We start from the raw sequence: 54,114 nt of genomic DNA on the forward strand, positions 1-54,114 counted from the left end.
GGCCCATGAAGGCCCTGAGGTCTTCCGCCTTGGCATGTTCGAGATCGGCCTGGCGCTGCTTGGCGTCGGCCTCGGAAACCCGGGCCGCCGCGGCCGCCTTCTCCAGCGCGTCGCGCTCGATCGCCTGATCCTTGAACACCTGTACGGCGGTGGCCATCTCGCCGAGCTCGTCGCGCCGGCCGATCGCCGGAACCGCGATGTCCTTTTCGCCCGCCGCCAGCCGGCGCATCGCGGCCGTCATCGCGTGGATCGGGCGCGAGATGGACCGGCTCATCAGGAAGGTGAAGAGGCCGACGAGGGTCACGGCGAGAAGCGTCGTTCCGAGCTGCAGGTAGAACGACGCCCCGACATTCGCCTCCGTGGCCGCAAGTGTCTGCGCGAGTTCCTCATGGGCTTTCGCCTCGAGATCGGCGAGGACGCCCGTGACGCGGTCGCCGGCATCGTCGATCGCATCGTCGATGGCGGAAAAGGCGCTGATGTCGGCACGCCGCTCGATCAGCTGGACCAGCCTGATCACGATCGCCTCGTTCATCGCCGCGACGTCGGCGCCGAGGGTCTTGGCCTGCGCCGCCATGCCGAGCTTTGCGGCAAGGCTTTCGGCAGCCTCGAGATGCGTCGTCAGATAGTCGGCATTGCGCTTGATGAGCGCCATGCGCTCGTCGTTGATGCGCCCCTCGTTCCGGTCGATGATCGAGTCCATCGCCGCCAGGACGAGCTCGATATTGGCGAGCCGCATGCTGCCGGCGATGCTGAGATCGCTGCGGACGTCCTCCGCTTCCCGCATGCTGGCTTCGACGGACTTGCCGGAAAAGAAGGAGATGGCGCCGACCACCGCGAAGGCGGCGATGGTCAGCACCAGCGTCGCGCGGAGCTTTCCGGCAACAGTCAGGCTCAAGGGAGATCTCGCGGCACTGCTCATCTGTCGTCTCGCTTCGCGGAAAAGGGCGTTGAATTTCTGAATTGGCGGGCCGCCGGTGCTTCGCCGGAAAGGGCCGGCCTTCAGGTTTCACCAAAACCCGAACGGCTGGTCTTGCCTGGCGTTGACCGGCCTCCAGTAAGAAAGCATTAGGTGAAAATCGTAAAAAAAGCCCGATCATCCGGTAAGTCTGGCTGACGATACCAGTGCTTTACATGGACGATCGTTCCGACTTGAGGATTCGATCAAGTCGAATTGCAGCCATGGACGATGTCGTTTCAAAAAATACGCCGCCGGCGATCCGCGGGTGATCCGCGGGCGGTTTCGCCCGGACCCGACGCCGGCGAGGACGGGCGCGCGCCGAGCTCAGCCGTGGGGGGTCGGACAGGGCCGGGAGAAGATTCCTCGGCAAACCCGTCGAACCGACCCCCTCGGACCGCCTGCCTTGGGACCGCCCCCTTGGGACCGATCCCGTCAGACCGGCGGACGGGGCCGCTGCCGCAACCCCCCGCCGGCCCTCACGACGGTCTCCCGTAGCCGCCCGGCGTCGGCGTCGTGACGATCACCGCCTCGCCGGCCTGAAGCACCGTCTGGTCGCAGCCGGCCAGTTCCTCCAGCGATCCGTCGAGCCGGCGCACCTCGGTGCGGCCCGTCTCGCCGGACGCGCCGCCCGCAATGCCCCGCGGCGGCTGGGTGCGGTGGGAGGAGAGTATGGCGCAGTCCATCGCCTGCAGGAAGCGGATCGTCCGCTTGGTGCCGTCGCCGCCGCGCCTTTCGCCGTCGCCGCCCGAGCCCTTCCGGATGTGGAAGTCCTCAAGCACCACCGGATAGCGCATTTCGAGGATCTCCGGATCGGTGAGCCGCGAATTGGTCATGTGGACATGGACGCCGGCGGTGCCGGCGAAGCTGCGCCCGTCGTTCATCCGGCCGGCCGGCGAGCCGGAGCAGATCGTCTCGTAATACTGGTAGCGATCGTCGCCGAAGGTCAGGTTGTTCATCGTCCCTTCCGAGTTCGACAGCGCCTCGAAGGCGCCGAACAGGGCATTGGTGACGTGCTGCGAGGTCTCGACGTTGCCGGCGACGACGGCGGCGGGATATTCCGGCTTCAGCATCGAGCCCTCCGGCACGACGATCCTGACCGGCCTGAGGCAGCCGGCATTCATCGGGATCGGCTTTTCGACCATCACCCGGAAGACGTAGAGCACCGCCGCGCGCGTCACCGGCTCGGGGGCGTTGAAGTTGTTTCCGATCGATTCCGAGGTTCCGGTGAAGTCGACCGTCGCCTCGCGCTTCTCTCTGTCGATCGCCACGCTGACCCGGATCATCTGGCCGGAATCGGTCGGATATTCGTAGGAACAGTCGGAAAGCGTCGAAATCAGCGCGCGCACCGCTTCGGCCGCATTGTCCTGGACGAAATCCATATAGGCCTCGACGGTGTCGAGGCCGAAGCTCTCGACCATGCGCCGCAGCTCGGCGACGCCCTTCTCGTTGGCGGCGATCTGCGCCTTCAGGTCGGCGACGTTCTGGTCCGGATTGCGGGCGGGATAGGGATGCTCGGTGAGCACCCGGCGCAGGTCGTCCTCCTGGAACGCGCCTTCCGCGACCAGCTTCAGATTGTCGATGAGGACGCCCTCCTCGTCGACCTTCGTCGCCCGCGGCGTCATCGAGCCCGGGGCGATGCCGCCGACGTCTGCATGATGGCCGCGGGATGCGACGTAGAAGAGGATGCGGGGCTCGCCGCCTGCCGCTGGTGACGGCTTCCCCTCGCCCTTCGAGGCTCGCTCCGCTCGCACCCCAGGATGAGGGGAAACCTCGTCGCCGCGCTGCACTTCCTGAGAGGCACTGCGGTTGACCGATCCCTCATCCTGAGGTGCTCGGTCGCCTCTGGGCGACCGAGCCTCGAAGGGCGAGGGATCGGCGGCACCCTCTTCGAACACCGGCGTCACCACCGTGATATCCGGCAGATGCGTCCCGCCATTGTATGGCGCATTCAGCGCGAAGACGTCGCCGGGGCGGATCCTGCCCTCGTTCTGGGCGATGATCGCCTCGACCGAGCGGTCCATCGAGCCGAGATGCACCGGCATGTGCGGGGCGTTGGCGACGAGCGCGCCCTTCGCGTCGAAGACCGCGCAGGAAAAGTCGAGCCGCTCCTTGATGTTGACCGAGGAGGCGGTGTTCTGCAGCGTCACGCCCATCTGCTCGGCGATCGACATGAAGAGGTTGTTGAAGACTTCGAGCAGCACCGGATCGGCGCCCTGCCCTTCCTTGCCGCCGGAGGTTCCGAGCGCGGCGAGGCGCGGCTTCTTCTCGACGCGCCGCAGCAGGACGTCGTTGTCCGCCGTCACCTCCGCCGACCAGCCGGGCTCGACGACGATCGTCTGGTTCGGCTCGACGATCAGGGCGGGCCCCCTGGCGCTCGCGCCGGGACCGAAGGCTTCGCGCCGGAAAATCTTCGCCGCGCGGCTCTCGCCGCCGGTGAAGAAGCGGCCGGTCTCGGCGGCTTCCGGGTCGAAGGGTGCCGCCTCGCCGGTGGCGCCGGCGGCGGTCTCCTTCGGCTTTTCGGCGGTTTCGACCGACACCGTCTCGACGGTGATCGCGCGTCCCGGATAGGTGAAGCCGAACTGCGCCCTGTGCGCCGCCTCGAAGCCTTTCCGGGCATCGGTGAGAGAGCCGGCATAGGTCACCGGCAGGGTCGTGTCGGTGCCGTCGTAGCGAAGCTGCAGCAGAACCTCGGTCGCGTGGTCGCCGGCCGAAACGCCCTGTGCCTCGACCTCGGCGACGGTCTCTTCCCGGAGCCGTCCGGCCAGCGCCTCGATCTCGGGCTTCGCCTCTTCCGCCAGATCGGCGACCAGCGCCTGCGACCGGCTGGAAAACAGCGAGGAGAGGCCGATGCCGTAGGCCGAGAGGAGGCCCGACATCGGATGGACGAGGACGCTTTCCATCGACAGGGCGTCGGCGACGAGGCAGGCGTGCTGGCCGCCGGCGCCGCCGAAGGAGTTGAGGAGATATTTCGAGACGTCGTAGCCGCGCTGTACCGAGATCTTCTTGACGGCATTGGCCATGTTCTCGACCGCAATCGTCAGGAAGCCCTCGGCGATGTCTTCCGGCGACCGCCCGTCGCCGAGCCTTTCCGCGAGTTCGGCGAACTTTTTTCGCACGATGGCGACGTCGAGCGGCCGGTCCTGGTCCGGGCCGAAGACGGCGGGGAACAGCTCCGGCTTCAGCTTGCCGAGCATCACGTTGGCGTCGGTGACGGTCAAAGGGCCGCCGCGGCCGTAGGCGGCGGGGCCGGGATTGGCGCCGGCGGACGCCGGGCCGACCTGGAAGCGGCCCTGGTCGACGGAAAGGATCGAGCCGCCGCCGGCGGCGACCGTGTGGATCCTCAGCATCGGCGCGCGGATCCTGACCCCTGCCACCTCCGAATCCAGCGCCCGCTCGTAGGCGCCGGCATAGTGGGTGACGTCGGTGGAGGTGCCGCCCATGTCGAAGCCGATGACCTTGTCGAAGCCCGCCGCCTTCGCCGTCTCGGCCATGCCGACGACGCCGCCGGCGGGGCCGGAGAGGATCGCATCCTTGCCCTGGAACATCTCGGCCGCCGTCAGCCCGCCGGACGACATCATGAACTGCAGCGAGGGCGCCGCGTCGTCGGAGGTCTCGGCGCCCAGTGCCGCCGCCACCTTGTCGACGTAGCGCCTGAGGATCGGCGTGAGATAGGCGTCGACCACCGTCGTGTCGCCGCGCCCGACCAGCTTGACCAGCGGCGAGACCTCGTGGCTGACCGAGATCTGCGCAAAGCCCGCAGCTTCTGCGAGGGATTTCGCCCGGGCCTCGTGCGCCGGAAAGTGCCAGGAATGCATGAAGACGATGGCGACGGCGTCGAAGCCGTCGGCCTTCGCCGCTTCCAGCGCCGCCCTGGTCGCCGCCTCGTCGAGACCTGTCTCCACCGTGCCGTCGGCGAGCACCCGCTCCGGCACTTCCGCCACCCGCTCGTAGAGCTGTTCGGGGAGCAGGATCTCCTTGGCGAAGATGTCCGGCCGCGCCTGATAGGCGATCTTCAGCGCATCGCGGAAGCCGCGGGTGATGAGGAGCAGCGTCCGGTCGCCCTTGCGCTCCAAGAGCGCGTTGGTCGCGACCGTGGTTCCCATCCGCACCGTGCCGATCCGGCCGGACGGGATCGCACCCCCGCTCGCGACGCCGAGCGTCTGGCGGATGCCTTCCAGCGCCGCGTCGTCGTAGGCGCCGGGGTTCTCGGACAGGAGCTTGCGCGCATGCAGCGCGCCGTCCGGCGCCTTGCCGATGATGTCGGTGAAGGTGCCGCCGCGGTCGACGAAGAAGTCCCACCGGCCTGCCGCCGTTTCGGGCCCCGATGCTGCGGATTTCGTCTCGTTGCCTGCCTGCATGATGGGCATCCTGCTGGGTAATTGACCAATCGTCGGTAATTTACCGGCAGATTATCAACGTATTTGACGCGAGGCAAATTCCATGGAAGTCTCTTCTCACCGAACGACAAGGGAGCCCGACATGAAGCATCTGCCCACCCTCCTCCTCGCCGCCGGCGCGATCGCCCTGCCCGGCATGGCCGCTGCGCAGACCGCCTGGGACATGCCGACTCCCTATCCGGAGGGGAATTTTCACGAAAAGAACATCGCGCAGTTCGTCGAGGAGGTGAACCAGGCGGCCGGCGACGCGGTCAAGATCACCGTCCACAACAACCAGTCGCTGATCAAGCATCCCGACATCAAGAACTCGGTGCGCGACGGCATCGTGCCGATCGGCGAACTGCTGGTCTCGCGGCTGTCGAACGAGGATCCGATCTTCGGCGTCGATTCCGTGCCGTTCCTCGCGACGAGCTACGAGGAGGCGAAGAAGCTCTACGACGCGCAGAAGCCCTTCATGGAAAAGGCGCTGCAAAAGCAGGGGCTGAAGCTCTTGTTCTCCGTGCCCTGGCCGCCGCAGGGCCTCTACACCAAGACCGACGTGACCAAGATGGGCGACCTCGAGGGCAAGAGCTTCCGCGCCTACAACAAGTCGACGGAAGAGCTCGCCAAAGAGGCCGGCATGATCCCGACCCAGATCGAGGCCTCCGACATTCCGACGGCGTTCTCGACCGGCCGCGTCGAGGCGATGATGACCTCGCCGTCGACCGGCGTCGATTCCAAGGCCTGGGACTTTCTGTCGAACTACTACACGCTGAACGCCTGGCTGCCGCGCAACATGGTGATCGTCAACGAGCAGGCCTTCGAGGGCCTGCCGAAGGAAGCGCAGGACGCCGTCGAGAAGGCCGCCGCCGAGGCCGAGACGAGAGGCTGGCAGGCTTCCGAGGAAGAGACCAAACGCACGACGGATCTCTTGAAGCAGAACGGCATCAAGGTCGAGGAGCCCTCCGACGATCTGAAGCAGGGCTTCAAGAAGATCGGCGAGACGCTGACCGAGGCGTGGAAGAACGAAGCCGGCGACGACGGCGCCAAGCTGCTCGAGGCCTATAAGAAGTAGGCTGCGCCGAGCTTCGACGCATCGTGCACCGCCTTCCGGTGCCTTGAGCATTCGGCAAGTGGGCGGATGGGGGGCGCCAGAACACCCCCCTCTGTCCTGCCGGACATCTCCCCCACAAGGGGGGAGATCGATCTTGCCGGAGCGCTTTCGCCCTTCCGCTGACGTCGGGATTCGCACATCCGCTGCGGATTGAGACAGCATCTGCTGAGGAGGCCGGGGCGGCGAAGCTGCCGATCTCCCCCCTTGTGGGGGAGATGCCGGCAGGCAGAGGGGGGTGCGACACAGCACGGCGCTTCTCTCCTGGCTGAGAGGCAGGAGGCGCCTGCGGCCTGCTCGACCAACCGACCAACCCCACCGAGGCCCCATGCGACGCGCGCTCGACACCCTCTATCTTGCGGCCGGATGGCTGGCGGCGCTCTGTCTCGTCGCGATCCTCCTCCTCGTCGCGGTGCAGGTGGGGGCGCGGCTCGTCGACTGGGGTCTCGTCTCGCTCGGCCTCAAGGCCACCGGCTTTTCCGTGCCGGGCCTTGCCGAGATCGGCGGCTTCCTGCTCGGCGGCTCCACCTTCCTCGCCCTGGCCGACACGCTGGCGAAGAACGTCCACATCCGCGTCGACCTCCTGACGACGCGGCTTCCCGCCAGGGCGCGGCAGATCCTCGACGGCCTCGTCGCCCTCCTCGGCGCGGCGCTTTCGGCCTTCGCCGCCTATGCGCTCGCGGCGCTGGCGATGAAGAGCTTTTCCTATGGCGACGTCTCCTACGGCCTCGTCGCGACCCCCCTCGTCATCCCGCAGGGCGCTCTCGCCCTCGGCCTCCTCGTCTTCACCATCGCGCTTCTCGACGAGGCGGTGCTCGCCTTCGGCGGCCGGGATCGCATCGCCGGCGGCGGAGAGGGCATCTGATGGACATGTTCACCCTTTCGGTGCTGCTCGTCGCGGTCCTCTTCGGCGCCCTCGCCCTCGGCCTCTGGGTGGCGCTCGCCCTGACGCTGACGGCGCTCGCCGCGCTGCTCGCCCGCCCCTCGCTTCCCGACGCGCAGATCCTCGCCACCTCCTTCTGGTCGGCCTCGACCTCCTGGGACCTCACGGCGCTGCCGATGTTCATCTGGATGGGCGAGATCCTCTTCCGCTCGCGCCTGTCGGACGATCTCTTCGCCGGCCTCGCGCCGCTGATGCGCCGGCTGCCCGGCCGGCTCGTCCACGTCAACATCGTCGGCTGCGCGATCTTCGCGGCAATCTCCGGCTCCTCCGCCGCGACCACCCAGACGATCGGCAAGATCTCGCTCCCCGAACTGAAGAAGCGCGGCTACGACGAGACAATCGCCATCGGCTCGCTGGCCGGCTCCGGCACGCTCGGCCTCCTGATCCCGCCCTCGATCATCCTCATCGTCTACGGCGCCGCGGTGGAACAGTCGATCTCGCGCCTGTTCATCGCCGGCGTCCTGCCGGGCATCGTGCTGGCGCTCTTGTTCATGGGCTATGTCGCCCTCGCCGCGACGCTGAAACCGTCGCTGATGCCCCAGAACGCCGACGTCCTCGCCAGAGAGAGCAAGCTCAAGGCGGCGATGCGCATCGCCCCGGCGGTCCTTCTCATCCTCGGCGTCATCGGGTCGATCTATGGCGGCATCGCCTCGCCGACCGAGGCGGCGGTCATCGGCGTCGTCATCGCGCTCGCCATCGCCAGAGCCCAGGGGGGCCTCTCCTTCGCCGCGTTCAAGGACGGGCTGATGGCGGCGACGCGGGTATCCGCGATGATCACCGTCATCCTCGCCGGCGCCGCCCTCGTCACGACGGCGATGGGCTTCACCGGCCTGCCGCGGGAACTCGCCTCGTGGATCGGCTCGCTCGGGCTGTCGCCCTACGCCCTCCTCTTCGCGCTCACCCTGTTCTTCATGGTGCTCGGCTGCTTCCTCGACGGCATCTCGATGGTGGTGCTGACCACCTCGGTGATCATGCCGCTGGTCAATCAGGCCGGCTTCGACCTCGTCTGGTTCGGCATCTATCTCGTCATCGTCGTCGAGATGGCGCAGATCACCCCGCCGGTCGGCTTCAACCTCTTCGTCATCCAGGGCCTCACCGGCCAGGACATCTTCCGGATCGCCAAAGCGACGGCGCCGTTCTTCGGCCTGCTCGCGCTCATGGTGGTGCTGCTCGCCCTCTTTCCCGATCTCGCGCTGTTTCTGCCGCGCACGATGTTTGCCGGAGGCTGAGGATGGCGGAGAAACACGGTGCCCGGCCGATCGGTCCGATCGTCTCCTCGGCCCACCTCGCCGACGGCGCGGCGCCGGCGCTGTCGGAGGTCGAGTTCGGTCTGATCCTCTCCTCCCACGCCTTCGAGCGCTGGATGGTCCGCTGCATGACGGCGGCGGGGGAAGGCGGGCTGACGGCGACGGAGATCCTCGTCCTTCACACCGTCACCCATCGCGGCAAGCCGAAGCGGCTCTCCGACATCTGCCTCGTCCTCGGCATCGAGGACACCCATCTCGTCACCTATGCGATCAAGAAGCTGGAAGCCAAGGGCCTCGTTGCGCGGGAAAAGGCCGGCAACGAGCGGCTCGTCCAGGTCACGGAGGCCGGGCAGGGCGCCTGCGACCGCTACCGCGAGCTGCGCGAGAGGATCCTCGTCGAGGGGATCGCCGAGCTCGGACTGCCGAAGGAGCGGCTGTCGGAGATCGCCCATCTCCTGCGCCTCCTCTCCGGCCATTACGACCAGGCGGCGCGCACGGCGGCGAGTTTATAGCGTCCGGACCCGAAGCGTCTGTATTGTATCTTGCAATACAACTTGCTATGTATCGTCCGTGAGGAGCACGCCATGGCCAGTCTGAAAGACCGCCGCGAACATCCCATTTCCATGCGTTTGCCCGCCGGAGACGTCGATCTGATCGATCGCGCAGCGGCATTGCGTGGTCGCTCGCGCACGGACTTCGTTCGCGAGGCCGCCGTACGCGCCGCCGAAGACATTCTCATGGAAGCCCGCCTGATCCGCATGAGCGAGGATAGCTTTGCGGACTTCGTGGCGGCATTGTCCGCGCCTGCCCAGTTCGTACCCGAGATCGCCGAGGTGCTCGCCAGACCCGCCCCGTGGGAAGCGAATGACGATCCAGAGAACTGACGAGCATGGTATCATCGCCCGAACCGCTCGACGATGGACACGACGTATCAAGCTTCAGTTGCGGCAAGCCGGCGCTGGATCACTGGCTGAAATTTCGCGCCCTATCCAACATGAGGAGAGGCTTCACAGCAGTCATCGTCGCCCATGAAGAAAAGCGCGTCGTCGGCTTCTACGGGCTATCGCCCTCGGCCGTGGCGCCGGACATCCTGCCACGAGCCATCCGCACAGGCCAGCCACCGGATCCTGTGCCCTGTCTTCTCCTCGGGCAGCTCGCGACCGACGAAGCCTTTGCCGGTCGAGGGATCGGAACAGGTCTTCTCAGGCACGCGCTGTTGCGGGCTATATCCGCATCCCAGCTCATCGGTGGTCGCGCCCTGATGGTCCGGGCCGTGGACGATCCGGCGGCTGCGTTCTGGCGGCGGCGCGGCTTCGTGCCGAGCAGACGCGACCCTTTCATCCTCTTCCGTCCGATGGCCGATATAGTCGATACGAGTTCGAAGACGGCAATGGGCCAGCCCGTCCCGCCATACCGACCTTGAAGATCGAGTTCGGCGATCGATCTGCCGGAGAGCCTTTCCATGTGCAACCTCTATTCCGTCACCAAGGGCCAGCAGGCGATCCGCGAGTTCGCCCGCGCGACCCTCGATCGGACCGGCAACCTGCCGCCGCTGCCGGGCATCTTTCCCGACTACGCTGCGCCGGTGGTGCGCAATGCCGCAACCGGCCGCGAGCTGACGATGATGCGCTGGGGCATGCCCTCCCCGGCCTTCGTCCTGAAGGACCGCAAGGCCGATCCCGGCGTCACCAACATCCGCAACGTCAAGAGCCCTCACTGGCGCCGCTGGCTCGGACCCGAGCACCGCTGCGTCGTCCCCTTCACCAGCTTTTCCGAATACGAGGACCGGGCGGGCAAGAAGGTGCCGGTCTGGTTCGCCTTGTCCGCAGAGCGCCCGCTCGCCGTCTTCGCCGGCATCTGGACCGAGTGGACGAGCGTCAGGAAGGTCAAGGAAGGCGAGGTGACGGCCGATCTCTTCGGCTTCCTCACCTCCGAGCCCAATGCCGAGGTCGGCCGCGTCCATCCGAAGGCGATGCCGGTGATCCTGACCGAGCCGGCGGAGATCGACCTCTGGCTCTCGGCCCCCTGGAGCGAGGCCGCCGCGCTGCAGCGCCCGCTCCCCGACGGCGCGCTCCAGGTCGTCGCGGAGGGTGCCCGCGAGGACGGCGGCGAGAGCGAGCCGCCGCCGGTCCAGCCGCGGCTGCTGTAGTGTCTCGAAGCATCGCCCGGTGGCAGGCCTGGCTGCGCCGCACGGCGCGTCGCGCGAAATGGGGCGCTCTACGCTGCCGGCGTGACGTCGGTCAGCGAAAAATCGCCGCCCTTGAACAGCAGGCTTTCGCCTGTGGTCCTGGCGAGGGCGTAGGAGAAGCAGTCGCCGAAATTCAGCCCCGCCGGGTGCCGTCCCTTTCCGAAGCGCCGAAATGCATCGACGGCGGCCCTGACCTGATCGTTTTCCAGGGGGACGACGACGATGTCCGCCCTCTCGCAAAAAACATCGAGTATCGCGAGACCCGGCTCGCCCCGCCGAGCGAGCGCGACGATCGACGCTTCGACCATGGTGGCGGCGGAGATGAGACGCACGGCATCCCGCCCGATCGCACCACGAAGAGCCGGGCTTTCGGCTTCGTTTTCGAGAATGGCAATCAGCGCCGAGCTGTCGATCACCATCAGCGCGGCAGACCGTCGTCGTCATAGCCGACGATCTCGTCCGGGGCGCGCGGATCGTTGACGGGCAACGCGGCGTAGCGCTGGACCAGTTCTTCGAGGTCGTCGGCGAGACTGCTCCGTTTTCCGCGCTTCACTCTTTCGCGGGCAAGACGCTCGGCGAGGGCGGTCCGCACCGCCTCAGTCAGCGTCTCGCCGGTCAGAGCGGCGACCTGGCGTGCCAAGCTGTCGGTCTCCGGATCCTTCAGGCTGAGCGCCATGATCCCCGTCCATTCTAGTGGTCCAATTCCGACATTTGGTACCGCTTTGTCGAGACCGCGCAGCAAATGTCGGGATCGAAAGACCACTAGCCAAGATTATGATCCTAGTGGATTTTCGAATTTGACATTTGATACGACGCCTCACCCGATCGGGGCTCAAATGTCAAATTCAATCCACTAGAAAGCTCGTTCAATTCTATAACGCCCGCAGCCCCGACGTCCAATGCTCGCCCGTCGCAATCCCGACACGATCGCCGGCGCATAACTGTGGCGGTATTCACTCTTTGTTCTCGAAAGGCGACGTTATGCAGGGACGTTTCAAGCTGTATTTCCATCCCCAGAGCCGCGCCGCCGTGGTGCGCTGGATGCTCGAAGAGGTGGGCGCCGACTACGAGCTCGTGCCGGTCGACTTCGAGAAGGGCGAGAACCGCTCGCCGGAGTTCCTGGCGCTCAACCCGATGGGCAAGCTGCCGACGCTGGTCCTTCCGGACGGCACCGTGATGACCGAGGTCGCGGCGATCCTCGCCCATCTCGCGGACTGTTTTCCCGAGGCCGGCCTCGCCCCGGCGATCGCGACGCCGGAGCGCGCGACCTATTACCGCTGGCTGTTCTTCGCCCCCTCCTGCCTCGAGCCCGCCGCCGTCGACGCGATGATGCGCAAGGACAGCGCGCCGCTGCCGAAGCGCGCGCTCGGCTGGGGCAGCTACGACGACGTGATCGACACGCTCGAAGGCCGGCTCGCGGCGGCGCCCTACGTCACCGGGACGCGCTTCACCGCCGCCGATCTCGGGCTCGGCGCGACGCTGTGGTGGCTCTCGATGTTCGGCGCGCCGCGGCTTCAGGAAAGCGCGGCGATCAAGGGCTTCGTCGAGCGCGTCACCGGGCGCGAGGCGTTCTTGCGCCACCGCCAGCCGGCCTGACGGTCCCCGCCCGACGTGAGCCGGCGAGGCCGGGCCCTGCGGCCCGGCCCATTGCCATCGTGACGCATCGCGCGTTGACAGCGCCCGAAAGCCGGTCTTCAAGGGCGCCGAGCCAGCCTGTGGCAAGACGCGAGGGGAGCCCGCCGATGAGCGACACCGTCATCCGGTCCGTCGAACAGCTCGAAAGCCTCTATGGCGAGGTGCCGGCCGCAGCGTGGATCAAGGAGATCGACCGTCTCAACGACCACTACCGCGCGCTGATCGCGGCCTCGCCCTTCGTGCTCGTCGCGAGCGTCGGCCCCGAGGGGCTCGACTGCTCGCCGCGCGGCGATCCGGCGGGTTTCGTCGAGGCCGAAGACGAGCGGACGCTGCTCTTGCCCGACCGGCCGGGCAACAACCGCGTCGACACGCTGTCCAACATCGTCCGCGACCCGCGGGTGGCGCTGCTCTTCCTCATTCCCGGGGTCGGCGAGACGCTGCGCGTCAACGGCACCGCCGAGATCGACGTCGATCCGGCGCTCTGCGCGCGGTTCGCCGTCAACGGCAAGCCGGCGCGCAGCGTCGTGCGCATCCGGATCGACAGCGTCTACTTCCAGTGCCAGAAGGCGCTCGTCCGCTCCGCCCTGTGGGATCCGGCGCGCCGGGTGGAGCGCCGCTCGCTGCCCTCGGCCGGCGACATGATCGGCGCGCTGCTCGAAAATTTCGACGCCGCGCAATACGACGCCGACTATCCCGAGCGCATGAAGCGCACGATCTATTGATCGGCCCCGCCCGCCAGCCGGACCGGCGTCCCGGCGGGGCGCCGGGTCAGCCGGGTTCGCGCCGCAGCCCCTTGGCCTTCAACTCGTCGAGATAGCCCTGCCAGCGGGCGTCCTTCTCGCGGCCGAGTTCGGAAAGGTAGCTCCACGAGAAGAGCCCGGTGTCGTGGCCGTCGGAAAAAACGATCCTGACGGCGTAATGGCCGATCGGCTGGAGGTCGGCGATTGCGACGTCGCGCTTGCCGGACACCGTCTTGCGATCGGCCTCGGAATGGCCCCGCACCTCGGCCGAGGGCGAGAGGACGCGCAGCATCTCGGCGGAAAACGCGTCGCGCGCCCCGTCCGGCCAGGTCACGCCGAGGCTGCGGCGGTCCTTCGACACCCTGAGTTCGCGCGGCGCTTCGACGGAACTGTTCATCGCGTAAGACCTCCGGGCGCCGGCAGGCCGGCCGTTGCGCCGCTTTTGCAATGGCTTGATCGAGACGGGTGGCTTGACCCGTTCCCCGCGCAATTCCACATTCGTGGCGGAAAGTGCAAGCAGAAGGACAGTTTCTTGAACGAGACGATTGCCCGCGACATCGCAGACCGCCCCGGCGCATCGAGCCTTGCGGCCGGCGGCCGGACGGCGCCGCTCGGCGAGATGATCGATCCGTTCGGCCGCGCGATCAGCTATCTCAGGATCTCGGTGACGGACCGCTGCGACTTCCGCTGCGTCTACTGCATGGCAGAGAACATGACCTTCCTGCCGAAGCGCGACCTGCTGACGCTGGAGGAGCTCGACCGGCTGGCCACCACCTTCGTCGACAAAGGCGTGCGCAAGCTGCGCCTGACCGGCGGCGAACCGCTGGTCCGCCGCAACATCATGCATCTCGTCCGCTCCCTGTCGCGGCACCTTCAAACCGGCGCGCTCGACGATCTGACCATCACCACCAACGGCTCGCAGCTCGAGCGCTTCGCCGCCGAACTTGCCGATTGCGGCGTGAAGCGCATCAACGTCTCGCTCGACACGCTCGACGCGGACAAGTTCAAGGCGATCACCCGCTGGGGCGACTTTTCCAAGGTGATGGCGGGAATCCGGGCGGCCCAGGCCGCCGGCATCAGGATCAAGCTCAACGCCGTCGCGCTGAAGGGCTTCAACGATGCGGAAATTCCCGCGATGCTGGAATGGGCGCATGGCGAGGGCATGGATCTCACCTTGATCGAGACGATGCCGCTCGGCGAGATCGAGGGCGACCGTACCGATCAGTATCTGCCGCTCTCGGCGGTGCGGGCGAAGCTTGCCGAACGCTTCACCCTCACCGACATCCCCTATAAGACCGGTGGGCCGGCCCGCTATGTCGAGGTCGTCGAGACCGGCGGCCGGCTCGGCTTCATCACCCCGCTCACCCACAATTTCTGCGAAAGCTGCAACCGCGTCCGCCTCACCTGCACCGGCACGCTCTACATGTGCCTCGGCCAGGAGGACGCGGCCGACCTCAGGGGGCCGCTCAGAGCCTCCGAAGGCAACGAGCTCCTGTCAAACGCCATCGATGCGGCGATCGGCCGGAAACCGAAGGGACATGACTTCATTATCGATCGTGAGACGCGAAAACCCGCCGTCTCGCGACATATGAGCGTGACCGGAGGATAGACATGTCGAAATCGCGGTATCTGTCGCTGGCAGTGGCAACCGGCCTTGCCGGAGTGGCCGCCTGCGCGCCTGCCCTCGCGGGCCAGGTGACCTACCAGAACGAACGCTACGGGACGAAGGCGAGCTTTCCGTCCGAGGCGTTTCCGGAAAAGCTGCCCGCCCCGGTCGAGGGCGACGGTCTCGCCTGGGCCTCGCCCGAGGGCGCCCAGATCTTCATCTATGCCCGCGAGAACCGCGGCGGCGAGACGCCGAAATCGATCATCCGCGAACGCGGCCGCATGGACGAGGTGACCTACGACGCCTCCGGCAACCGCTGGGCGGTGGTGTCCGGCTATCATCGCGGCCAGATCTTCTACGAGCGCTACATCTTCCGCGGCGACCTGATCCATTCGGTGGCGATCCGCTATCCGAAGGACGAGCGGGCGACTTACGACAAGCTGGTCGGTCCGGTGACGATGACGCTGAAGGGACCTTCCGGCGGCTGAGCGGCACCCGCATCACGGCTTGCCCGAGATGCCTGAGGGCGAAGGGACGGCCGGCCGTCAGGAGGCAAGCGCCCGATAGGCCTGGAGCGCGGTGGCAAGGCCCGCCTGCGCGTCCGAAAACACCGTCTCCCCGCCGGCTGGCGGCACCTTTCGGTCCGCAACGGCGGGCGCCGCGAGCGACGGCCCGGCCGCCGCCAGTGCGGCGGGGATGCGGCCGATCTCGGCGACGAGCTTGCGGCGCCGCCATTCCTCCTGCTTTTCGATCGCCGCCTGGCGGATGTCGCGGACGGGGGATGCGTCCTCCGTCGAGACGACCGTCGGTGCCGCGGGCGCGGTCTCAATCGTCGTCGACAGGAGGCTCTCTCCGGCTGCGACCGCCTGCGGCGTCGCCGCTTCGTCCGATCCGCCGAGATGAAACCTCACGATGGCTCCGATGACCCGGTCGCCGGCTTTCGCGACCGCGACGGGAGCGACCGTCGGCGTGGGCGCCGGGCTTGCGGCGGGCGGCGCTGCGGGTGCCTCGGGCGCCGTCCCGGCGTTGCCGAGACGCTGCCTGACGATCTGCAGGATCGCCCGGGTGAGAAGCTTGAAGAGCCCCAGCACGTCGACGTTCATGCAATCCTCCTCTTTCGCCGGATTCAGCCGCAGGCCCGAAGGTGCAAGGCTCAGTCGGGCGGCCACGACCGCAAGGGTCGCACGACGATGCCGTCGCTGCCGGATTTAAGCGGCGGATCGTCCCCCTCGGCCGGCCGCTCGGCCCGCGCCAGGGCCTCGATCAGGTCGCGGATTTCCTTCCAGTCCCGCTCGCCGGCCGGCGCGGGCGGTAGTGCCTCTTCCGCGGGGGGGAGATCTCCCGGCGCGCCGGAGAGCGAGGCCCGCAGGGCCGCGGAGAGCGGCGCCGCGTCTTCGGCCGGCTCGGCGGAGGACGACGGCCGCCGCCGCCGGCGGGTCTCCTCTGCCGCCATCAGGGCGTCGAGCGCCCGGCTGACGCCGGAGACGGCGAGCGTGCTGCCGCCGGTGACCGGCGGGGCGTCGGCGCGCTGCCCGGAAGGTTCGGCTGCGTGGTCGCTGGCCTTGTCGCCTGCCGACCCGCCGGTCTGCGAGGCGGCGCGGCGGCGACGGCGCTCGCGCCGCAGCCGCTCGATGTCCTCCTCGATGCGGCCCAGGCCGGGATCCGAATAGCCGCCGAGAAGGGCGGTGACTGCCGAGAAGCTGAAGCCCATCTGCCCTTCTCCAGAGACGATCTGACAAGACAGTGGGAAGGATCGACTGCGATTTCCTTGCGTCCGGTGCGGCGATTTTAACGATCCGTCACCTGCGGCGAGATTCTCGCGATCTTGTTACCGAGGTCTTCTTGGCGAACGCTCGGGCAGCTGCCTCCCGTGGGCGCGTCCGCCCTCTCCCCTCATCCTGCGGTGCGAGCGCAGCGAGCCTCCAAGGTCGAGGGCGCTCATGCGGCAATGACGCTTCGTCCGTCGGCTTGGTGGAAGCTGCGAACGCAGACGGCGGGGTGCCCGGGCGAATGCCGGATCGTCAGCCCCGCAGGACGGGTTCGGCAGCGAAATCACGGAGCGCTGAGGCGTCCGCCCTGTCCCCTCATCCTGAGGTGCGAGCGGAGCGAGCCTCGAAGGGCGAGGGGACAGCCGCGGTGACATCCCCGCGGCTCTCAGAAAGCGTGCCGAGCGCCCCTCGCCCTTCGAGGCTCCCCCGCCCTTCGAGCGGGCTCGCACCTCAGGATGAGGGCGCTCGTGCGGCGATGACACTTCGTCCTTCGGCTACGTGGAAGCTGTGAACGCAGACGGTGGGGTCCCCCGGGCGAATGCCGGATCTTTCCGGCCACCGGGCGCACACTTGCCCGCGGGCGCGGCGGCGACATCTCTTTTGCAGGGAAGGCCGCGCGGCGCGTCGCCGCGAGGCTCGGAGTATGGCGAGACGATCGTCGGTATGATGGCGTCGCATCGAGCGTGGAAAGAGGCGAGAAACCGGGAGCGCTGCCGCCGGAGGGCCGCCGCGTGAGGCCCGCCGGCGTGATTCTTGCCGGAGGGCGCGGCAGCCGCATGGGGGGCGCGGTTCCCAAGCCCCTGGTGGAACTTGCCGGCCGTCCGCTGATCGCCTACGTCATCGACAGGCTGTCGGCGCAGGCCGGGCCGCTGATCCTCGCGGCACCGCGCGGCGTCGGCTTCGAGCGGTTCGGGCTCGACCTCGCTCCGGACCGCCGGCCGGACCTTCCCGGCCCCCTCGCCGGCATCGAGGCCGGCCTGGAGGCGGCGGCTCATCGCCTCCCCGCCGGCCCGGCATATCTTCTGGTCACCCCCGGCGACACGCCGTTCCTGCCGGCCGATCTCGCCGCACGGCTTGCCGCCCCGGCGGCGCAGACCCCGGTGATCGTGCGGTTCTCGGGCGTCCGGCAGCCGGCGGTCGGGCTCTGGCCCGTCGCCGTCCTTCCGGCTCTGACCGCCTGGCTCGACGACGGGCGGCCGCTGGCGATCCGCGCCTTTCTCGACACGATCGGCCATCAGGAGGTGGCGATCCCCGCCTCGCCCTCGGCTCCCGGCGGCGATCCCTTCTTCAACGTCAACTCGCCCGGCGAACTCGCGCTCGCCGAACGGTTTCTCGATGCCGCGGGGGGGAGATGAGCCGCCCCCGGGCCGTTCTCCCGCGACGGCGGAAACGGCGAATAAGGAAGAGTTGCGCTCGCCGTTCGAAAAGTGGCAGCATGCCTTCCTACCGTGCATGCCCAAGCAAGCGGCAGCAGCAACGGCCGTGCCCGCACGGCGAATGATTCGTTCCGACACATGAGGTATCCATGCGCCTTTCCACCACCCTCGCCCTCGCCGCCGCGCTCTCGGCGCTGCTGGCGGGCTCCGCCACCGCGCAGGAGAGCGACGCCGACAAGGACTGGTCGAAGGTCAGGATCGGCACCGAGGGCGCCTATCCTCCCTTCAACTTCCTCGACGCTTCGGGCGAGCTCAAGGGCTTCGACGTCGACATCGCCAAGGCGCTCTGCGAGCACATGAAGGTCGAATGCACCTTCGTCACCCAGGACTGGGACGGGATGATCCCGGCGCTACAGAACGGCAATTTCGACGCCATCGTCGCCTCCATGTCGATCACGCCGGAGCGCGAGGAACAGATCGACTTCACCAACAAGTACTACAACACGCCGCCGGCGATCGCCGTGCCGAAGGACTCCGAGGTCACCGAGGCGACGGACGAGGCGCTGTCGGGCAAGGCGATCGGCGCGCAGGTGTCGACCACCCACGCCCGGGCGGCCGCGGCGCTGTTTCCCGATGCCGACATCCGCCAGTATCCGACCGCCGAGGAATACAAGCTCGACATCGAGAACGGCCGTCTCGACGCGGTGATGGACGACGTCGTCGTCCTCGACGAATGGATCAAGAGCGACGAGGGCAAGTGCTGCAAGATCCTCGGCACGCTCCCCGCGGACCCGAAGATCTACGGCAAGGGCGTCGGCGTCGGCCTCAGGAAGGGCTCCGACAAGCTCAAGAAGATGTTCGACGACGCCATCGCCGAGATCCGCAAGGACGGCACCTACGAAAAGATCCAGTCGAAATATTTCGACTTCGACGTCTATGGCGCCGATCCGGACGCCAAGTGAGGCGCCGGGATGTGCCCGGCGGGCGACCGCCTCCCCGCTCGACGACATGAAATGATGAAGGAGGCCGCCGGCGTGATCGCCGGCGGCCGCTTTCGTTCGCAATTGGCAACGCGGCCGACCCGGGTCGAAACGTCGAGGTCAGGCTTGTCACTCGATGACGTAGTCCCAGTCCGCCGGAACGAATTCGTAGGAGCCGGCGTCGGCGGCGGCACGGACATGGCCGACGCTCGGAAAGGCGATGTGCATGCCGGCGATGCGCGTGCGGGCTTCGGCGACGTCCTTCAGCAGCGCCTTGCGGGTGGCGATCGCCTTCTGAGGATCGGTGTCGAAGGCGATTCCCACCCCCGGCCGCGGAAACTGGATCGGCGCGACATGGACGATGTCGCCCCAGACCAGCAGCCCGGCCTCGCCTTCGCCGATCATGTAGCCGGTGTGACCCGGCGTATGCCCGAAGAGCTCGCGGGCGGTGATTCCCGGCACGACCTCGCCGTCGCCGGCGAACGTCTTCACCTTGTCGCCGGCGGCCTGCATCGCCCCCGCCGCGATGTCGAAGAAACCCTTGGCGGCATCGGGCGCCGCAGCGCGGTTCGCCGCCGAGGTCCAGTAGTCGTATTCCGCGGCGTTGACGTGCACCGCCGCGTTCGGGAAGGTCGGCTTCCCGCCGATCGCCAGCCCGCCGACATGGTCGGGATGAAGGTGGGTCAGGAGAACGTCGGTGACGTCCTCGGGCTTCAGCCCCGCCGCCTCCAGCCGTTCCTCCAGCTTGCCGAGATCGGGAAAGGCGCCGGCGCCGCCGGTGTCGATCAGCACCGTGCGGTCCGGCATGTGGACGATATAGGCGTTGACCCCGGTGGTGACCGGCGGGGCGCCGCGGAAGGCGGCCGCAAGCAGCGCCTTCGCCTCGCCGGGCTCGATGTTCGAGAGCAGCGACAGGTCGATGGCGAGATGCCCGTCGGAAAAGGCGGAGACGACGCTGTCGCCGACGGCAAAGCGCTGCACCGGCAGGACCTGGCCCTTCGGCCGCGTCGACGCCGCGAGGGCGGGGCGAAGATGCAGCGCGAGCGGCGCGGCAAGGCTCGCGGCGATGAAACTGCGTCTGGTGAAGGTCATTTCGCGGCACTCCTCTTCCGTGTTCCGCAAGGTTTCCGGCACGCGCCACAGTCGGTCCGCGGGCGCCGCTTGTCTCGTCAATTCTTTTCGATGTCGCGGAGGTCCTAAGGGCGGCCCAGATGAACGACACCCTCACCCTTCTCGGCTTCGGTGACACCGGCTGGGGCGACGATCTCGCCCGCGGCGTCCTCGTCACCGTCTCCCTGTCGCTGGCGACGCTGCCCATCGGCCTCGTCCTCGGCTTCGTCCTGTCGCTCGCCAAGCAGTCGGAGGACCGACTGCTCAGGCTGTCGGCGGATATCTTCACGACGATCTTCCGTGGGCTGCCCGAGCTTCTGACGCTGTTCCTCGTCTATTTCGGCGTCAACGCCGGGCTGAAGTCCCTCGGCCAGGCGACGGGCCTGCCGGAGATCGCGCTGTCGAGCTTCGTCTCCGGCATGGTGGCGCTCGGCGTCGTCTTCTCGGCCTTCGCCTCGGAGGTGTTCCTCTCGGCCTTTCGCGCCATTCCGCACGGCCAGCGCGAGGGCGGCCTCGCCCTCGGTCTCGGGCGGCTTCGGGTGATGCTTCTCGTCATCCTGCCGCAGCTGATCAAGATCGCCCTGCCGGGCCTTGCCAATCTCTGGATGAACCTCTTGAAGGACACCGCCCTCGTCTCGGTCATCGGCCTTGCCGACATCCTGCGCCAGGCCGGGATCGCGGCGCGGGTCTCGCGCGAGCCGTTCCTGTTCTTCGGAACCGCGATCGTCCTCTATCTCGTCCTGACGATCGTCTCCTCCGTCGGCATCGGCGGCATCGATCGCTGGACCAAGCGCGGGGAGATGGCGAAATGAGCGCAGAAACCTCCGCCTTGGCGGTGCCGGCGCCGCCGCGCCAGAAGCCGAAGCTTGCGGGCATCGTCGCGATCGGCATCTGGATCGCCGTCGCCGCCGCCTTCGTCGTCTATTTCGTGAACGCCTTCGACGTCACGCTGATCCAGCGCTTCGGCATGAAGTACCTGTCGGGGCTCTGGGTGACGATCTCGCTGGTCGCCGTCTCCTTCGTCTGCGGCGCCATCGTCTCGCTGCCCGTCGCCCTGGGGCGGATGGCCGCCAATCCGCTCGCCCGGGGCGCCGCCTTCGCCTTCGTCTACTTCTTCCGCGGCACGCCGCTGATCGCCCAGATCTTCCTGGTCTATTACGGCTTCGGCGAGTTTCACGGCTTCTTCGAGACGATCGGCCTGTGGTGGTTCTTCCGCGAGGCCTGGTATTGCGGCCTGTTCTCGCTTGCGCTCAACACCGCGGCCTATCAGGCGGAGATCCTGCGCGGAGCGATCGAGAGCGTCCCGAAGGGCCAGTGGGAGGGCGGGCGATCGCTCGGGCTGCCGCGCGAGGTGATCTTCTTCAAGATCGTGATGCCGCAGGCGATGATCGTGGCGCTGCGCCCCTATGCCAACGAAATCATCCTGATGATCAAGGCTTCCGCCATCGTCGCGATCATCACCGTCTACGATCTCTTCGGCGAGACGCGGCAGGCCTATTCGCGGACCTACGACTTCCAGACCTATGTCTGGGCGGCGCTGCTCTACCTCGCCCTCGTCGAGGCGCTGCGCCACGCGACGAACTGGGCGGAGCGGCGGCTGACGGTGCATCTGCAACGGTAGTGGATTGAATTTGAGATTCGAGTCTCCGTCGGGTGAGGCGTCCTATCACATGTCAGATCCGAAAAAGCCAATGAGATCATTACTTTGAAACGTGGTCTTTCGATTCCGGCATGTGCTGCGCAGTCCCCACAAGACGGCGCCAAAATGTCGGAATCGGACCATCAGGCGTTTGTGCCCATCTCAGATTTGAGATATGAATGAGCTGGAAGGTCGAATTCACGCAGGATGCCGCGGCCGAATTCGAGATGCTGCCGGAAGATCTCCGCGGTAAGTTCATTTTCATCGGTCGCCGCCTCGAACGCGAGTCTCCGATGCACGTCGGACTGCCGCATGTCAGACCGCTGGGAAACAAGCTCTGGGAAATGCGCCTTCAAGGTCGGGACGGGATTGCGCGGGCCGTCTATTTCCTCGCCTCCGGCCAGCGCGTCCTCGTCCTGCGGATCTTCGTCAAGAAGAGCCAGAAGACCCCGCGCTCGGAGATCGATCTCGCGCTGAAACGAATGAAGGATGCGACATGAGCCCCCCCGACACCATCTCCCTCGACGAACTGGCGGCCAAGCACCTCGCCGACCCGGAGGTGAAGGCCGCCTATGACGCGATGGCCAACGAATTTGGCGTGGCAAAGGCATTGATCGCTGCCAGAAGCGCGGCGAAGTTGTCGCAGAAGGACGTCGCCGAGCGGATGCGGACCTCGCAGTCGGCGATCGCCCGGATGGAGAGCGGCCGGCAGTCCGTCTCCACGGGCTCGATCCAGAAATACGCCACCGCCGTCGGCCGCCCGATCACCATCGAGATCAGGCCGCTGCCCTCGGTGGCGCAGGCGCGCGCTGCATCGTGACGTCGCGGCCGGCAGCGGGTCGCCTCGATTGACCCGCTCTTCGAGCGGTCTAGTTCGTTGACCGAGTCGAACTCGACGGGGAGAGAAGACAGGATGGCCAAGGTCGCATTCATCGGGCTCGGCGTCATGGGCTATCCCATGGCCGGGCATCTGAAGAACAAGGGCGGCCACGACGTCACCGTCTACAATCGCACCGCCGACAAGGCGAAGAAGTGGGCCGACGAACATGGCGGCAGCCACGCGCCGACGCCCCGCGCGGCGGCAGAAGGGTGCGACTTCGTCTTCATGTGCGTCGGCAACGACGACGACGTGCGCTCCGTCGTCTACGGCGAGGACGGCATCTTCGCCGGCATGGGCGACGGCGCGACGCTGATCGACAACACCACCGCCTCCGCCGAGCTTGCCCGCGAACTCGCGGAAGCTGCCGAGGAAAAAGGCTTCAAGTTCGTCGACGCGCCGGTCTCGGGCGGCCAGGCTGGGGCCGAGAACGGCGCCCTCACGGTGATGTGCGGCGGGGCGGAGGCCGATTTCGAAGCGGCGAAGCCGGTGATCGAATGCTACGCCAAGATGGTCGGGCTGATGGGTCCGGCCGGCTCCGGCCAGCTCACCAAGATGATGAACCAGATCTGCATCGCCGGCCTCGTCCAGGGACTGTCGGAATCCATCGCCTTCGGCCAGAAGGCCGGCCTCGACATCGAAAAGGTCGTGTCGGTGATCTCCAAGGGCGCCGCCGGCTCGTGGCAGATGGAAAACCGCCACAAGACCATGGATCAGGGCCATTACGACCACGGCTTCGCGGTCGAGTGGATGCGCAAGGATCTCGGCATCTGCCTCGCGGAGGCCAAGCGCAACGGCGCCCGGCTGCCGGTCACCGCGCTGGTCGACCAGTTCTATGCCGAGGTCGAGGCGATGGGCGGCAGGCGCTGGGACACGTCGAGCCTCCTGGCGCTGCTCAATCGCTGAGATCGTCGGGCAGTTGACGAGGCCGCCTGCCGAGGCTCACTCCCCCCGCGGCTCCTTGTCGAGCACCATGTAGTCGAGCGGCAGCTGGGTGGTGTATTTGATCTGCTCCATCGCGAAGGAGGAGGAGACGTCGCGGATCTCGATCTTCGCGATCATCTTCTTGTAGAAGGCGTCGTAGGCGGCGATGTCCGGCACCACGACGCGCAGCAGATAGTCGACGTCGCCGCTCATCCGGTAGAATTCGATCACCTCGGGAAACTCGCCGATCACCTCGGAGAACCGCTTCAGCCATTCGGTCGAATGGGAATTGGTGCGGATCGCGACGAAGACGGTGACGCGGGCGTTGATCTTCTCCGGATCGAGCACCGCGACCCGCCGCCGGATCACCCCCTCCTCCTCGAGCCGCTGGATGCGGCGCCAGCAGGGCGTCGTCGAAAGCCCGACGCGCTTGGCGACGTCGGCGACGGCGAGCGTGGCGTCTTCCTGCAAGAGGCGCAGGATCTTCTTGTCGAGACGGTCCATGATGCTCCCGCGGTGTCGATCGAGGGCCCGGAATACAGGAGATGGCGCCGGAGCGGTAGACCGGCCCGCCGTACGGGCCGGCCGCCGGCCGCCGGCCGACGCGGCGACCCCCCGCCTCACGTCGCCGGGCTCGCGGCCTCCCGGCCGTCATAGGCGCGCTGCGCCGCCTCGATATGCGCGTGGTTGGCGAAGGCCCAGTCGCCGATCGAACGGACCGGCACGCAGAGCGAATGGCCGAGCTCGGTCAGCGCATAGTCGACCCGCGGCGGGATCGACGGCGTCACCGTCCGCGTCACCAGCCCGTCGCGTTCGAGCCCGCGCAGGGTGAGCGTCAGCATGCGCTGCGAGATCGAGCCGATCGCCCGTTTCAGCTCGCTGAAGCGCTTCGGCCCGTCGGAAAGCAGCATCACCACCAGCACCGACCATTTGTCGCCGATCCGGGACAGGACGCCGCTCACGGCCTGGCAGCTGCACGGAAACCGCTCGGTGGCCGCGGTTACAGCCTTGTTCTCGGGTGTCAAATCTGTGCCTCCTTGCAGTGCAGCATCGCAGTCATTTAATGAGCCTCGGTATCAAATGAATACCAAGTGCTCAGAGGTTACAACGATGAAACTGCTCCACGTCGATTCCAGCATCCTCGGCGAAAATTCCGTCAGCCGCAGCCTCTCCGGGGCGACCGTCGAGCGGCTGCAGAGCGAGATTCCCGGCCTCGAGGTCACCTATCGCGATCTCGTCGCCGCGCCGATCGCGCATCTGACCGCCCATCATCTCGCGGGCCCCGACCAGGATCCGCCGAGCGACCAGATGCTGCGCGACGACCTGAAGGCCGGCGGCGCGGCGCTCGACGAATTCCTCGCCGCGGATATCGTGGTGATCGGCGTCGGTTTCTACAACTTCTCCATCCCGAGCCAGCTGAAGGCCTGGATCGACCGGATCGCGGCGCGCGGCAAGACCTTCCGCTACACCGCGGCGGGGCCCGAGGGGCTGGCCGGCGGCAAGCGCGTCATCCTCACCATCGCGCGCGGCGGCTTCTACGGGGCCGGGACGCCGATCGCCTCTTTCGAACATGCCGAGACCTATCTGCGCACGGTGTTCGGCTTCCTCGGGATCACCGACATCGAGGTGATCGCGGCGGAGGGCATCAATGTCGGGCCGGAGCAGCGCGAGAAGGCGACAAACGACGCGCTCGCCGCGATCGAGAGCCTGAAGGCGGCCTGAGGCGGGGCATGGCGGGGCGGGTCTGCGGCGTCAGGCCGGGTCCCGCATCCTCCGGAGCGCGATCGGACGAGCTTCGCCCGTCAGCGTCCCGCTCCATCTTCTGGTCTGGGCATGATGGGTTCGGAAGTCCGGTTCCCGCCTTTCGGGATCATGCCCGAACGGGTGTCGAGACCGGCCGGCGCGCCGCTCGCCGGCGTGCCGCCGGGCCGGGCGGACGATCCGCCGGGCCTTGCGAGGCGCGCCGGATCGGGAGCGTTCAGAGCCGCGGGCCGTAGAAGCACATGTTCTTCACATAGGCGCTCTTCACCCCGTTCGACTGGAACTGCCGGCGATATTGGTTCGCCTGCCGCTTGCTGACCGGGCCGATCGCCACGGCATAAAAGCCCTTGCCGGCATTGGGGCTGTTGGAATCGTCGAGATTGTAGACCGAGGCGTCGAGATCGCCGGCGTGGTTGTAGGCGGCGTTGCGGCTCTGGAACGCCCCGCCGATCGCATACCAGCCGCAGCCGGAGGCATGGGCGAGAGAGCCCGTCGTGGCGACGAGCGCGACGGCAGCGGCGATGGAGGCTATTCTTCCGGACATGGGCGTTTCTTCCCTAGCGTTAGTTGACGCAGGTTCATAGCAGCGTGCCGGAACGGCTGCCATTCAAAAAGTCGAGGGCATTCAAAACGTCGGGGGATAGAGGCGCGGCGCGCAGGGCGGCGATCCGCCGCGGCGGCGGCGGGGATCGACTGTCGATCTGACCGTGAGGAAGGAGGGCGCGGTCGCGCCCCGCGCTTATATCAGACGCGCCGCTCTGTGCCGATCCCGGTCGCCAGGATGTCGCGGATCTCTTCGAGCAGCTTCTCCTCCCGCGGCACCTCGGCGATCGGCGCCGGCTTTTCCTCTTCCCGGCGCTTCAGCCGGTTCATCAGCTTGACGACGAGAAACAGGATGAAGGCGACGATGAGGAAGTTGATCGTGAGGGTGACGAACTTGCCGTAGGCGAAGACCGGCCCCTGCTTGCGCGCCTCTTCCAGCCCTGCGGCGGAAATGTCGGCCGACAGGGGGATGAACTTGTTGGAAAAGTCGACGCCGCCGGTGATCACCGCGACGAGGGGCATGAAGAGATCGGAGACGATCGAGTTGACGAGGCCGGAAAAGGCCGCGCCGATGATGATGCCGATCGCGAGATCGACCATGTTGCCCTTGAGGGCGAATTCGCGAAATTCCTTGAGCATGGTTCGGGCCGCCGTCGAGAATTTGAGTGGCGCGACGTTAGATAGGCGGCACCGAAACTTTGTCCGCAGGTCTCGTCTCGCCGAAAGCATGCGGTGCTTCGCCGCAAGCTGCCTGCTCGCCGCTCGCCTGGCGGCCGATACCAAGGTTCAGGACGCGGCGGGGTTGAGCTTTCGCCAAGGCCTGTGACAAGTTCCTCGGATGGGCCCGCTCCCGGGTCCCCAGGGAGGAACTTCATGAAACATTTCGCGCGCCTTGCGGCGTCCGCCGTCGTCGCCGGCCTGGCCTTCGCGCCGGCCACGGCCTCGGCACAGCAGTTCATCAACGTGCTCACCGGCGGCACGTCGGGCGTCTACTATCCGCTCGGCGTCGCGCTCGCCAAGATCTACGGCGACAACATCGAGGGCGTGAAGACGCAGGTCCAGTCGACCAAGGCCTCGGTCGAGAACATCAAGCTGATCGCCCAGGGCCGCGGCGAGATCGGCTTCGCGCTGGGCGACTCCGTCAAGGCGGCGGCCGAAGGCAACGAGGAAGCCGGCTTCCCCCAGAAGGTCGAGAAGCTGCGGGCGATCGCGGCGATCTATCCCAACTACGTCCAGATCGTCGCTTCGAAGGATTCCGGCGTCACCGATCTTCAAAGCCTGAAGGGCAAGGCGCTCTCCGTCGGCGCCCCGGCCTCGGGCACCGAGCTGAACGCCCGGGCGATCTTCCAGGCGGCGGGCATGAGCTACGAGGATCTCGGCAAGACCGAATATCTGCCCTTCGCCGAATCCGTCGAGCTGATCAAGAACCGCCAGCTCGACGCGACGCTGCAGTCCGCCGGTCTCGGCGTCGCCTCGATCCGCGACCTCGCCGCCTCGCTGCCGATCACCGTCGTCTCGGTGCCGGCCGAGATCGCCGAGAAGCTCGGCGCGCCGTTCCAGGCGACCGAGATCCCGGCGGGCACCTATGACGGGCAGGACAAGGCGGTGCCGACCCTCGCCATCACCAACATCCTCGTCACCTCGTCGGACGTCTCCGACGAGCTCGCCTATCAGATGACCAAGCAGCTGTTCGAGCACCTGCCGGATCTCGTCGCCGCCCACAATGCGGCGAAGGCCATCGACCCGAAGACCGCGGCGAAGAACCTCCCCGTTCCGCTGCATCCGGGCGCCGAGCGCTACTACAAGGAAGCCGGCCTGCTCTGAGCCGGCAGCGGCACGGGCGCGTCGGCGCCCTCCCGCAGATGAACAGGCGCGCCGGGCAAGTCGTCCGGCGCGCCGTCGCCGGTTTCCGGTCAGGGGAGCCGGCCGATCCGCTCGGTCAACAGCGCGTAGAACCGGTCGGCGTTGCCGGAGCGCACCCAGAAGGCGTTCTTCGGCCGGCCGGTGACGCCCCAATAGTCGGTGACCGTCATGCCGCGGGTGAGCTCGCTCGCCGTTTCGACCTCGACGTTCACCGGCCGGCCCTCGAAAATCGCCGGGTCGAGGACGAAGGCGGTGACGCAGGGGTCGTGCAGCGGGGCGCCGTCCCAGCCGTATTTGCCGATGTCGAAGCGCTCGGAAAAGCCGAGCATCGCCGCGACCGCAGCGCCCGAACGGTTGCCCAGCGCCGCGAAGGCCGCGATGCGCGCCCTGGTCGAGCGCATCTGGTGGGTGACGTCGAGCGGGAGCACGGTGATCGGCACGCCGGAGCGAAACACCATCGCCGCCGCCTGCGGGTCGACATAGACGTTGAACTCGGCCGCCGGGGTGATGTTGCCGCCCTCGAAACAGCCACCGCCCATCATCACCAGCTCCTTCAGCCGCGTGGCGACATCCGGCGCCTTGGCGAAGGCGAGGGCGACGTTGGTGAGCGGTCCGAGCGTCAGCAGCGTGACGGTGCCGGGCGCGCGGGCCCGCACCGTCTCGATGATGAAGTCGGCGCCGTGCATCGCCTGCGGCCGCGTCGTCGGATCCGGCAGGTCGGGGCCGTCGAGCCCGGTCTCGCCATGGACGTGCTCGGCGGTGACGAGGGCGCGTCCCAGCGGCCGGTCGCAGCCGGGATGGACGGGCACCTCGGGCCGGCCCGCCAGCTCGACGAGCTTCAGTGCGTTGCGCGTCGTGTGGGCGAGGGGAATGTTGCCGGCGACGGTGGCAATCCCGAGGACGTCGAGTTCCGGCGAGGCGAGGGCGGCGAGGATCGCGACCGCATCGTCCTGGCCGGGATCGGTGTCGAAGATCACCGCGCGTCTGTCCATCGTCTCGTTCTCCTCGCTCGCCGGGCCGTCTGGGCGGATGCCCCGCTCCCGGCCTCGCCGTCGACGGCAGCGGTGCTGGGGTTTCCACTCCACGTCTCTGATACGAGATCCGCTCGATCAGAGCGGGGGCACGTATCAAGCCCGCGCGGCGAATGAGCGTCTTTGTTTCCGGCACCACGAAGTGATCTGCCGGAAACCGTATGACAGGTTTGCTGCGGCTTTGACAGGTCGCGGTCCCGTCCGCCCCATGCCCGCCCCGTGCCCGCGCTCTTGGCGGATCCGGCCGGGTGAGCGGCGTTGCCGCGGGCGATCGTCGGGACGGCTTGAATTTGCATTGCCTCCCATAAATCCCGAATGTGGGCGCGACCCCTGGAGCAGCCTTGATGAAACTCGAAGAATGGCATCTCAGCGAAAGCGATGGCGTCGAGGAGCGGCAGCTTTCGGCGGAGTACCTGCCCGTCCTCGAAGCTCATCGCCAGGACGACGAGCCGGACCGGATCGAGCGGCTGCGCCGCACCTACGCCATGGCGCAGACCCTCTTCCTGCTGGTTGAGGGACGGCACCTGCCGCCGCGGATCGTCGTCGGGCTGAACGACCACAAGGGCCGGCTGGCGGTGACCTTCGTCGACCGGGAGTGGCAGAAATTCGCCGAGCCGTTCTTCCGTCTCTCCTGGCGGGCGGAGGGCGAATCCTCCGAAAACGTCGTCTCGGCGGTCATGCAGTGACGGGCGCCGGACCGTCGGCGGGCCATGCGGAACGCGCCGGCGGGAACCCGGCCGAGCTTTTGGCGATTATCCAAGGCCCGGTTCGGATTTTGCTTCAATCCGAGCGAAAATCTTCAGCAAAAGCTCGGCTCCGACGGGTGACGGTCCGCCGGCGCGGCGCTAGTGGTCCGGTTCCGACATTCGATTCGCCTCGAACGAGCGGTCTGCCGGATGTCGAAACCGCCGAGGTCACGAGCAGGTTGTTGTTTCTGGTGGAGCATTCGGATCTGACGTTTCAGCCGGGCGCTTGCTGCGTGCGAGCGGGCTCCGGACGACGGGTCCGCTTCGCCGAAACGCGCCGGGACGACGGCATCGAATGACGGTGGACATGCCAGACGACGCGACCTTCTCGATCAGGGACATGGAACGGGAGTTCGGCCTGACGCTGCGCACGCTGCGCTTTTACGAGGAGCGCGGGCTGATCCGCCCGGCCCAGCGCGACGGGCTGCGCGTCTATTCGTGCGCCGACCGGGAGCGTCTGCGGCTTGTCACCCGCTTCAAGTCGCTGGGCTTTCCGCTCGTCGAGGTGAAGGAGATCATCGACCTGATCGAGGCGCCCCGGGACCGCCGCAAGAATCTCGAAGGCCTGCGCTCGCGCCTGTCGGAACAGCGCGAGATCCTGCTCGAACAGTGCCGGGAGCTCGAACGCGTCCTCGGCCTGATGGACGAGACGCTCGCCGAGGTCAGCGGCGAGCTGCGGTCGGTGGCCGGACCCTCGAAGGTCTGAGCCGCTCGCCGGCCCGCCCGGTCTCTGCGTGAGCTCGGCCGGAGGCGCAGCGGCCGCGACGAGATGTCTCGCAAATTTCTTATGCCAGCCTTCCGATATTGGCCGATTTGTTCACCAATCGCGCCGATGCTCGCTTTGCGGGTCGCGTTTGTCGCGGCCGATATGCCTGGGAGGAGTGGGCAAGCGTGCCGGTTCTCAGCTGTATCTTCGCCGAGCACGATCTCGGCATGGTGCTGCTCGCGGCGCTGATGTGCGTCGCCGGATCCTTCGTGACGGTGCGGCTGTGGCGGCGGACGCTCCAGGCGAGCGGCCGGATGCGTCTGGAATGGTCGTTTCTCACCGGCGTGACCGCCGGCGCGGCGATCTGGGCGACGCATTTCATCGCCATGCTCGGCTATCTGGCTCCGGTCCCGGTCTCCTTCGACGCGCAGCTCACCATCGTCTCCATCGTGATCGCCATCGCCGGGACCGGCCTCGGCGTCTACCTGTCCGCCCCCGAACGCGGCCGCATCGCGCCGCTCGTCGGCGGGGCGACCATCGGCCTGTCGATCGCCGCGATGCACTATGTCGGCATGTTCGCCTACCGGGTGGACGGCGTGGTCTCGTGGAGCGACTTCTACATCGCCCTGTCGATCGCGAGCGCCATCGGCTTTTCCGTCGTCTCGACCGCGCTGGTGCGGGCCTCCCTGACCGAAAAGGGCCGGCGCTACCGCCATCTTGCGGTCGCAAGCCTCGTCGTCGCGATCGTCGCCCTGCACTTCACCGCGATGACCGCCTTCTCCGTCTCGCCGGTCGCCGGGCTTTCCTCCGGCGCCGACAGCGCGGCGTTCCAGGCGATGGCGATGGCCGTGGCGATCGCCGCCACGATCATCGTCTTCACCGGCTTGTCGAGCCACGTCATCGACGACGACACGCGGGCGGCCAGCCGGAGGGAGCTCGAATACATCGCCTCCCACGACGAACTCACCGGGCTCTCGAACCGCCGGAAGTTCGCCGCCGACCTCGAAGAGCACTGCCGCCCGGGCGCCGGGCCGTTCCATCTGGTGATGGTCGATCTCGACCGGTTCAAGCCGGTCAACGACACGCTCGGCCATGCCCTCGGCGACCGGGTGCTGAGCGTTGCCGCCGGCCGCATCCGCCACGTCATTCCCGCCGGCGCGCAGCTCGCGCGGCTCGGCGGCGACGAGTTCGCCTTCATCGCCGGCGGCATGTCCGACGATCAGGTCGACGATCTCTGCCGGCGGCTGGTCGAGGTGCTGTCGCGGCCGGTGATCACCCAGGGCCATGTCATCGAACTCGGCGCGAGCATGGGCGCCGTGCGCGCCTTTGCGGACGGAACGACGCCCGACGAACTGATCCAGAATGCCGACATCGCGCTCTACGCTGCGAAGGACGCCGGCCGTTCGTGCCACCGGTTCTTCGAGGCCAGGATGGCGGAGAAGATCCAGCTCCGCCGCGCCCTGGAGCAGGATTTGCGGCGCGCCATCAGCCGCGACGAACTCGAGGTCCACTACCAGCCGAAGGTCGATGCGCGGAGCGGCGCCTTCACCGGGGCGGAGGCGCTGGTCAGGTGGAACCATCCCGAACGGGGCCAGCTGTCGCCAGCGGTCTTCGTCCCGCTCGCCGAGGAACTCGGACTGATCAACGCGATCGGCGCCTGGGTGCTCGCCCGGGCCTGCGCCGACGCGGCGACCTGGCCGCCCCATATGTGCGTCGCGGTCAATCTCTCGCCGGTCCAGATCATGGACCGCCGGCTCGTCCGCTCGATCCGCAAGATCCTCAAGGAGACCGGCTATCCCGCCGAGAGGCTCGAACTCGAGATCACCGAGACCGCGCTCCTCGGCAACGACGTGCAGGCGCTGGCGACGCTGAAGGAGATCCGTGCCCTCGGGATGAAGATCTCGCTCGACGATTTCGGCACCGGCTATTCCTCGCTGAGCTATCTGCACCGCTTCCCGATCGACCGGATCAAGATCGATCGCTCCTTCGTCGCCCGCTCGCCGAACGACGCCGGCAGCGCGTCGATCATCCAGGCGATCGCAAGGCTCGGTGCCAGCCTCGGGATCAAGGTGACGGCGGAAGGCATCGAGACCGAATCGCAGCGGCGCTTTTCCAGCGACGAGGGCTGCAGCGAGCTGCAGGGCTATCTGATCAGCAGGCCGGTGCCCCATGCCCAGCTCGCCGCGCTCTTCGCCAAGGCCCGCACGGAGGTCGCATGACCAGCACCCCGACACCCGCCCCTTCCGTGCAGCGCGTCCTCTATCGCAGCAAGGCGAAGCGCATCGGCGGCGCGCCGCTCGCCCCGCGGGACGTCGCGGCGATCGTCGACACCTCCGTGCGCAACAACCGGTCCTGCGGGCTGTCGGGGATCCTCCTGAAGGTCGACGACACCTTCATCCAGCTGGTCGAGGGCGAGCAGCGGGCCATCGAAGCGACCTTCGAGCGGATCTGCGTCGACGAGCGCCATTCGGACCTCGTGCTGATCGACATGATCACCGCCGAGACGCGGCTGTTCCCGGAATGGTCGATGGCGCATGTCGGGTCCGACGCGGATCCGATGCGGCTGCAGGTCAATCGCGACCTGAAGGAGATCTCCTTCACCGTCGAGACCCATCCCGAAGCGGCGTTGAAACAGATGCGCGCGCTGCTTCGCTGAGGCGACCCCTGCCGCCCTGCGCCCCCCGCAGGCGCCGCGCCCCCGGGTCCGCCGCCGCTCGCGCCTCAGTGCGCCATGAACACCGGCAGCTCGGCCTTCGACAGGATCTGGCTGGTCGCGCCCCCGAAGATCATCTGGCGCAGCCGGCTCTGGGTGTAGGCGCCCTTGAGGAGAAGGTCGGCGCCGAGGGCGGCCGCCTCCTTGAGGATCTGCTCGCCCGAGCGGATGCCGCCGGCCGGCAGCAGCTTCAGCTCGACCGGGACGCCGCATCGCGCCAGCCGCCGCTGGATCAGCGCCCCCGAGGGCTGGTCGTTGAGACCGCCGTCGTCGGCGATGACGACGACCCGCTCGGCGGAACGCAGGAACGGCCGCGCGAAGGCGATGGTGCGCGCCGTCTCGCTGGAGCCGTTCCAGGCGACGGCGACGGTCCTGCCGAAGCCGCGCGACACCGGGTGCGGCGGCGCGATCAGGATCGGCCCGCCGCTTTCGAACAGCGCCGATTCGAGCGTCGTGATCGATGCGCCTTCCGGCCGCGGGCGACAGACCACGGTAAGGTCGAAGGCGCGGCCATAGGCGCCGAGAAACGCGTCGCCCGCCATCGTCCGGTCGTTCCACGCCCAGGACGGGCCGGCAGAGGCCTCGCCGGGCGCATCGGACGGGGCCGCCGCGCCCGCCGCCGGCTCCTCGAAGGCCGGCGCGATCGGCACGTCCTCCTCCGACATCACCCTGGCGGCGAGGCGCCGGGCCTCGTCGCGGATGCGGCGGTGGTCGAACTCGGCACCGTTCATGATGGCGACGCCCGCCGGGTCCCAGGTGAGGTTCACCAGCGGCGGCAGCTGCAGCGCGAAGCTCTCGACATGGCCGGCGAAGCGCCGGGCGACCTCGGCGGCCATGCGCAGGGCATGCTCGCTGTCGCCATGGGTCTCCGCCGGTACGAGGATCGCCTTCATCGCCCTTCTCCCGCCTCTCGAAGCTGATCTGCGGGCCCGATCCCGCCGCGCCGAAGAAGAGCCGAAACGCCGGGCGAAGGCAACCGCGCTGCGATTGCCGGCTCCGACGCCGCGGCCGGCCGGCGGACCTGCCCGCCGTTTGCCCTGCCGGCGGCGGGCCGCTAGTGTCGCGGCTCACCGACGCCTTGGGAGGGGCCGCCGCCATGCACGATCAGAGGACGCGCGAGACCCGGGCCGCCGACGCCATGGCGATGGACGAGGAAGAAGCCGAGCTGCACGATGCCCTCGCCGCGAGCTTCCCGGCGAGCGCCGAGGGCCGCCTGCTGTTCGTGATCGCGATCGCCTTCTCGACCTTCCAGCTCCTCACCGCCGCCCATCTGTGGGACCTGCCGAGCCAAATCGTCCGGGCCGTCCATGTCGGCTTCCTCTGTCTCCTCGGTCTGCCGCTGGTCGCGGCGGTCCGCAAGGAGCCGCAGGCGCTGAGGGCGCTGTTCTGGCTGCTCGGCATCCTCGGCATGGCGGTGGCCGCCTATCAGTGGTGGGAGTACAAGGCGCTGATCTTCCGGGCCGGCACGCCACTGCCCCAGGATACCGTCGTCGGCGTCGTGGCGCTCGTCGTCCTCTTCGTCGCGACCTGGCGGATCATGGGCCCGGCGCTGCCGATCATCGCCGGCCTGTTCCTCGCCTACTGCCTGTTCGGGGAATATCTCCCCTCCCCCTTCGTGACCCGCGGCTACGACTTTTCCCAGGTGATCGACCACATGGCCTTCGGCACCGAGGGCATCTACGGCATCCCGACCTACGTCTCCTCGAGCTACATCTTCCTGTTCATCCTGTTCGGCTCGTTCCTCGAACGCGCCGGCATGATCCGGCTGTTCACCGACGTCGCGCTCGGCCTCGTCGGCGGCGCCAAGGGCGGTGCGGCGAAGGTCGCGGTGTTCTCCTCCGGCCTGATGGGGACGATCTCCGGCTCCGGCGTCGCCAACGTCGTCACCACCGGCCAGTTCACCATTCCGTTGATGAAGCGCTTCGGCTACCGGGCGGAATTTGCCGGCGGCGTCGAGGCGACCGCCTCCATGGGCGGCCAGATCATGCCGCCGGTGATGGGCGCCGTCGCCTTCATCATGGCGGAGACGCTGAACGTCGCCTATGCCGAGGTGGTCAAGGCCGCGCTGATCCCGGCGATCCTCTATTTCGCCTCGGTGTTCTGGATGGTGCATCTGGAAGCCGGCAAGCGGAACCTCCTCGGCCTCGCCAGGGACGAGATCCCCTCGGCTCTCGGCGCCCTGAAGACCGGCTGGTACCTGATCCTGCCGCTCGCCGTTCTGGTCTGGCTGCTGTTTGCCGGCTACACGCCGCTCTATGCCGGCACGATCGGCCTCGCGCTGACCGCCCTCCTGATCCTCGGCGCGCCGCTGGCTTCCCGCATGCCGGGGCTCGCGCTGCGCGTCGTCTTCTGGATCGCCGTCGGCCTCGCGGCGGCGGCCTTCTTCGACTACGGCATCATGCCGATCGTCGTGGCGCTCGCCGTGCTCGTCGCCGCCTGCGCCCTCTTCAAGGGCGGCCGGGCGACGCTGGTCGACGTGCGCGACGCTCTGGCCGACGGCGCCAAGACGGCGCTGCCGGTCGGCATCGCCTGCGCCATCGTCGGCATCATCGTCGGCACCATGACGCTGACCGGCGTCGCCAACACCTTCGGCCAGTTCATCGTCTCCGTCGGCGCGACGTCGCTGTTCCTGTCGCTCGTCCTGACGATGATCACCTGCATCATCCTCGGCATGGGCATCCCGACGATCCCGAACTACATCATCACCTCGTCGATCGCCGGCCCCGCCCTCCTCGCTTTGGGGGTGCCGCTGATCGTCTCCCACATGTTCGTCTTCTATTTCGGCATCCTCGCCGACCTGACGCCGCCGGTGGCGCTCGCCTGCTTCGCCGCCGCGCCGATCGCCCGGGCGCCGGGGCTGAAGATCTCCTTCGAGGCGATCAAGGTGGCGCTCGCCGGCTTCGTCATCCCGTTCATGGCGGTCTATACGCCCGCGCTGATGCTGCAGGACGGCGGGCCGCTGGCCACCGAGATCGGCTATCCGCTCGCCGTCGCCTACATCCTCGTCAAGGCGTGCCTCGCCATCGGTCTCTGGGGTGCGGCGGCGATCGGCCATCTCGTCAGGCCGATGCCGTGGTGGCAGCGGCTGCTGGCCGCCGCCTCGTCCTTCACCCTGATCGCCGCGCTGCCGCTGACCGACGAGATCGGCTTCGCCCTGGCGGTGCTGCTGATCGTCGTCCACGTCGTTCTCGGCAAGGGCGAGGCGCCGGCCGGGCCGGCACCCCGGCGCAGCGGCCGGACGCCGGCGGAATGATCTGCGTCCTTTCCGCCGGCAAGACCGCGATCTTCGCCGCGAGCAGCTTCGTCCTCGCCTGGACCCATTCGGTCGAAAAGACCCGCTGGGAAGAGCATTGGACCGCCGGGCCGCAGGGGCTGACGGTGACCGAGGGCCGCATCGAGGGCTCGGGCGCCGGCATGGAACCGCCGGACAACGCAAGGCTCGAGGGGAACGCCTATGTCTATGCGCTCGATCGCCGGCCGATCGCCGAACTCGTCCTCGCCGCCTCGGGCGGCACGGTCAGCGGCTGGCGCTTCTGTGCGAAGGGTTCGCCCTGCGTCGAGCTGGGGCGAAAGGCCGAGGCCCCGATCGTGATAAGCTGGTGCCCCGCGCCGGCCGACGGCCGGTAGTCGTCGCCCCTGGCGGCGCGGCCGCCGCTCCTGCCGCTCCTGCCCCGGCCTTCTGTCTCGGGCGCCCGTCGCCGAACGCCGTCGCCTCGACGCGTCGTTCGCCTCCCGAGGGTGGACTTGTCCGCCCCGCGTCCCTACGATGGCGCCGCATGCGCTGATAACGATGACGGGACGGGTGAGGCGCCAATTCGAAAGGACGTGGACCCGATCCGCGTCGTATTTGCTCGGGGCGCAGATGCGGCACATCTCCTATACCAGCCTGGCGAACGGGCTGACCGGCGAGGATTTCGCCGGCATCGTCGATCATGCCAGAGAGTGGAACCGCCGCCACGAGGTGCGCGGCGCCATCGCTTTCGACGGCCGGATGATCACCCAGATCCTGCAGGGGCCGCCGGAGACGGTGGACCGGCTGTTCATGCGCATAAGGGCCGACCAGCGGCATGGCGGCGTCGTGCTGCAGTCGCGGGCCGACATTCCCGATTCGCAGTTCGAAGGCTTCGGGCTCAGCCGGATGACGCCTTCCGATCTCTTCATGATCGCGGTCGAGATCGAGGAACGGCACGGCGCGGGCGACCGCGCCGCCGACCCGCTGGTGGAGCGCTTCGGCTGAGGCGGGCCGCGGCGCCTTGAGATCGGCCGGTGTCCGCCGCGACGCGCCTGATCACGCGTCCGGCGCCGCCCTGCCGCGCGCCGGGCCGGCGCCGCGAAAGCTCGAAAACAGCGCCTCCAGCATCGGCTGGCCCGTCGCCATGAGGTCGAAGCCCTCGTCGGTCTTCAGCCAGTGGGTGAAGAGGCCCTGTACCGCGGCGAAATAGGCGCTCGAGGCGGTCTTCGCCGTCCAGGGCGACGCGAGACGACCCTCGCTCTCGGCCCTGACGAAGATCCGCTCCGTCCGCGCGCAGAAATCGCTCTCGCTCTCGCGCAGGCAGGCGAGCGCCTCCTGCATCTCGCCGACATATTCGCAGCGGAACAGGAGGATCGTGTAGACCCGCTTGCCGCGCCCGTCCGTCGGCGCGAAGCGCAAGAGTTCCAGCGTCGCCTCGAACAGCGCGGCGAAGACGTCCTCGGCGGCGAGCAGCCGGTCGACGTCGAAGAACCGCTCCTTGGGCAGGTGCGCGCGGTCCTGCATCGCCCGGAACAGGTCGAGCTTGTTCTGGAAGTGCCAGTAGATCGCGCCGCGCGTCATCCCGGCAGCCTCGGCGATCTGCGAGAGCGTGGTGGCGGCGACGCCCTGGCGGAAGAACACCGCCTCCGCCGCGTCGAGGATCGCCTCGCGGGTCCTGTCGGCACATTCCTTCGTTCGTCGCAACGGTCACCTCCTTGCCGTCATACATACATGCATGTATTTTGTGTGCGATGCAACATGGCCGGCGCCGCGTCGCGACCACCGAAAGGCTTTTCCATGCAATGGGTTGATCTTCGCAGGGCGGTCGCCGTGCTCGCCTTGGTCATGTCGTCGTGCCTCCCCGCCATGGCCCAGGCGCCGAAGATGCCGCCGCCCGAGGTCACCGTCGAGACCCTCGCGGCCCGCGACGTCCCGGTCGTCTACGAATATCCCGGCCGGATCGCCGCCTCGCGCGAGGTCGAGGTGCGCGCCCGCGTCGGCGGCATCCTGCTCGGCCGCGAATTCGAGGAAGGGGCGCGGGTGAAGAAGGGCGATTTGCTGTTCCGCATCGATCCGGCGACCTACCAGGCCCAGGTCGCCCTCGCCAAGGCGCAGGTCGCCCAGGCCGAGGCGCAGCTTTCCCAGGCCCGGCGCACCGAGGAGCGGGCGGTCGCCCTGACGAAGCGCGGCGCCTCCAGCCAGTCGACCCTCGACGACGCGATTTCCTCCCGTCAACTCGCCGCCGCCCAGGTCGAGGCGGCCGAGGCGCAGCTCCGCACCGCCCAGCTCTCCCTCGACTACGCGACGGTGACCGCCCCCGTCGCGGGCATCACCAGCCTCGAACAGGTGCCGGAGGGCTCGCTGCTGTCGACCGGCGACCTCGTCACCAAGATCAGCCAGATCGATCCGGTCTACGCCAATTTCTCGGCCGCCGACACCGAGGCCGCCTCGATCCGCGAGATGGTCGAGAAGGGGGCGCTCGAAGCCGCCGACGAGGCCGCCGAACTCAGGGTCGAGATCCTCTTCGGCGACGGCTCGACCTATGGCGAGACCGGCCGGATCGACTTCACCTCGACCTCGATCGACACCGAGACGGGGACGATCCTGTCGCGCACCGTGATGCCGAACCCGAAGGGCGAGCTGCTTCCCGGCCAGTTCGTACGGCTGCGGCTGAAGGGCCTCGTCGCCAAGGACGCGATCGTTATTCCCGCCGAAGCGCTGATGCAGGGCCCGCAGGGAATGTTCGTCTACACGGTCGGCGACAAGGACGTCGCGGCCGTCGCGCCCATCACCGTCGCGCGGCAGATCGCCGACGGCTACATCGTCGAGACCGGGCTGAAGCCCGGCGACCGGCTGATCACCAGGGGGGTCGTCAAGGTGCGGCCCGGCGCGCCGGTCAAGCCTGCCGGCGACGCGCCGGCAGAGACGCCGGCCGCGGGACATGGCGGCGGCGCCGGCGGCAATTCGGCCGCGCCCGCCAAGGAGACGGCCGAGCGATGAGCCACCGTTTCTTCGTCGACCGCCCGATCTTCGCGGCGGTGATCTCGATCGTCATCACCCTCGGCGGCATCCTGGCGATGCGCTCGATGCCGATCGAGCAGTATCCGCAGCTCGTCCCGCCGCAGGTGGTGGTCACCGCCAGCTATCCCGGCGCTTCCGCCGAGACCATCGCCCAGACCGTTTCGGCGCCGATCGAGCAGCAGATCAACGGCGTCGAGGACATGATCTACATGCAGTCGACGAATTCCTCGACGGGAACGGCGTCGATCGCGGTCACCTTCGCCTCGGGGACCGACCCCGACCAGGCGACGATCAACGTCAACAACCGCGTCCAGCAGGCCATGGCCTCGCTGCCGGAGGAGGTGCAGCGGCTCGGCGTGACGGTCAACAAGCGCTCCTCGCAGATCCTCGCGGTCATCACCATGGCCTCGAAGGATCCGCGATACGACGCGACCTACGTCTCGAACTACGCCCTGCTCTACGTGCTCGACGAGCTGAAGCGCCTGCCGGGCATCGGCGAGGCGCAGCTCTTCGGCGCCCGCAACTATTCGATGCGCATCTGGCTGCAGCCGGACCGGCTCGCCCAGTACGGCCTGACGCCGACCGACGTCGCCGAGGCGATCCGCGACCAGAACTCGCAGTTCGCCGCCGGCCAGTTCGGCGCGCCGCCGACCGACAAGAGCCTCGCCTTCACCTATTCGGTGACCACCGAGGGGCGGCTGCCGGATGCCGAATCCTTCGAGAACATCATCCTGCGGTCCGACAAGAACGGCGCGTCGCTGCTCCTGAAGGACGTCGCCAGGGTCGAGCTCGGCGCCCAGGACTACGGCTTCAACGGCTCCTACAACGGCACGCCGGCCGTGCCGATCGGCATCTACCTGCAGCCGGGCGCCAACGCCATCGCGACGCTCGAGGCGGTGAACCAGCGGATGGGCGAGCTGCAGAAGTCGTTTCCGGACGGCATCACCTGGGCGATCCCCTTCGACACGACGAAGTTCATCCAGGCTTCGATCGAGGAGGTGATCCACACCTTCGTCGAGGCGATGGTGCTGGTCTTCGTCGTCGTCTTCGTCTTCCTGCAGTCGTTCCGCGCCACGCTGATCCCGATGCTCGCCGTGCCGGTGTCGATTCTCGGCACCTTCGGGGCGCTCCTCGCATTCGGCTTCTCCATCAACCTCCTGACGCTGTTCGGCCTGGTGCTGGCCATCGGGATCGTCGTCGACGACGCCATCGTCGTGCTCGAAAACGTCGAGCGGATCATGTCGAGCGAGGGGCTGTCGCCGAAGGAGGCGACGGCCAAGGCGATGAGCGAGGTGACCGGGCCGGTCGTCGCCATCGTCCTGGTGCTGTGCGCGGTCTTCGTGCCGGTCGCCTTCCTCGGCGGTCTCGCCGGCACGATGTACCGCCAGTTCGCACTCACCATCGCGGTCTCGGTGACGATCTCCGGCATCGTCGCGCTGTCGCTGACGCCGGCGCTGTGTTCGGTGATCCTGAAGCCGGCGCATGGCCGGCCGATCGCGCCGTTCCGCTGGTTCAACGCCGGCTTTGCCGGGCTGACCCGCGCCTACGGGGCGGGCGTCGCCTTCCTGATGCGGCGGGCGTTGCTGGCGCTCGTCCTGTTCGCCGGCCTGTGCTTCGGGATCTGGCACTTCATGTCGACGCTGCCCGGTTCGCTGGTGCCGGACGAGGACCAGGGCGTCAACTTCGCCGTGGCGATCCTGCCGCCGGCCGCCTCGCTGCAGCGCACGACCGCGGTCATGAACGAGGTCGTCGCCAATCTGCGCCGGCACCCGGCGGTCAAGGACGTCACCGCCTTCGCCGGCTTCGATCTCCTCGCCGGCGTCCAGAAGACCTCCGCCGGCGTCGCTTTCATCACCCTGAAGGACTGGGCCGAGCGCACCGACCCGGCGCTCGACGCGCGCAAGCTCGTCGGCCCGTTCATCGGCATGAACATGGGCGTCGAGGACGGGCTGGTGCTCGCCTTCAACCCGCCGCCGATCCAGGGCCTGTCGACCACCGGCGGCTTCGACCTGTTCGTCCAGGACCGGCGGGGCCAGGGCTCCGAGGCGCTGCTGAAGGTCGCGAACGACGTCGTCGCCGCCGCCGCCAAGCGGCCGGAACTCGCCGGCGTCCGCACCTCCTTCTCGGCCAACGTCCCGCAGTACCGCATCGACGTCGACCGCCAGAAGGCGAAATCGCTGAACGTGCCGATCGCCTCGATCTTCACCACCATGCAGGCGACCTTCGGCACGCTCTACGTCAACGACTTCACCCTGCTCGGCCGCAACTACCGCGTCACGCTGCAGTCGGAATCCGACTTCCGCCAGTCGCCGGAGGACCTGCGCTTCGTCTATGTGAAGTCGTCGAGTGGTTCGATGATCCCGCTCGACACGCTGCTCGACGTCAAGCGCGTCGTCGGGCCGGACCTCATCGAGCGCTTCAACGCCTTCAACGCCGCGAAGATCTCCGGCGGGCCGGCGCCGGGCTATTCCTCCGGCCAGGCGCTCGCGGCGATGCAGGCGGTCGCGGCCGAGGTGCTGCCCGAGGACTTCGAACTCGCCTGGACCGGCTCGGCCTATCAGGAGCTGCAGGCCGGCGGCACCGGCGGTCTTGCCATCGGCTTCGGCATCCTGATGGTGTTTTTGATCCTCGCCGCGCTCTACGAGCGCTGGACGCTGCCCGTCGCCGTCATCCTGGCGGTGCCCTTCGCGGTGTTCGGCGCCTTGACCGCGATCTGGCTGCGCGGCCTCGACAACGACGTCTACTTCCAGATCGGCCTCGTCACGCTGGTCGGCCTCGCGGCGAAGAACGCCATCCTCATCGTCGAATTCGCCGTCCTGAAGCGCGATGAGGGGATGTCGGCCTTCGACGCCGCGCTGGAGGGTGCGAAGCTGCGCTTCCGGCCGATCGTCATGACCTCGCTCGCCTTCATCCTCGGCGTGCTGCCGCTGGCGATCTCGACGGGTGCCGGCTCGGCCTCGCGCCATTCCATCGGCACCGGGGTCATCGGCGGCATGCTGGCGGCGACCTTCGTCGCGATCTTCTTCATCCCGCTGTTCTACCGGCTCCTCGCGCGGGACCGCCGCGGCATCGACAGGAGCCGCCCGGCCGGAGAGCTTTCGGCGCCGCAGCCGGCCGAGTAACGAGTACGGCCGGCGCCGAAGAAGGGGCGGGCGCCGCTGACCGGCGCCCGCCCGTCTGCCCGCAATCGAAGGCATGATCGCGAAGGGATGGAAGCGGTTTCGGAAAGGCTTCATGCCCGCGGAACAACCCGGAAATCGGGTCGCCTCCCCCGCCGCCCGCAGCTAGCCTCCCGCCCGCAAATGCGATGGGAGCGAGGCATGGCCGGCAATTCGACCCCCGAAACGATCGACCCCGGAACCGCTTCGGCCGGCGGCGCCGGGCCCGGGCCCGCCGCGCCGACGGCACCGGGCGGCCCGATGGGCGGCCGCGACTGGGCCCTCCTGATCGCCCTGTCGCTGTTGTGGGGCGGATCGTTCTTCTTCGTCGAGATCGCGGTGAAGGACCTGCCGGTGCTGACCATCGTCGCGCTGCGGGTGTCGCTCGCCGCCCTCGTCCTTCTCGCGGTGCTCCGGCTCCTCGGCATCGCCTTCCCGATGCGGCCGGGGGTGCTCCTCGCGTTCCTCGGCATGGGCGTCTTGAACAACGCCGTGCCGTTTCTGCTCTTCGTCTGGAGCCAGACCCAGATAGCCTCGGGCCTCGCGGCGATCCTCAACGCCACGACGCCGCTCTTCGGCGTCGTCGTCGCCGGCCTCCTGACGAAGGACGAGCCCTTCACCCGCCATCGCGCCGCCGGCGTCGTGCTCGGCTTTTGCGGGGTGGTGGTGCTGATCGGCCCGGCGGCGGCGCTGCGGCCCGGCTCCGCCACGCTCGCCGAGCTCGCCTGCCTCGGCGCCGCGCTCTCCTACGCCTTTGCCGGCGTCTTCGGGCGGCGCTTCCGGCGGATGGGCATCTCGCCGCTGGCGACCGCGACCGGCCAGGTTTCGGCCTCCTCGCTGATCCTTCTGCCCGCCGCCCTCGTCGCGGACCGGCCGTGGACGCTTCCGATGCCGGCCGGCACCACCGCCGCGGCGATCCTCGGCATCGCCGTCCTCTCCACCGCGCTCGCCTATATCCTGTATTTCAGGCTGCTGGCTTCCGCCGGAGCGACGAACCTTCTGCTCGTCACCTTCCTCATCCCGGTCAGCGCGATCCTGCTCGGCGTCCTGTTCCTCGGCGAGGTCCTGCTGCCGCAGCATGTCGCCGGCATGGCGCTGATCGGCCTCGGCCTTGCGGCGATCGACGGCCGCGCCCTTCGCCGGATCGCCGGCTTCGGCGACCGCTCCCGCCGCGGCGCGGGCCGGGAAGAGGCCGAGCGGCCCTGATCTGCCGCTACGATCCCCGCCGCGGCGTCAGGCCGCCTCGTCGAGGCTCTCCACCACGACGTTGTCGTTGGTGTAGATGCAGATCTCGGCGGCGATCTTCATCGCCTTTCTGGCGATCTCTTCCGCCGAGAGCCCGGTGTCGGCGAGCGCCCGCGCGGCCGCCAGCGCATAATTGCCGCCGGAGCCGATCGCCATCAGGCCGTGTTCCGGCTCGAGCACGTCGCCGGTCCCGGTGAGGGTGAGGGTCACCGACCGGTCGGCGACGATCATCATCGCTTCGAGACGCCGCAGATACCGGTCGGTACGCCAGTCCTTGGCGAGTTCGACGCAGGCCCGCATCAGCTGGTCCGGATACTGCTCGAGCTTGCCCTCCAGCCGTTCCAGGAGGGTGAAGGCGTCGGCGGTCGCCCCGGCGAAGCCGGCGATCACCTGGCCGTTCTTGCCGATGCGGCGCACCTTGCGGGCATTGCCCTTGATCATCGTGTTGCCGAGCGAGACCTGGCCGTCGCCGGCGATCACCACCTTGCCGCCCTTCCTGACGGTGACGATGGTGGTGCCGTAGATCTTGTCCGGATCGTGCCGTTCGAAATTCATGGAGACTTCCCTTCATCGGCCGCCCGATCCACTCGGCGTCGACGCCTGCAGGCGGCCCGTTCGCGAGACCATGTGGGCGCGCTGCGCCGGCATTTAAAGCGAGCGCCGCCGCCGCCCGAAGCTTTCGGCGACGCTTTTGCGACAGGCGGCTTTCCTGATGCGGCGAACCGGCGTAGAAGGCCCTGAACCACCATCCGTGTTCAGGGGCAGGAACATGGCTCACACCGCAGGGCGGCGCGACGCCGTGGTCGAACGCGCGACCAAGGAAACCAGGGTCAAGGCAAAGGTCGATCTCGACGGCAGCGGCCGGGCGAGCGTCTCGACCGGCGTCGGCTTCTTCGACCACATGCTCGAACAGCTGGCGCGCCATTCGCTGATCGACATGGAGATCGCCACCGAGGGCGACACCCATATCGACGACCACCACACGGTCGAGGACACCGGCATCGCGCTCGGCCAGGCGATCCGCCAGGCGCTCGGCGAGCGGCGCGGCATCCGCCGCTACGCCTCGCTCGATCTCGCCATGGACGAATGCCTGACGCGGGCCGCGATCGACGTTTCCGGCCGGCCCTTCCTGGTATTCAGGGCCGAGTTCTCGCGGGCCAAGATCGGCACCTTCGACACCGAGCTGGTGCGCGAGTTCTTCCAAGCGCTTTCCCAGAACGCCGGCCTGACGCTGCATGTCGAAAATCTCTACGGCGCCAACGCCCATCACGTCGCCGAGACCTGCTTCAAGGCGGTGGCGCGGGTGCTCGGCCAGGCGATCGAGATCGATCCGCGCCAGGCCGATCTCGTTCCCTCGACCAAGGGAATGCTGGCATGACGGTCACACGGGCGGGCGACGCATGAGCCGGTACCTCGTCTTCGAACCGGCAGGGGCGACCGGCCCCAGCGAGGCCGCGGTGTTCCTGCGCGACCGCTTCTCGCTGCCCGCCTTCCTGTTCACCTTCCTCTGGATGTTCCGCTACGGCCTGTGGCTGTCGGGGCTGGTGACGATCGGCCTTCTCTTCGCCGCCAACGCGCTCGGCTCGCTGCCGGGCTTTGCCTGGAGCGGCACGCTCATCACCTTCCTCGTCGGCCTGCTGATCGGCCTCGAGGGAACCAGCCTCAGGGCGGCGAAGCTGCGGCGCAAGGGCTGGCGCGACGTCGCCGCCTTCGAGGCGGAGACGACCGACGAGGCCGAGCTGATCTATTATCACGACACGCCGCCCGCCGCCTTCGACCCCGAACCGCCGCGCGGCGCGCTGGCGATGGCAGGCAGAGACAGGCCGACGCCGGAGACCCATGCGCGGATCGAGCGCCGCGCCATCGGCTTCGTCGACGCCGGACCCGCGCGGGACACCGCCGGCGAGGCCCGCCCCGACGATGACGGCGCGGACGGCGAAGGCGAGCGCCCGCAGCCGCTCGCCCGCAGCTGGCGTGACGCGCCCGGATCGGGCGAGACGCAGGCGCGGCGGCTCGAGGACGAGCTCGAACGCGCCGTCAGGGTCGAAGGCTGGGCGGAGCGCTGGGACAGGCCCGGCGTCGAGATCGCCAGGCTCTCCGGCAGTCGCCGCCGGCCGGTGGGGCGGCTGTGAGAGTGGCCGAGGTCGCGATCATCGACTACGGCTCCGGCAATCTCCGCTCGGCGACCAAGGCCGTGGAGCGGGCCGCGCGCGAGGGCGGCGTCGCCGCGACGGTGTCGCTCACCGACGATCCGGAGGTGGTGCGCCGCGCCGACCGGGTGATCCTGCCGGGCGTCGGCGCCTTCGCCGACTGCCGGGCCGGGCTCGACGCCGTGCCCGGCATGGTCGAGGCGCTGCGCGAGGCTGTCGAGACCCGTGGGCGGCCGTTCCTCGGCATCTGCGTCGGCATGCAGCTCATGGCCTCGCGGGGGCGCGAGAAGACCGTCACCGAGGGCTTCGGCTGGATCCCCGGCGAGGTCGTGCGGATCGCGCCCGCCGATCCGGCGCTGAAGGTGCCGCAGATCGGCTGGAACACCATCGAGGCGCGCCGCGAGCATCCGCTCCTTGCCGGCATCGCGACCGGGCAGGACGGCCTCCACGCCTATTTCGTGCACTCCTACCACCTCGCCGCGGAAGATCCCGACACGGTCGTCGCCGTCGCCGACTACGGCGGTCCGGTGACGGCGATGGTGGCGCGGGAGAATTTCGCCGGCACGCAGTTCCATCCGGAAAAGAGCCAGACGCTCGGGCTCAGGCTCCTGTCGAACTTCATCGCCTGGCGGCCCTGAGGCGGCGGCACGCCGTCGGTTGACGGAATTCGACGGCCGGTTTCCGCGGGACGGGCGTCCCGCCCGGATGACGCAAACGAAAGTCCGCCGGCAAGCCGGCGCAAAGGGCGGGGCGACGCGGCCGCCAAGGCCGCGGCAGGGGCGATCGATGGGCCGGGAAATCGAACGGAAGTTTCTGGTGACGGGCGACGGCTGGCGCGGCCTCGCGACGGCGGCCGCGCGCTACGAGCAGTTCTATCTCTTTGCCGGTGCGGACCGCTCCTTGCGGGTGCGGATCGCCGACGGCCGGTCGGCGCGGCTGACGTTGAAGACCGGCCGCGGGTTGAGTCGCGGCGAGTTCGAATACGACATCCCGCTCGACGACGCCGAGGCGCTGCGCGAGACCGCGCTCGGCGCCGTCGTCGCCAAGACCCGCCATTTCGTCCCGTCCGGTGGGCACACGATCGAGGTCGATGTCTACGAGGGCGCCCTTGCCGGGCTGGTGACCGCCGAGATCGAGCTCGAGGACGAGGCCGAGCGCTTCGATCGCCCGGATTTTCTCGGCCGCGAGGTCACCGATGAGCCGGCTTATCTCAATCAGACCCTCGCCCTCGCCGGCCTGCCGGTTGAAGCGGGCGAACCGGAAGGGCGATAGGACTTGGCCTACGAGATCCGTCCCGCCCGCCCCCTCGACGCGGAGATCCGCAAGGTCGCGCTCGCCCAGATCGAACGCGCGCTCGCCGATCTGAGGCCGGGGGAGGATGCGGGCGACGCGGCGCTGCATGCCGGGATTCACGAGGCTCGCAAGCGCTTCAAGAAGCTGCGCGGCCTCGCCCGGCTGCTCGAACCGGCCGACCGCGGCTTCTACGAGGCGCTCAACGGCGGCTTCCGCGACGCGGCGCGCGGTCTTTCGGCGGTACGCGACAAGGCCGCGCTGATCGAGGCGCTGGACGATCTTTCCGCAAGCTTTGCCGAGACCGTGGCGGCCGACGCGCTGGCCTCTGTGCGGGAAAGGCTTGTCGCCGAGCGCGACGCCGCGGCTGCCGGCGCGGCCGGGTCCGGTCCCCGGCCCGGGACCGGGTCCGGGCTCGGCGGCGAAGTCGGGCGCGCCATCGCGGCGCTGGAGGTGGCCCGCCCGCGGGTCGAAGCCTTCCAGATCGGCGGCGGCAGGGCAGATCCGAAGAAGGCGGCGCGCCTCCTCGCAAGCGGCGCGGCGCGGACCTACAACCGGGCCCGGAAGGCCCTGCGCCGGGCGGAAAGGACCCGCGAGGCCGAGGATTTCCACGAGCTGCGCAAGCGCGTGAAATATCACTGGATGCACCTTCGGCTCGTCGCCCCCGCCTGGCCGGAAGGGTTGCGGCCGGCCGAGGATCTCGCCAAGGCGATCGCCGACGATCTCGGCCGCGACCACGACCTCTCCGTCCTGCGCGGCGAGGTGCGGGCCGATCCCGAAGCCTTCGGCAGCGAAGACACGCTGGCGCTGCTTCTCGCCCTCCTCGACCGCCGGCAGAGCGAACTGCGCGAAAAAAGCCTCGGCGCCGCCCGCCGGCTGCTGGTCGACGGGCGCAAGGCGTTCGAGCGGCGCGTCGACCGTCTGTATCGCCAGACGGCGCGAGAGGCCGCACCGCCGGACGGCATGCCGGCCGAGACGCCCGCCGCCGAAGGCCGCGTTGCCTGAACCAAGCCCCGCCATCTCGAGCCCTCCCGTCGCGGACCATGCCATGACGCTCGCCCTGCCCGTCGCCCTCGACCGTTTTCCGCCCGCCCGGCGGGCCGTCGCCCTCGCCTTCTTCGTCAACGGATTCGGCATCGGCAGCTGGGCGCCGGAGATCCCGGTGCTGGCGGCGCGGCTGGAGATCTCCGCCCAGACGATCGGCCTCCTCATCGTCTTCTTCGGCCTCGGCGGCGTCTCCGCGATGCCGCTGGTCGCCCGGGCGATCGGCAGGGTCGGCTCGCGCCCGCCGCTGCTCCTGACGCATCTTCTCGCCGGCTTCGCCTTTCCGCTCCTCGTCCTCGCGCCGCAACTCGCTTGGGCTTTTGCCGCGATCTTCGTCTTCGGCGCGATGTTCGGCGGCATGGACGCGGCGATGAACGCCAACGCGATCAGCCTCGAACGCCACATGGACCGGGCGATCATGTCGTCGAGCCACGGCTTCTGGTCGGTCGGCGGCTTCGTCGGGGCCGGCCTCGGCGGCCCGGTGATCGCGGGCTTCGGGCCCGAGGTCCACGCCGGCCTCGTCTTCGCCGTCATCCTCGTCTGCTTCGCTCTCGTCTGGCGGATGGCCCGCGACGACCGCGGGATCGCGTCGCGCCGCGACGTGTCTCCGGATGCGGCCGGGGCCGCGGCCCGGCCGGCCGCCGGCCCCGCTCCCGCTGCCGCCGGCCTCCTTGCCGCCGTCGCGATCGGCCTTTTCGCGCTGGTCGCGATGCTGCCCGAAGGCGCGGCGATCGACTGGAGCGCGCTCTATCTTCGCGAAGAGCTTGACGCCGGCACGGCGGCCTCGGGCTTCGGGCTCGCCGCCTTCTCGGCGATGATGGCGGTGTTCCGCTTCCTCGGCGACGGCATCCGCAACCGCCTCGGCGCGGTGCGGACCGTCCGGCTCTTCGCCTTCGTCGCCGCCTCGGGCCTCGTCGTCGCCGGCCTCGCCCCGCATGTCGCCGTCGCCGTTGCCGGCTTCGCGCTCACCGGCGTCGGCCTCGCCAACATCGTGCCGATCGCCTTTTCGGCTGCCGGCAACGTCGAGGGCCTGCCAGACGGCACCGGCATCTCGATCGCCACGGCGATCGGCTACTGCGGCGGCCTGATGGCGCCCTCGATCGTCGGTTTCCTCGCCGACCATGTCGGCCTTGCCAACGTCTATCTCGGCATGGCGGCGCTCGTCGCCGTGATCCTCGCGCTTTCGGGCATGATGGCCGGGGCGGACCGGGCGGACGCCGGCGACTGACCCGCCCGCCGGCGCCGGCCGGCCGGCCGCCCGCCCGCCCGCCGATCTGTCGACGTCAGCCGCGGCGCCGCGCGTCCTCGCGGATCATCTCGGCGCCCTTGTCGGCGATCATGATCGTCGGGGAATTGGTGTTGCCGGAGGTGATCGCCGGCATCGCCGAGGCGTCGATCACCCTGAGGCCGTCGATGCCGCGCACCTTCAGCCTTTCGTCGAGGACCGCCATCCGGTCGTCCTTCGACCCCATCTTGGCGGTGCCGACGGGATGGAAGATCGTCGTGCCGAGGTCGCCGGCCGCCACCAGCATCTCCGCGTCGGAGGAAACGTGGGCGCCGGGCTTGTATTCCTCCGGCCGGTAGGGCGCGAGCGGGGCCTGGGAAACGATGCGGCGCGCCCATTTCAACGAATCCACCGCGACGCGCCGGTCTTCCTCGGTCGACAGATAGTTCGGCCGGATGTCCGGCCTGTCCTCGGGCAGCGGGCCGGTGAGGTGGATCGAGCCGCGGCTGGTGGGCCTCAGGTTGCAGACGCTGGCGGTGAAGGCGGCGAAGCGGTGCAGGCCGTGGCCCCAGTCGTCGAGCGACAGCGGCTGGAAGTGGAATTCCAGGTTGGCGGTGGCGTATTCCGGCGAGGACTTGACGAAGGCGCCGACCTGGCTCGGCGCCATGGTCAGCGGCCCTTTCCTGAACAGCGCGTAGTTGACCCCCATCATCGCCCGCGAGACGAGGTTCCAGTATTCGGTGTTCAGCGTCTTGATGCCGGTGACCCTGTAGATCGGCCGGATCTGCAGGTGGTCCTGCAGGTTCTCGCCGACCCCCGGCAGATGCGCGACGACGTCGATGCCGTGCGCGCGCAGGCGCTCGCCGTCGCCGATGCCGGAGCGCTCGAGGATCAGCGGCGAGCCGACCGAGCCGGCCGAGAGCACCGCCTCGCCGCGCACCAGGGCCCGCCGGGTCGCGCCGTCCTTGCGGTAGACGACGGCGCTGACCCGCCCGTCCCGCGTCTCGACCCGGTCGATCGCAACGCCGGTCTCGACCTTCAGATTCTGCCGCGCCATGGCCGGCTTCAAAAAGCCGCGCGCGGCGCTCCAGCGCCGGCCGTTCTTCTGGTTGACCTGGAAATAGGAGGAACCGGTGTTGTCGCCGGTGTTGAAGTCGGGGATCTTCGGCACCCCGGCGGCCGCCGCCGCGTCGCGGATGCGGTCGAGGATGTCCCATTTCACCCGCGGATGCTCGACCCGCCATTCGCCGCCGGTGCCGTGGAAGGCGCTCGCCCCCTCGGCATGGTCCTCGACCCGCTTGAACACCGGCAAGACGTCGTCCCAACCCCAGCCGGCAAGGCCGAGCTGGCGCCAGTGGTCGTAGTCCGCCGCCTGGCCGCGCATGTAGATCATCGCGTTGATCGCCGAGGAGCCGCCGAGCGTCTTGCCGCGCGGATAGGCCAGCGAACGGCCGTTGAGGCCCTTCTCCTCGGCGGTGCGGAACATCCAGTCGGCGCGGGGATTGCCGATGGCGAAGAGATAGCCGACGGGGATGTGGAACCAGATCCAGTCGTCCTTGCCGCCGCCCTCGAGCAGCAACACGCGCGTGCCGGGATCGGCGGAGAGCCGGTTGGCGAGAACGCAGCCGGCCGAGCCCGCCCCCGCGACGACGTAATCGAAGGTTTCAGCGCTTTCGGCCAATCGTTCCTCCCCCAGCTGCTGCCCACGTCCATAGCCCTGGCGGGATGGGAAGGCAAAGCCAGCGGCGTCACCGAAGGCGATCGCTCGAACGAGGTGCCGGGCAGGGTGATTGGCCTGATCTCCCGCCTTGCGGGAGAGATGCCGGCAGGCAGAGGGGCGGTATCGCCGAGCTGAAGTTTTCCAGGATGGCGCTCGACCCCTTGTTTGCCACCCGTCTTCGCCGCAGGGGGAGAGAGCGGGGCGTCGCCGATGGCATTCGCCTTCAAGCGATGGCCCTTGAGTGCCGCCGACGGCATGGCTGGAAATCATGCGCCGTCGGAATCCGGTTCGCGCCCCGCCCGACCCGGCGCATTCTCTTCGCCGCCTTTACCCCGCCGCAACCCCTCGCATGCGAGGCTTGCCGCCGGTTTTCCGGCAAGGGACGGATCGCGCGACGATGCACAATCACCTGATCCTCCTCGCGATCGCCTCGGTGGCGGCGCTGGCCGCCCCCTCGCTGTTCGAGCGCTACCAGGCGGAGATCATGTCGACGCGGCCCGAAAGCCTCGACGCCGGGCCGCCGCTGGTCGAGGCCGCGGTGCCTGCGCCCGCCGCGCCCGTCGCCGCCGGATCGCGCGAGACGCGCATTCCGGGCGACGGCGCCGGCCATTTCCGCACCGAGGCGGTGATGAACGGGCGCAGCGTCCCGATCATCGTCGATACCGGCGCGAGCACCGTCGCCCTCGACGAGGACACCGCCCGCATGCTCGGCATCCGGCTCGCCGCCGGCGACTTCGTCTACGAGGTCCGCACCGCCAACGGCGTCGCCCGCGCCGCAAGGGCCGAGATCGGCGAGGTCGTCGTCGGCCAAGTCTCGCTGCGCCATGTCGAGGCGACGGTGATCCGCGACGTCGCTTTGCCGCAGGCGCTGCTCGGCATGAGCTTCCTCGGGCGGCTGAACGGCTATTCGGTCGAGAACGGCGCGCTGACGCTGAAGGAATAGCCCGCCGCCACCGGGCGGCTACCGGGCCGCCTGGGGCGGACGGGGCACGAAGATTTCGGGCGAGCGGGCGCGCCGGCGTCCTGCCTCGTCCGCTTCACCGTGATCAGTAGTGCGGCGGCTTCGTCGCCTCGGGCTTCGGCAGCGCGAATTCCTCCACGGCGCCGAGCCTTTCGCCCAGCGCCTGGGTCAGCTGCTGCAGGCGTTCGATCATCCTGAAGGCGCGCGTCAGTTCCTCGGACAATTCGTCGATGGTGCGCGCCTGGTGCGACACCATCACCTCGAGGTCCTCGATCCGCGCCGCGGGTCCCTCGGCCGGCTCGCTCATAGCAGTATCTCCTCGAATTTCTTCCGCCGCTCCGGCCCGATCGCCACCGGCCGCCGCGTCGTGCGGTCGACGTTCACGTGGACGAAGAAGCCCTCGGCCGCCGCCGTCTCCTCCCCGCCGGCAAACAGGGCGATCTCGTAGCGCACGGAGGACCGGCCGAGCCGGCCGATGCCGATCCCGGCGGCGATCTCGTCCGGAAAGGCGAGTTCGCCATGGTAGCGGCATCCGGTCTCGACCACGAGTCCGATCTCGCTTCCGTGTCTGAGGTCGAGCAGCCCCGTCTCGATCAGCCATCCGTTCACCGCCGTGTCGAACAGCGAATAATGGACGACGTTGTTCATGTGGCCGTAGATGTCGTTGTCCGACCAGCGCGTCGCAAGACGGCGGATCAGCGGAAAGGCCGAGCGCCTGGCGGGCGGCGACCGCCGCGTCGTGTCGTTGCCGTCCCCCGTCACCTGGCTCCCCCTCGCCTGCCGCCGGCCGCGCCTCTCGGCCGGTGCCTGCCGCCCTCGCCCGAACCGGCGGGTCGATTGCCTCTGGCCTTCCCGACTGTCGCTGATTACTCTGCCCGAAACAACGACGGAAGTCCCGACAGCCTATGGCCGAACCGGCGATCGAACTGATCGGCATCGACAAGAGTTTCGGTGCCGTTCGAGCCAACAGGAACATCCATCTCACCGTGGAGCGCGGCACGATCCACGGCATCGTCGGCGAGAACGGCGCCGGCAAATCGACGCTCATGTCGATCATCTACGGCTTCTACCAGGCCGACCGCGGCGAGATCCGTGTCGCCGGCAGGCCTGCCGCGATCACCGATCCGAACGCCGCCATCGCCGCCGGCATCGGCATGGTGCACCAGCATTTCATGCTCGTCCACAACCTGACCGTGGTCGAGAACGTCATGCTCGGGGCGGAGCGCTCGCCGCTGCTCGACAAGGGCATCGCCACCGTGAGGGCCGAGCTGAAGCGGCTGGAGACCGACCACGGGCTGGAGGTCGATCCCGACGCCGTCATCGAGGAACTGCCGGTCGGGCTGCAGCAGCGCGTCGAGATCCTGAAGGCGCTCTATCGCGGCGCCGACATCCTCATCCTCGACGAGCCGACCGGCGTCCTGACGCCGTCGGAGGCCGACCATCTCTTCCGGGTCCTGAAGCAGCTGCGCGACGAGGGCAAGACGATCGTCCTCATTACCCACAAGCTGCGCGAGATCATGGCGATCACCGACACCGTCTCGGTGATGCGCCAGGGCGAGATGGTGGCGACGCGAAAGACCGCCGAGACCTCGGTCGCCGAACTCGCCGAGCTGATGGTCGGCCGGCGGGTGCTGCTCACCGTCGACAAGCGGCCGGCGGCGCCGGGCGCGCCGCTGCTGTCGGTCGAAAAGCTCTCGGTGAAGGATTCCCGCGGCGTCACCATGGTCGACGACGTGTCGTTCTCGGTGCGCGCCGGCGAGATCGTCGGCATCGCCGGGGTCGCCGGCAACGGCCAGAGCGAGCTGCTCGAGGCGCTGTCCGGCATCCGCCGGGCGCTGCGCGGCAAGGTCGCGATGAACGGGCGGGCCATCGATCCGACGCGCGAGGCCGATCCGGCCGAAATCCGCCGCATCGGCTGCGCCCACGTGCCGGAAGACCGCCATCACATGGGCCTCGTCCTGCCCTTCGAGGAGAACGAAAACGCCATCCTCGGCTATCAGGACGATCCGCGCTTCCAGAAGGGGCCTCTCCTCGATCTCGCGGCGATGCGCGGCGACGCGCGCGACAAGATCGCCGCCTACGACATCCGCCCGGCCGACTGCCGGCTGAAGACCGCCAACTTCTCCGGCGGCAACCAGCAGAAGATCGTGCTGGCGCGGGAGATGGAGCGCGACCCCGACGTCCTCCTCATCGGCCAGCCGACGCGCGGCGTCGACGTCGGGGCGA

57 protein-coding genes (1 of these 57 only partly in view) are annotated in these 54,114 nt (G+C 68.5%); 38 read left to right on the top strand and 19 right to left on the bottom strand.

All coding sequences use genetic code 11. The features are described 5' to 3' along the window. Both J1C47_RS05865 and J1C47_RS05870 read right to left on the bottom strand, forming a co-directional pair. On the bottom strand, positions 1-895 hold an 895-nt coding region (locus J1C47_RS05865), incomplete at its 3' end, for a HAMP domain-containing protein (RefSeq protein ID WP_207349812.1). A gap of 539 nt (positions 896-1,434) precedes the next feature. Next, positions 1,435-5,316 (bottom strand): hydantoinase B/oxoprolinase family protein, encoded by a 3,882-nt coding sequence (locus J1C47_RS05870; protein ID WP_207349813.1) that lies wholly within the window; start codon positions 5,314-5,316, stop codon positions 1,435-1,437. 121 nt (positions 5,317-5,437) lie between these two features. Here J1C47_RS05870 and J1C47_RS05875 point away from each other — a divergent pair, with 121 nt between their 5' ends. The 7 genes from J1C47_RS05875 to J1C47_RS05905 all read left to right on the top strand — a co-directional run bounded on the left by J1C47_RS05875 (position 5,438) and on the right by J1C47_RS05905 (position 10,784). Beyond that, positions 5,438-6,409 (top strand): TRAP transporter substrate-binding protein, encoded by a 972-nt coding sequence (locus tag J1C47_RS05875; protein ID WP_207349814.1) that lies wholly within the window; start codon positions 5,438-5,440, stop codon positions 6,407-6,409. A 364-nt stretch (positions 6,410-6,773) separates the two neighbouring features. After that, the gene (locus J1C47_RS05880; protein WP_207349815.1) at positions 6,774-7,310 is read left to right on the top strand and encodes a TRAP transporter small permease; all 537 of its coding nucleotides are present in this window, start codon (positions 6,774-6,776) and stop codon (positions 7,308-7,310) included. Then, complete coding sequence (locus J1C47_RS05885) at positions 7,310-8,617, top strand: TRAP transporter large permease (RefSeq protein ID WP_207349816.1); 1,308 nt, start codon at positions 7,310-7,312, stop codon at positions 8,615-8,617. The genes J1C47_RS05880 and J1C47_RS05885 overlap by 1 nt, the downstream gene beginning before the upstream one ends. A gap of 2 nt (positions 8,618-8,619) precedes the next feature. Next, a complete protein-coding gene (locus J1C47_RS05890) occupies positions 8,620-9,147 on the top strand; it encodes a winged helix DNA-binding protein (RefSeq protein ID WP_207349817.1) in 528 nt (175 codons plus the stop codon). A 72-nt stretch (positions 9,148-9,219) separates the two neighbouring features. Continuing rightward, on the top strand, positions 9,220-9,519 hold the full coding sequence (locus J1C47_RS05895) for a type II toxin-antitoxin system TacA family antitoxin (RefSeq protein ID WP_207349818.1): 300 nt from the start codon (positions 9,220-9,222) through the stop codon (positions 9,517-9,519). A gap of 5 nt (positions 9,520-9,524) precedes the next feature. Next, the gene (locus tag J1C47_RS05900; RefSeq protein ID WP_207349819.1) at positions 9,525-10,058 is read left to right on the top strand and encodes a GNAT family N-acetyltransferase; all 534 of its coding nucleotides are present in this window, start codon (positions 9,525-9,527) and stop codon (positions 10,056-10,058) included. Positions 10,059-10,097: 39 nt separating this feature from the next. Beyond that, positions 10,098-10,784, top strand: coding sequence for an SOS response-associated peptidase (locus tag J1C47_RS05905; RefSeq protein ID WP_207349820.1), 687 nt, complete (start codon positions 10,098-10,100; stop codon positions 10,782-10,784). A gap of 68 nt (positions 10,785-10,852) precedes the next feature. Here the strand turns inward: J1C47_RS05905 and J1C47_RS05910 are convergent, their stop codons facing one another. Beyond that, positions 10,853-11,242 carry a type II toxin-antitoxin system VapC family toxin gene (locus J1C47_RS05910; RefSeq protein WP_207349821.1) on the bottom strand — a complete coding sequence of 130 codons (390 nt, stop codon included), beginning with the start codon at positions 11,240-11,242 and terminating at the stop codon, positions 10,853-10,855. Continuing rightward, positions 11,242-11,499: a type II toxin-antitoxin system VapB family antitoxin gene (locus tag J1C47_RS05915; protein ID WP_207349822.1), complete on the bottom strand. Its 258-nt coding sequence runs from the start codon at positions 11,497-11,499 to the stop codon at positions 11,242-11,244. Before J1C47_RS05915 ends, J1C47_RS05910 begins: the two co-directional genes overlap by 1 nt. 305 nt (positions 11,500-11,804) lie before the next feature. On the opposite strand from J1C47_RS05915, the gene J1C47_RS05920 reads away from it, so the two are divergent. Both J1C47_RS05920 and J1C47_RS05925 read left to right on the top strand, forming a co-directional pair. Continuing rightward, positions 11,805-12,419, top strand: coding sequence for a glutathione S-transferase family protein (locus J1C47_RS05920; RefSeq protein WP_207349823.1), 615 nt, complete (start codon positions 11,805-11,807; stop codon positions 12,417-12,419). Between the two features lie 146 nt (positions 12,420-12,565). Then, the gene (locus J1C47_RS05925) at positions 12,566-13,180 is read left to right on the top strand and encodes a pyridoxamine 5'-phosphate oxidase family protein (protein ID WP_207349824.1); all 615 of its coding nucleotides are present in this window, start codon (positions 12,566-12,568) and stop codon (positions 13,178-13,180) included. Positions 13,181-13,226: 46 nt separating this feature from the next. On the opposite strand, the gene J1C47_RS05930 is transcribed toward J1C47_RS05925, so the two are convergent. Continuing rightward, positions 13,227-13,595, bottom strand: a complete 369-nt coding sequence (locus tag J1C47_RS05930) for a gamma-butyrobetaine hydroxylase family protein (RefSeq protein WP_207349825.1) — start codon at positions 13,593-13,595, stop codon at positions 13,227-13,229. Between the two features lie 222 nt (positions 13,596-13,817). On the opposite strand from J1C47_RS05930, the gene moaA reads away from it, so the two are divergent. Both moaA and J1C47_RS05940 read left to right on the top strand, forming a co-directional pair. Beyond that, positions 13,818-14,807: a GTP 3',8-cyclase MoaA gene (gene moaA / locus J1C47_RS05935; RefSeq protein ID WP_207350042.1), complete on the top strand. Its 990-nt coding sequence runs from the start codon at positions 13,818-13,820 to the stop codon at positions 14,805-14,807. 2 nt (positions 14,808-14,809) lie between these two features. Beyond that, positions 14,810-15,292 carry a hypothetical protein gene (locus J1C47_RS05940; RefSeq protein ID WP_207349826.1) on the top strand — a complete coding sequence of 161 codons (483 nt, stop codon included), beginning with the start codon at positions 14,810-14,812 and terminating at the stop codon, positions 15,290-15,292. A 57-nt stretch (positions 15,293-15,349) separates the two neighbouring features. Here the strand turns inward: J1C47_RS05940 and J1C47_RS05945 are convergent, their stop codons facing one another. Both J1C47_RS05945 and J1C47_RS05950 read right to left on the bottom strand, forming a co-directional pair. Continuing rightward, entirely contained in the window at positions 15,350-15,907 is a 558-nt protein-coding gene (locus J1C47_RS05945; protein ID WP_207349827.1) for a hypothetical protein, read from the bottom strand. Between the two features lie 50 nt (positions 15,908-15,957). Further along, the gene (locus J1C47_RS05950) at positions 15,958-16,515 is read right to left on the bottom strand and encodes a hypothetical protein (protein ID WP_207349828.1); all 558 of its coding nucleotides are present in this window, start codon (positions 16,513-16,515) and stop codon (positions 15,958-15,960) included. Between the two features lie 804 nt (positions 16,516-17,319). Between J1C47_RS05950 and mobA the strand changes: the two genes are divergently transcribed. Further along, positions 17,320-17,928 carry an NTP transferase domain-containing protein gene (gene mobA / locus J1C47_RS05955; RefSeq protein ID WP_207349829.1) on the top strand — a complete coding sequence of 203 codons (609 nt, stop codon included), beginning with the start codon at positions 17,320-17,322 and terminating at the stop codon, positions 17,926-17,928. Between the two features lie 170 nt (positions 17,929-18,098). Then, a complete protein-coding gene (locus J1C47_RS05960) occupies positions 18,099-18,911 on the top strand; it encodes an ABC transporter substrate-binding protein (RefSeq protein ID WP_207349830.1) in 813 nt (270 codons plus the stop codon). 147 nt (positions 18,912-19,058) lie between these two features. Here the strand turns inward: J1C47_RS05960 and J1C47_RS05965 are convergent, their stop codons facing one another. Continuing rightward, a complete protein-coding gene (locus J1C47_RS05965; protein ID WP_207349831.1) occupies positions 19,059-20,021 on the bottom strand; it encodes an MBL fold metallo-hydrolase in 963 nt (320 codons plus the stop codon). 119 nt (positions 20,022-20,140) lie between these two features. On the opposite strand from J1C47_RS05965, the gene J1C47_RS05970 reads away from it, so the two are divergent. The 5 genes from J1C47_RS05970 (at position 20,141) to J1C47_RS05990 (ending at position 23,461) form a co-directional block, all read left to right on the top strand. Further along, complete coding sequence (locus J1C47_RS05970) at positions 20,141-20,851, top strand: ABC transporter permease (protein WP_207349832.1); 711 nt, start codon at positions 20,141-20,143, stop codon at positions 20,849-20,851. After that, the gene (locus J1C47_RS05975) at positions 20,848-21,660 is read left to right on the top strand and encodes an ABC transporter permease (RefSeq protein WP_207349833.1); all 813 of its coding nucleotides are present in this window, start codon (positions 20,848-20,850) and stop codon (positions 21,658-21,660) included. Before J1C47_RS05970 ends, J1C47_RS05975 begins: the two co-directional genes overlap by 4 nt. Positions 21,661-21,857: 197 nt before the next feature. After that, entirely contained in the window at positions 21,858-22,178 is a 321-nt protein-coding gene (locus J1C47_RS05980) for a type II toxin-antitoxin system RelE/ParE family toxin (RefSeq protein WP_207349834.1), read from the top strand. Continuing rightward, a complete protein-coding gene (locus tag J1C47_RS05985) occupies positions 22,175-22,498 on the top strand; it encodes a helix-turn-helix domain-containing protein (protein ID WP_207349835.1) in 324 nt (107 codons plus the stop codon). Before J1C47_RS05980 ends, J1C47_RS05985 begins: the two co-directional genes overlap by 4 nt. A 57-nt stretch (positions 22,499-22,555) precedes the next feature. Continuing rightward, positions 22,556-23,461, top strand: a complete 906-nt coding sequence (locus J1C47_RS05990; RefSeq protein ID WP_281065479.1) for an NAD(P)-dependent oxidoreductase — start codon at positions 22,556-22,558, stop codon at positions 23,459-23,461. Between the two features lie 36 nt (positions 23,462-23,497). Here the strand turns inward: J1C47_RS05990 and J1C47_RS05995 are convergent, their stop codons facing one another. Together J1C47_RS05995 and J1C47_RS06000 are read right to left on the bottom strand one after the other, a co-directional pair. Further along, complete coding sequence (locus J1C47_RS05995) at positions 23,498-23,983, bottom strand: Lrp/AsnC family transcriptional regulator (RefSeq protein WP_207349837.1); 486 nt, start codon at positions 23,981-23,983, stop codon at positions 23,498-23,500. A gap of 116 nt (positions 23,984-24,099) precedes the next feature. Continuing rightward, complete coding sequence (locus J1C47_RS06000) at positions 24,100-24,504, bottom strand: winged helix-turn-helix transcriptional regulator (RefSeq protein ID WP_425354542.1); 405 nt, start codon at positions 24,502-24,504, stop codon at positions 24,100-24,102. An 85-nt stretch (positions 24,505-24,589) separates the two neighbouring features. Between J1C47_RS06000 and J1C47_RS06005 the strand changes: the two genes are divergently transcribed. Continuing rightward, entirely contained in the window at positions 24,590-25,201 is a 612-nt protein-coding gene (locus tag J1C47_RS06005; protein WP_207349838.1) for an FMN-dependent NADH-azoreductase, read from the top strand. A gap of 256 nt (positions 25,202-25,457) precedes the next feature. On the opposite strand, the gene J1C47_RS06010 is transcribed toward J1C47_RS06005, so the two are convergent. After that, positions 25,458-25,784, bottom strand: a complete 327-nt coding sequence (locus J1C47_RS06010) for an SPOR domain-containing protein (RefSeq protein WP_207349839.1) — start codon at positions 25,782-25,784, stop codon at positions 25,458-25,460. 200 nt (positions 25,785-25,984) lie between these two features. Then, positions 25,985-26,422: a large conductance mechanosensitive channel protein MscL gene (gene mscL / locus J1C47_RS06015; protein ID WP_207349840.1), complete on the bottom strand. Its 438-nt coding sequence runs from the start codon at positions 26,420-26,422 to the stop codon at positions 25,985-25,987. 234 nt (positions 26,423-26,656) lie between these two features. On the opposite strand from mscL, the gene J1C47_RS06020 reads away from it, so the two are divergent. Then, positions 26,657-27,607 carry a TAXI family TRAP transporter solute-binding subunit gene (locus tag J1C47_RS06020; protein ID WP_207349841.1) on the top strand — a complete coding sequence of 317 codons (951 nt, stop codon included), beginning with the start codon at positions 26,657-26,659 and terminating at the stop codon, positions 27,605-27,607. An 89-nt stretch (positions 27,608-27,696) separates the two neighbouring features. Here the strand turns inward: J1C47_RS06020 and J1C47_RS06025 are convergent, their stop codons facing one another. Continuing rightward, positions 27,697-28,638, bottom strand: a complete 942-nt coding sequence (locus tag J1C47_RS06025; protein ID WP_207349842.1) for a nucleoside hydrolase — start codon at positions 28,636-28,638, stop codon at positions 27,697-27,699. A gap of 383 nt (positions 28,639-29,021) precedes the next feature. On the opposite strand from J1C47_RS06025, the gene J1C47_RS06030 reads away from it, so the two are divergent. From J1C47_RS06030 to J1C47_RS06045, 4 genes are all read left to right on the top strand, one after another. Then, positions 29,022-29,363, top strand: coding sequence for a hypothetical protein (locus tag J1C47_RS06030; protein WP_207349843.1), 342 nt, complete (start codon positions 29,022-29,024; stop codon positions 29,361-29,363). Positions 29,364-29,730: 367 nt separating this feature from the next. Next, entirely contained in the window at positions 29,731-30,129 is a 399-nt protein-coding gene (locus tag J1C47_RS06035) for a MerR family transcriptional regulator (RefSeq protein ID WP_207349844.1), read from the top strand. Between the two features lie 185 nt (positions 30,130-30,314). After that, entirely contained in the window at positions 30,315-32,348 is a 2,034-nt protein-coding gene (locus J1C47_RS06040) for an EAL domain-containing protein (RefSeq protein ID WP_207349845.1), read from the top strand. Continuing rightward, positions 32,345-32,785 (top strand): BLUF domain-containing protein, encoded by a 441-nt coding sequence (locus J1C47_RS06045; protein ID WP_207349846.1) that lies wholly within the window; start codon positions 32,345-32,347, stop codon positions 32,783-32,785. The genes J1C47_RS06040 and J1C47_RS06045 overlap by 4 nt, the downstream gene beginning before the upstream one ends. A gap of 65 nt (positions 32,786-32,850) precedes the next feature. Here the strand turns inward: J1C47_RS06045 and J1C47_RS06050 are convergent, their stop codons facing one another. Further along, the gene (locus tag J1C47_RS06050) at positions 32,851-33,735 is read right to left on the bottom strand and encodes a universal stress protein (RefSeq protein WP_207349847.1); all 885 of its coding nucleotides are present in this window, start codon (positions 33,733-33,735) and stop codon (positions 32,851-32,853) included. A gap of 203 nt (positions 33,736-33,938) precedes the next feature. On the opposite strand from J1C47_RS06050, the gene J1C47_RS06055 reads away from it, so the two are divergent. The 3 genes from J1C47_RS06055 to J1C47_RS06065 all read left to right on the top strand — a co-directional run bounded on the left by J1C47_RS06055 (position 33,939) and on the right by J1C47_RS06065 (position 37,079). Further along, positions 33,939-36,095 carry a TRAP transporter permease gene (locus J1C47_RS06055; protein ID WP_425354543.1) on the top strand — a complete coding sequence of 719 codons (2,157 nt, stop codon included), beginning with the start codon at positions 33,939-33,941 and terminating at the stop codon, positions 36,093-36,095. Then, the gene (locus J1C47_RS06060) at positions 36,092-36,469 is read left to right on the top strand and encodes a DUF1850 domain-containing protein (protein ID WP_207349848.1); all 378 of its coding nucleotides are present in this window, start codon (positions 36,092-36,094) and stop codon (positions 36,467-36,469) included. Before J1C47_RS06055 ends, J1C47_RS06060 begins: the two co-directional genes overlap by 4 nt. A 235-nt stretch (positions 36,470-36,704) precedes the next feature. After that, on the top strand, positions 36,705-37,079 hold the full coding sequence (locus J1C47_RS06065) for a BLUF domain-containing protein (protein WP_207349849.1): 375 nt from the start codon (positions 36,705-36,707) through the stop codon (positions 37,077-37,079). Positions 37,080-37,130: 51 nt separating this feature from the next. Here the strand turns inward: J1C47_RS06065 and J1C47_RS06070 are convergent, their stop codons facing one another. Further along, positions 37,131-37,778, bottom strand: coding sequence for a TetR family transcriptional regulator (locus J1C47_RS06070; RefSeq protein ID WP_207349850.1), 648 nt, complete (start codon positions 37,776-37,778; stop codon positions 37,131-37,133). A gap of 93 nt (positions 37,779-37,871) precedes the next feature. Between J1C47_RS06070 and J1C47_RS06075 the strand changes: the two genes are divergently transcribed. From J1C47_RS06075 to J1C47_RS06085, 3 genes are all read left to right on the top strand, one after another. Next, positions 37,872-39,074, top strand: a complete 1,203-nt coding sequence (locus J1C47_RS06075) for an efflux RND transporter periplasmic adaptor subunit (RefSeq protein WP_207349851.1) — start codon at positions 37,872-37,874, stop codon at positions 39,072-39,074. Further along, on the top strand, positions 39,071-42,217 hold the full coding sequence (locus J1C47_RS06080) for an efflux RND transporter permease subunit (RefSeq protein WP_207349852.1): 3,147 nt from the start codon (positions 39,071-39,073) through the stop codon (positions 42,215-42,217). Before J1C47_RS06075 ends, J1C47_RS06080 begins: the two co-directional genes overlap by 4 nt. A gap of 297 nt (positions 42,218-42,514) precedes the next feature. Further along, positions 42,515-43,459 carry a DMT family transporter gene (locus tag J1C47_RS06085; protein ID WP_207350045.1) on the top strand — a complete coding sequence of 315 codons (945 nt, stop codon included), beginning with the start codon at positions 42,515-42,517 and terminating at the stop codon, positions 43,457-43,459. A gap of 27 nt (positions 43,460-43,486) precedes the next feature. Here J1C47_RS06085 and hslV read toward each other — a convergent pair whose 3' ends face one another. After that, positions 43,487-44,053, bottom strand: a complete 567-nt coding sequence (hslV, locus tag J1C47_RS06090) for an ATP-dependent protease subunit HslV (protein ID WP_207349853.1) — start codon at positions 44,051-44,053, stop codon at positions 43,487-43,489. 214 nt (positions 44,054-44,267) lie between these two features. On the opposite strand from hslV, the gene hisB reads away from it, so the two are divergent. The 6 genes from hisB (at position 44,268) to J1C47_RS06120 (ending at position 49,210) form a co-directional block, all read left to right on the top strand. Further along, positions 44,268-44,876: an imidazoleglycerol-phosphate dehydratase HisB gene (hisB, locus tag J1C47_RS06095; RefSeq protein ID WP_207349854.1), complete on the top strand. Its 609-nt coding sequence runs from the start codon at positions 44,268-44,270 to the stop codon at positions 44,874-44,876. 22 nt (positions 44,877-44,898) lie between these two features. Continuing rightward, a complete protein-coding gene (locus J1C47_RS06100) occupies positions 44,899-45,630 on the top strand; it encodes a DUF2628 domain-containing protein (RefSeq protein WP_207349855.1) in 732 nt (243 codons plus the stop codon). Positions 45,631-45,632: 2 nt separating this feature from the next. After that, positions 45,633-46,286 carry an imidazole glycerol phosphate synthase subunit HisH gene (gene hisH, locus J1C47_RS06105; RefSeq protein WP_207349856.1) on the top strand — a complete coding sequence of 218 codons (654 nt, stop codon included), beginning with the start codon at positions 45,633-45,635 and terminating at the stop codon, positions 46,284-46,286. Between the two features lie 148 nt (positions 46,287-46,434). After that, on the top strand, positions 46,435-46,920 hold the full coding sequence (locus tag J1C47_RS06110) for a CYTH domain-containing protein (protein ID WP_207349857.1): 486 nt from the start codon (positions 46,435-46,437) through the stop codon (positions 46,918-46,920). Between the two features lie 3 nt (positions 46,921-46,923). After that, a complete protein-coding gene (locus J1C47_RS06115; protein ID WP_207349858.1) occupies positions 46,924-47,943 on the top strand; it encodes a CHAD domain-containing protein in 1,020 nt (339 codons plus the stop codon). Between the two features lie 43 nt (positions 47,944-47,986). Then, positions 47,987-49,210, top strand: a complete 1,224-nt coding sequence (locus J1C47_RS06120) for an MFS transporter (RefSeq protein ID WP_207349859.1) — start codon at positions 47,987-47,989, stop codon at positions 49,208-49,210. Positions 49,211-49,265: 55 nt separating this feature from the next. On the opposite strand, the gene J1C47_RS06125 is transcribed toward J1C47_RS06120, so the two are convergent. Beyond that, complete coding sequence (locus J1C47_RS06125; protein ID WP_245396391.1) at positions 49,266-50,888, bottom strand: GMC family oxidoreductase; 1,623 nt, start codon at positions 50,886-50,888, stop codon at positions 49,266-49,268. Positions 50,889-51,324: 436 nt separating this feature from the next. Between J1C47_RS06125 and J1C47_RS06130 the strand changes: the two genes are divergently transcribed. Further along, positions 51,325-51,870 (top strand): retropepsin-like aspartic protease family protein, encoded by a 546-nt coding sequence (locus J1C47_RS06130; RefSeq protein WP_207349861.1) that lies wholly within the window; start codon positions 51,325-51,327, stop codon positions 51,868-51,870. A 103-nt stretch (positions 51,871-51,973) separates the two neighbouring features. On the opposite strand, the gene J1C47_RS06135 is transcribed toward J1C47_RS06130, so the two are convergent. Both J1C47_RS06135 and J1C47_RS06140 read right to left on the bottom strand, forming a co-directional pair. Then, positions 51,974-52,195 carry a SlyX family protein gene (locus J1C47_RS06135; protein ID WP_207349862.1) on the bottom strand — a complete coding sequence of 74 codons (222 nt, stop codon included), beginning with the start codon at positions 52,193-52,195 and terminating at the stop codon, positions 51,974-51,976. Then, on the bottom strand, positions 52,192-52,650 hold the full coding sequence (locus J1C47_RS06140) for an acyl-CoA thioesterase (protein WP_342591940.1): 459 nt from the start codon (positions 52,648-52,650) through the stop codon (positions 52,192-52,194). Before J1C47_RS06140 ends, J1C47_RS06135 begins: the two co-directional genes overlap by 4 nt. A 143-nt stretch (positions 52,651-52,793) precedes the next feature. Here J1C47_RS06140 and J1C47_RS06145 point away from each other — a divergent pair, with 143 nt between their 5' ends. Continuing rightward, a protein-coding gene (locus J1C47_RS06145) for an ABC transporter ATP-binding protein (protein ID WP_207349863.1) crosses the window boundary here: on the top strand, positions 52,794-54,114 show its 5' portion. The gene runs 212 nt beyond the window's last position; 1,321 of the gene's 1,533 nt are visible here — the first part of the coding sequence; its start codon is at positions 52,794-52,796; its stop codon lies beyond the right edge, outside the window.

The organism is Jiella sonneratiae, from assembly GCF_017353515.1.
In the GTDB taxonomy this organism is placed as follows: Bacteria; Pseudomonadota; Alphaproteobacteria; order Rhizobiales; family Rhizobiaceae; genus Jiella; species Jiella sonneratiae.

Coding starts and splice junctions, on each gene's coding strand:
- J1C47_RS05915 (WP_207349822.1), bottom strand. CDS start 11,499: ATGGCGCTCAGCCTGAAGGATCCGGAGACCGACAGCTTGGCACGCCAG.
- J1C47_RS06035 (WP_207349844.1), top strand. CDS start 29,731: ATGCCAGACGACGCGACCTTCTCGATCAGGGACATGGAACGGGAGTTC.
- J1C47_RS06030 (WP_207349843.1), top strand. CDS start 29,022: ATGAAACTCGAAGAATGGCATCTCAGCGAAAGCGATGGCGTCGAGGAG.
- J1C47_RS05910 (WP_207349821.1), bottom strand. CDS start 11,242: ATGGTGATCGACAGCTCGGCGCTGATTGCCATTCTCGAAAACGAAGCC.
- J1C47_RS05900 (WP_207349819.1), top strand. CDS start 9,525: ATGGTATCATCGCCCGAACCGCTCGACGATGGACACGACGTATCAAGC.
- J1C47_RS05905 (WP_207349820.1), top strand. CDS start 10,098: ATGTGCAACCTCTATTCCGTCACCAAGGGCCAGCAGGCGATCCGCGAG.
- J1C47_RS06085 (WP_207350045.1), top strand. CDS start 42,515: ATGGGCGGCCGCGACTGGGCCCTCCTGATCGCCCTGTCGCTGTTGTGG.
- J1C47_RS05920 (WP_207349823.1), top strand. CDS start 11,805: ATGCAGGGACGTTTCAAGCTGTATTTCCATCCCCAGAGCCGCGCCGCC.
- J1C47_RS05945 (WP_207349827.1), bottom strand. CDS start 15,907: ATGAACGTCGACGTGCTGGGGCTCTTCAAGCTTCTCACCCGGGCGATC.
- J1C47_RS05890 (WP_207349817.1), top strand. CDS start 8,620: ATGGCGGAGAAACACGGTGCCCGGCCGATCGGTCCGATCGTCTCCTCG.
- J1C47_RS06080 (WP_207349852.1), top strand. CDS start 39,071: ATGAGCCACCGTTTCTTCGTCGACCGCCCGATCTTCGCGGCGGTGATC.
- J1C47_RS05995 (WP_207349837.1), bottom strand. CDS start 23,983: ATGGACCGTCTCGACAAGAAGATCCTGCGCCTCTTGCAGGAAGACGCC.
- J1C47_RS06100 (WP_207349855.1), top strand. CDS start 44,899: ATGAGCCGGTACCTCGTCTTCGAACCGGCAGGGGCGACCGGCCCCAGC.
- J1C47_RS05960 (WP_207349830.1), top strand. CDS start 18,099: ATGCGCCTTTCCACCACCCTCGCCCTCGCCGCCGCGCTCTCGGCGCTG.
- J1C47_RS05870 (WP_207349813.1), bottom strand. CDS start 5,316: ATGCAGGCAGGCAACGAGACGAAATCCGCAGCATCGGGGCCCGAAACG.
- J1C47_RS05875 (WP_207349814.1), top strand. CDS start 5,438: ATGAAGCATCTGCCCACCCTCCTCCTCGCCGCCGGCGCGATCGCCCTG.
- hslV (WP_207349853.1), bottom strand. CDS start 44,053: ATGAATTTCGAACGGCACGATCCGGACAAGATCTACGGCACCACCATC.
- J1C47_RS05950 (WP_207349828.1), bottom strand. CDS start 16,515: ATGGGCTTCAGCTTCTCGGCAGTCACCGCCCTTCTCGGCGGCTATTCG.
- J1C47_RS06050 (WP_207349847.1), bottom strand. CDS start 33,735: ATGAAGGCGATCCTCGTACCGGCGGAGACCCATGGCGACAGCGAGCAT.
- J1C47_RS05985 (WP_207349835.1), top strand. CDS start 22,175: ATGAGCCCCCCCGACACCATCTCCCTCGACGAACTGGCGGCCAAGCAC.
- J1C47_RS06025 (WP_207349842.1), bottom strand. CDS start 28,638: ATGGACAGACGCGCGGTGATCTTCGACACCGATCCCGGCCAGGACGAT.
- J1C47_RS06110 (WP_207349857.1), top strand. CDS start 46,435: ATGGGCCGGGAAATCGAACGGAAGTTTCTGGTGACGGGCGACGGCTGG.
- mscL (WP_207349840.1), bottom strand. CDS start 26,422: ATGCTCAAGGAATTTCGCGAATTCGCCCTCAAGGGCAACATGGTCGAT.
- J1C47_RS05980 (WP_207349834.1), top strand. CDS start 21,858: ATGAGCTGGAAGGTCGAATTCACGCAGGATGCCGCGGCCGAATTCGAG.
- J1C47_RS05885 (WP_207349816.1), top strand. CDS start 7,310: ATGGACATGTTCACCCTTTCGGTGCTGCTCGTCGCGGTCCTCTTCGGC.
- J1C47_RS06055 (WP_425354543.1), top strand. CDS start 33,939: ATGCACGATCAGAGGACGCGCGAGACCCGGGCCGCCGACGCCATGGCG.
- J1C47_RS06120 (WP_207349859.1), top strand. CDS start 47,987: ATGACGCTCGCCCTGCCCGTCGCCCTCGACCGTTTTCCGCCCGCCCGG.
- J1C47_RS05940 (WP_207349826.1), top strand. CDS start 14,810: ATGTCGAAATCGCGGTATCTGTCGCTGGCAGTGGCAACCGGCCTTGCC.
- J1C47_RS06130 (WP_207349861.1), top strand. CDS start 51,325: ATGCACAATCACCTGATCCTCCTCGCGATCGCCTCGGTGGCGGCGCTG.
- hisB (WP_207349854.1), top strand. CDS start 44,268: ATGGCTCACACCGCAGGGCGGCGCGACGCCGTGGTCGAACGCGCGACC.
- J1C47_RS05975 (WP_207349833.1), top strand. CDS start 20,848: ATGAGCGCAGAAACCTCCGCCTTGGCGGTGCCGGCGCCGCCGCGCCAG.
- J1C47_RS05930 (WP_207349825.1), bottom strand. CDS start 13,595: ATGAACAGTTCCGTCGAAGCGCCGCGCGAACTCAGGGTGTCGAAGGAC.
- J1C47_RS05880 (WP_207349815.1), top strand. CDS start 6,774: ATGCGACGCGCGCTCGACACCCTCTATCTTGCGGCCGGATGGCTGGCG.
- J1C47_RS06020 (WP_207349841.1), top strand. CDS start 26,657: ATGAAACATTTCGCGCGCCTTGCGGCGTCCGCCGTCGTCGCCGGCCTG.
- J1C47_RS05895 (WP_207349818.1), top strand. CDS start 9,220: ATGGCCAGTCTGAAAGACCGCCGCGAACATCCCATTTCCATGCGTTTG.
- J1C47_RS05925 (WP_207349824.1), top strand. CDS start 12,566: ATGAGCGACACCGTCATCCGGTCCGTCGAACAGCTCGAAAGCCTCTAT.
- J1C47_RS06135 (WP_207349862.1), bottom strand. CDS start 52,195: ATGAGCGAGCCGGCCGAGGGACCCGCGGCGCGGATCGAGGACCTCGAG.
- J1C47_RS05965 (WP_207349831.1), bottom strand. CDS start 20,021: ATGACCTTCACCAGACGCAGTTTCATCGCCGCGAGCCTTGCCGCGCCG.
- J1C47_RS06075 (WP_207349851.1), top strand. CDS start 37,872: ATGCAATGGGTTGATCTTCGCAGGGCGGTCGCCGTGCTCGCCTTGGTC.
- J1C47_RS06010 (WP_207349839.1), bottom strand. CDS start 25,784: ATGTCCGGAAGAATAGCCTCCATCGCCGCTGCCGTCGCGCTCGTCGCC.
- J1C47_RS06065 (WP_207349849.1), top strand. CDS start 36,705: ATGCGGCACATCTCCTATACCAGCCTGGCGAACGGGCTGACCGGCGAG.
- J1C47_RS06005 (WP_207349838.1), top strand. CDS start 24,590: ATGAAACTGCTCCACGTCGATTCCAGCATCCTCGGCGAAAATTCCGTC.
- J1C47_RS06060 (WP_207349848.1), top strand. CDS start 36,092: ATGATCTGCGTCCTTTCCGCCGGCAAGACCGCGATCTTCGCCGCGAGC.
- moaA (WP_207350042.1), top strand. CDS start 13,818: ATGATCGATCCGTTCGGCCGCGCGATCAGCTATCTCAGGATCTCGGTG.
- J1C47_RS05970 (WP_207349832.1), top strand. CDS start 20,141: ATGAACGACACCCTCACCCTTCTCGGCTTCGGTGACACCGGCTGGGGC.
- J1C47_RS06045 (WP_207349846.1), top strand. CDS start 32,345: ATGACCAGCACCCCGACACCCGCCCCTTCCGTGCAGCGCGTCCTCTAT.